At 42.9% G+C, this 57,671-nt stretch carries 53 protein-coding genes and 2 pseudogenes (1 of these 55 running past the window's edge); 29 read left to right on the top strand and 26 right to left on the bottom strand.

The genetic code is table 11. From position 1 onward, the window contains the following. From V7K27_RS24985 to V7K27_RS24970, 4 genes are all read right to left on the bottom strand, one after another. Window positions 1-2,260, bottom strand: partial view of an efflux RND transporter permease subunit gene (locus tag V7K27_RS24985; protein ID WP_334950890.1) — the 5' portion only. Its footprint begins 1,019 nt before the window's first position; 2,260 of the gene's 3,279 nt are visible here — the first part of the coding sequence; its start codon is at window positions 2,258-2,260; its stop codon lies off the left edge, out of view. Between the two features lie 59 nt (window positions 2,261-2,319). Next, window positions 2,320-2,481 carry a hypothetical protein gene (locus V7K27_RS24980; protein ID WP_334950888.1) on the bottom strand — a complete coding sequence of 54 codons (162 nt, stop codon included), beginning with the start codon at window positions 2,479-2,481 and terminating at the stop codon, window positions 2,320-2,322. 6 nt (window positions 2,482-2,487) lie between these two features. After that, the gene (locus V7K27_RS24975) at window positions 2,488-3,981 is read right to left on the bottom strand and encodes an efflux RND transporter periplasmic adaptor subunit (RefSeq protein WP_334950886.1); all 1,494 of its coding nucleotides are present in this window, start codon (window positions 3,979-3,981) and stop codon (window positions 2,488-2,490) included. Between the two features lie 413 nt (window positions 3,982-4,394). Continuing rightward, window positions 4,395-5,855 (bottom strand): TM0106 family RecB-like putative nuclease, encoded by a 1,461-nt coding sequence (locus V7K27_RS24970; RefSeq protein WP_334950884.1) that lies wholly within the window; start codon window positions 5,853-5,855, stop codon window positions 4,395-4,397. A gap of 682 nt (window positions 5,856-6,537) precedes the next feature. Here V7K27_RS24970 and V7K27_RS24965 point away from each other — a divergent pair. The 10 genes from V7K27_RS24965 to V7K27_RS24920 all read left to right on the top strand — a co-directional run bounded on the left by V7K27_RS24965 (window position 6,538) and on the right by V7K27_RS24920 (window position 14,333). Further along, window positions 6,538-7,731 carry an aminotransferase class V-fold PLP-dependent enzyme gene (locus tag V7K27_RS24965; protein WP_334950882.1) on the top strand — a complete coding sequence of 398 codons (1,194 nt, stop codon included), beginning with the start codon at window positions 6,538-6,540 and terminating at the stop codon, window positions 7,729-7,731. A 213-nt stretch (window positions 7,732-7,944) separates the two neighbouring features. Continuing rightward, window positions 7,945-8,469: an ATP-binding protein gene (locus tag V7K27_RS24960; RefSeq protein ID WP_334950881.1), complete on the top strand. Its 525-nt coding sequence runs from the start codon at window positions 7,945-7,947 to the stop codon at window positions 8,467-8,469. Between the two features lie 14 nt (window positions 8,470-8,483). Continuing rightward, complete coding sequence (locus V7K27_RS24955; RefSeq protein WP_334950879.1) at window positions 8,484-9,566, top strand: glycosyl transferase; 1,083 nt, start codon at window positions 8,484-8,486, stop codon at window positions 9,564-9,566. Window positions 9,567-10,060: 494 nt separating this feature from the next. Then, window positions 10,061-10,222 (top strand): hypothetical protein, encoded by a 162-nt coding sequence (locus tag V7K27_RS24950; protein WP_334950878.1) that lies wholly within the window; start codon window positions 10,061-10,063, stop codon window positions 10,220-10,222. Continuing rightward, window positions 10,219-10,455, top strand: a complete 237-nt coding sequence (locus V7K27_RS24945; protein WP_334950876.1) for a hypothetical protein — start codon at window positions 10,219-10,221, stop codon at window positions 10,453-10,455. Before V7K27_RS24950 ends, V7K27_RS24945 begins: the two co-directional genes overlap by 4 nt. Window positions 10,456-10,486: 31 nt before the next feature. Further along, window positions 10,487-10,900, top strand: coding sequence for a secondary thiamine-phosphate synthase enzyme YjbQ (locus V7K27_RS24940; RefSeq protein WP_334950874.1), 414 nt, complete (start codon window positions 10,487-10,489; stop codon window positions 10,898-10,900). Window positions 10,901-11,170: 270 nt separating this feature from the next. Further along, window positions 11,171-11,920 (top strand): hypothetical protein, encoded by a 750-nt coding sequence (locus V7K27_RS24935; protein WP_334950873.1) that lies wholly within the window; start codon window positions 11,171-11,173, stop codon window positions 11,918-11,920. Window positions 11,921-12,013: 93 nt separating this feature from the next. Next, window positions 12,014-12,802 carry a Nif3-like dinuclear metal center hexameric protein gene (locus V7K27_RS24930; RefSeq protein WP_334950871.1) on the top strand — a complete coding sequence of 263 codons (789 nt, stop codon included), beginning with the start codon at window positions 12,014-12,016 and terminating at the stop codon, window positions 12,800-12,802. 370 nt (window positions 12,803-13,172) lie between these two features. Next, complete coding sequence (locus V7K27_RS24925; protein WP_334950869.1) at window positions 13,173-13,391, top strand: hypothetical protein; 219 nt, start codon at window positions 13,173-13,175, stop codon at window positions 13,389-13,391. Between the two features lie 630 nt (window positions 13,392-14,021). Next, the gene (locus V7K27_RS24920; protein WP_012408115.1) at window positions 14,022-14,333 is read left to right on the top strand and encodes a DUF6679 family protein; all 312 of its coding nucleotides are present in this window, start codon (window positions 14,022-14,024) and stop codon (window positions 14,331-14,333) included. 70 nt (window positions 14,334-14,403) lie between these two features. On the opposite strand, the gene V7K27_RS24915 is transcribed toward V7K27_RS24920, so the two are convergent. Both V7K27_RS24915 and V7K27_RS24910 read right to left on the bottom strand, forming a co-directional pair. Further along, window positions 14,404-16,071: an MBL fold metallo-hydrolase gene (locus V7K27_RS24915; protein ID WP_334950867.1), complete on the bottom strand. Its 1,668-nt coding sequence runs from the start codon at window positions 16,069-16,071 to the stop codon at window positions 14,404-14,406. An 838-nt stretch (window positions 16,072-16,909) separates the two neighbouring features. Continuing rightward, a complete protein-coding gene (locus tag V7K27_RS24910; RefSeq protein WP_334950864.1) occupies window positions 16,910-17,377 on the bottom strand; it encodes a DUF29 domain-containing protein in 468 nt (155 codons plus the stop codon). Between V7K27_RS24910 and V7K27_RS24905 the strand changes: the two genes are divergently transcribed. Further along, window positions 17,367-17,528: a hypothetical protein gene (locus V7K27_RS24905; protein WP_334950862.1), complete on the top strand. Its 162-nt coding sequence runs from the start codon at window positions 17,367-17,369 to the stop codon at window positions 17,526-17,528. The two genes, V7K27_RS24910 and V7K27_RS24905, sit on opposite strands and share 11 nt — an antisense overlap. A gap of 141 nt (window positions 17,529-17,669) precedes the next feature. Here V7K27_RS24905 and V7K27_RS24900 read toward each other — a convergent pair. Both V7K27_RS24900 and V7K27_RS24895 read right to left on the bottom strand, forming a co-directional pair. Then, window positions 17,670-17,888: pseudogene (locus V7K27_RS24900) on the bottom strand (hypothetical protein); the annotation flags it as partial. 158 nt (window positions 17,889-18,046) lie between these two features. After that, window positions 18,047-18,283: pseudogene (locus V7K27_RS24895) on the bottom strand (efflux RND transporter permease subunit); the annotation flags it as partial. 230 nt (window positions 18,284-18,513) lie between these two features. On the opposite strand from V7K27_RS24895, the gene V7K27_RS24890 reads away from it, so the two are divergent. The 3 genes from V7K27_RS24890 to V7K27_RS24880 all read left to right on the top strand — a co-directional run bounded on the left by V7K27_RS24890 (window position 18,514) and on the right by V7K27_RS24880 (window position 21,163). Then, window positions 18,514-19,395 (top strand): Npun_R2479 family HD domain-containing metalloprotein, encoded by an 882-nt coding sequence (locus V7K27_RS24890; RefSeq protein WP_334950860.1) that lies wholly within the window; start codon window positions 18,514-18,516, stop codon window positions 19,393-19,395. Between the two features lie 475 nt (window positions 19,396-19,870). Next, a complete protein-coding gene (locus V7K27_RS24885; protein ID WP_334950858.1) occupies window positions 19,871-19,996 on the top strand; it encodes a hypothetical protein in 126 nt (41 codons plus the stop codon). A gap of 51 nt (window positions 19,997-20,047) precedes the next feature. Further along, window positions 20,048-21,163 carry an ABC transporter permease gene (locus V7K27_RS24880; RefSeq protein WP_334950857.1) on the top strand — a complete coding sequence of 372 codons (1,116 nt, stop codon included), beginning with the start codon at window positions 20,048-20,050 and terminating at the stop codon, window positions 21,161-21,163. Here the strand turns inward: V7K27_RS24880 and V7K27_RS24875 are convergent. From V7K27_RS24875 to V7K27_RS24865, 3 genes are all read right to left on the bottom strand, one after another. Then, the gene (locus V7K27_RS24875; RefSeq protein ID WP_334950856.1) at window positions 21,152-21,397 is read right to left on the bottom strand and encodes a hypothetical protein; all 246 of its coding nucleotides are present in this window, start codon (window positions 21,395-21,397) and stop codon (window positions 21,152-21,154) included. The two genes, V7K27_RS24880 and V7K27_RS24875, sit on opposite strands and share 12 nt — an antisense overlap. 348 nt (window positions 21,398-21,745) lie before the next feature. After that, window positions 21,746-22,771 (bottom strand): ABC transporter permease, encoded by a 1,026-nt coding sequence (locus tag V7K27_RS24870; RefSeq protein WP_334950855.1) that lies wholly within the window; start codon window positions 22,769-22,771, stop codon window positions 21,746-21,748. 351 nt (window positions 22,772-23,122) lie between these two features. Next, window positions 23,123-24,775 (bottom strand): ABC transporter substrate-binding protein, encoded by a 1,653-nt coding sequence (locus V7K27_RS24865; protein WP_334950854.1) that lies wholly within the window; start codon window positions 24,773-24,775, stop codon window positions 23,123-23,125. An 860-nt stretch (window positions 24,776-25,635) separates the two neighbouring features. Between V7K27_RS24865 and V7K27_RS24860 the strand changes: the two genes are divergently transcribed. Beyond that, window positions 25,636-25,959, top strand: coding sequence for a hypothetical protein (locus tag V7K27_RS24860; RefSeq protein WP_334950853.1), 324 nt, complete (start codon window positions 25,636-25,638; stop codon window positions 25,957-25,959). 51 nt (window positions 25,960-26,010) lie between these two features. Here V7K27_RS24860 and V7K27_RS24855 read toward each other — a convergent pair whose 3' ends face one another. Next, window positions 26,011-26,139, bottom strand: a complete 129-nt coding sequence (locus V7K27_RS24855) for a hypothetical protein (protein ID WP_334950851.1) — start codon at window positions 26,137-26,139, stop codon at window positions 26,011-26,013. A 331-nt stretch (window positions 26,140-26,470) separates the two neighbouring features. Here V7K27_RS24855 and psbB point away from each other — a divergent pair, with 331 nt between their 5' ends. The 8 genes from psbB to V7K27_RS24815 all read left to right on the top strand — a co-directional run bounded on the left by psbB (window position 26,471) and on the right by V7K27_RS24815 (window position 34,961). Further along, on the top strand, window positions 26,471-28,000 hold the full coding sequence (psbB, locus tag V7K27_RS24850) for a photosystem II chlorophyll-binding protein CP47 (RefSeq protein WP_334950849.1): 1,530 nt from the start codon (window positions 26,471-26,473) through the stop codon (window positions 27,998-28,000). 110 nt (window positions 28,001-28,110) lie between these two features. Further along, window positions 28,111-28,215, top strand: coding sequence for a photosystem II reaction center protein T (locus V7K27_RS24845; RefSeq protein ID WP_196514711.1), 105 nt, complete (start codon window positions 28,111-28,113; stop codon window positions 28,213-28,215). Between the two features lie 294 nt (window positions 28,216-28,509). Further along, window positions 28,510-29,673 (top strand): 30S ribosomal protein S1, encoded by a 1,164-nt coding sequence (locus tag V7K27_RS24840; RefSeq protein ID WP_334950846.1) that lies wholly within the window; start codon window positions 28,510-28,512, stop codon window positions 29,671-29,673. Window positions 29,674-29,803: 130 nt separating this feature from the next. Further along, on the top strand, window positions 29,804-30,538 hold the full coding sequence (locus V7K27_RS24835) for an HAD family hydrolase (protein ID WP_334950844.1): 735 nt from the start codon (window positions 29,804-29,806) through the stop codon (window positions 30,536-30,538). 612 nt (window positions 30,539-31,150) lie between these two features. Continuing rightward, a complete protein-coding gene (locus V7K27_RS24830; RefSeq protein ID WP_334950927.1) occupies window positions 31,151-31,735 on the top strand; it encodes a Uma2 family endonuclease in 585 nt (194 codons plus the stop codon). A gap of 738 nt (window positions 31,736-32,473) precedes the next feature. Beyond that, window positions 32,474-33,124: a DUF4360 domain-containing protein gene (locus V7K27_RS24825; RefSeq protein WP_334950842.1), complete on the top strand. Its 651-nt coding sequence runs from the start codon at window positions 32,474-32,476 to the stop codon at window positions 33,122-33,124. 388 nt (window positions 33,125-33,512) lie between these two features. Next, window positions 33,513-34,181 carry a DUF4360 domain-containing protein gene (locus tag V7K27_RS24820; RefSeq protein WP_334950840.1) on the top strand — a complete coding sequence of 223 codons (669 nt, stop codon included), beginning with the start codon at window positions 33,513-33,515 and terminating at the stop codon, window positions 34,179-34,181. 159 nt (window positions 34,182-34,340) lie between these two features. Next, entirely contained in the window at window positions 34,341-34,961 is a 621-nt protein-coding gene (locus V7K27_RS24815) for a DUF4360 domain-containing protein (protein ID WP_334950839.1), read from the top strand. Between the two features lie 151 nt (window positions 34,962-35,112). Here V7K27_RS24815 and V7K27_RS24810 read toward each other — a convergent pair whose 3' ends face one another. Continuing rightward, window positions 35,113-36,129, bottom strand: coding sequence for a sulfate/molybdate ABC transporter ATP-binding protein (locus V7K27_RS24810; protein ID WP_334950837.1), 1,017 nt, complete (start codon window positions 36,127-36,129; stop codon window positions 35,113-35,115). Window positions 36,130-36,283: 154 nt separating this feature from the next. Between V7K27_RS24810 and V7K27_RS24805 the strand changes: the two genes are divergently transcribed. Together V7K27_RS24805 and V7K27_RS24800 are read left to right on the top strand one after the other, a co-directional pair. Further along, entirely contained in the window at window positions 36,284-36,700 is a 417-nt protein-coding gene (locus V7K27_RS24805; RefSeq protein ID WP_334950835.1) for a hypothetical protein, read from the top strand. 255 nt (window positions 36,701-36,955) lie between these two features. After that, window positions 36,956-37,597, top strand: a complete 642-nt coding sequence (locus V7K27_RS24800) for a hypothetical protein (RefSeq protein WP_334950833.1) — start codon at window positions 36,956-36,958, stop codon at window positions 37,595-37,597. 119 nt (window positions 37,598-37,716) lie between these two features. On the opposite strand, the gene V7K27_RS24795 is transcribed toward V7K27_RS24800, so the two are convergent. After that, entirely contained in the window at window positions 37,717-37,986 is a 270-nt protein-coding gene (locus V7K27_RS24795; RefSeq protein WP_334950831.1) for a type II toxin-antitoxin system HicB family antitoxin, read from the bottom strand. 383 nt (window positions 37,987-38,369) lie between these two features. Beyond that, window positions 38,370-38,867: a membrane protein insertion efficiency factor YidD gene (yidD, locus tag V7K27_RS24790; RefSeq protein WP_334950926.1), complete on the bottom strand. Its 498-nt coding sequence runs from the start codon at window positions 38,865-38,867 to the stop codon at window positions 38,370-38,372. A gap of 198 nt (window positions 38,868-39,065) precedes the next feature. Between yidD and chlP the strand changes: the two genes are divergently transcribed. Beyond that, a complete protein-coding gene (gene chlP / locus V7K27_RS24785) occupies window positions 39,066-40,286 on the top strand; it encodes a geranylgeranyl reductase (protein WP_334950829.1) in 1,221 nt (406 codons plus the stop codon). A gap of 93 nt (window positions 40,287-40,379) precedes the next feature. Here the strand turns inward: chlP and V7K27_RS24780 are convergent, their stop codons facing one another. Continuing rightward, the gene (locus V7K27_RS24780) at window positions 40,380-41,036 is read right to left on the bottom strand and encodes a DUF3386 domain-containing protein (protein WP_334950827.1); all 657 of its coding nucleotides are present in this window, start codon (window positions 41,034-41,036) and stop codon (window positions 40,380-40,382) included. Window positions 41,037-41,137: 101 nt separating this feature from the next. On the opposite strand from V7K27_RS24780, the gene V7K27_RS24775 reads away from it, so the two are divergent. Continuing rightward, window positions 41,138-41,809: a LuxR C-terminal-related transcriptional regulator gene (locus tag V7K27_RS24775; RefSeq protein ID WP_334950825.1), complete on the top strand. Its 672-nt coding sequence runs from the start codon at window positions 41,138-41,140 to the stop codon at window positions 41,807-41,809. A gap of 628 nt (window positions 41,810-42,437) precedes the next feature. On the opposite strand, the gene V7K27_RS24770 is transcribed toward V7K27_RS24775, so the two are convergent. The 6 genes from V7K27_RS24770 to pgmB all read right to left on the bottom strand — a co-directional run bounded on the left by V7K27_RS24770 (window position 42,438) and on the right by pgmB (window position 49,333). After that, window positions 42,438-42,833 carry a hypothetical protein gene (locus V7K27_RS24770; RefSeq protein WP_334950823.1) on the bottom strand — a complete coding sequence of 132 codons (396 nt, stop codon included), beginning with the start codon at window positions 42,831-42,833 and terminating at the stop codon, window positions 42,438-42,440. Window positions 42,834-43,004: 171 nt separating this feature from the next. Then, a complete protein-coding gene (locus tag V7K27_RS24765) occupies window positions 43,005-43,442 on the bottom strand; it encodes an RrF2 family transcriptional regulator (RefSeq protein WP_334950821.1) in 438 nt (145 codons plus the stop codon). A 115-nt stretch (window positions 43,443-43,557) separates the two neighbouring features. Next, window positions 43,558-43,839 (bottom strand): hypothetical protein, encoded by a 282-nt coding sequence (locus V7K27_RS24760; protein WP_334950819.1) that lies wholly within the window; start codon window positions 43,837-43,839, stop codon window positions 43,558-43,560. Beyond that, window positions 43,832-45,181, bottom strand: coding sequence for a PAS domain-containing sensor histidine kinase (locus V7K27_RS24755; protein ID WP_334950817.1), 1,350 nt, complete (start codon window positions 45,179-45,181; stop codon window positions 43,832-43,834). The genes V7K27_RS24760 and V7K27_RS24755 overlap by 8 nt, the downstream gene beginning before the upstream one ends. A gap of 394 nt (window positions 45,182-45,575) precedes the next feature. Next, on the bottom strand, window positions 45,576-45,782 hold the full coding sequence (locus V7K27_RS24750; protein ID WP_334950815.1) for a hypothetical protein: 207 nt from the start codon (window positions 45,780-45,782) through the stop codon (window positions 45,576-45,578). A gap of 338 nt (window positions 45,783-46,120) precedes the next feature. Next, window positions 46,121-49,333, bottom strand: coding sequence for a beta-phosphoglucomutase (gene pgmB / locus V7K27_RS24745; RefSeq protein ID WP_334950814.1), 3,213 nt, complete (start codon window positions 49,331-49,333; stop codon window positions 46,121-46,123). A 68-nt stretch (window positions 49,334-49,401) separates the two neighbouring features. Between pgmB and V7K27_RS24740 the strand changes: the two genes are divergently transcribed. Continuing rightward, window positions 49,402-49,758: a hypothetical protein gene (locus tag V7K27_RS24740; RefSeq protein WP_334950813.1), complete on the top strand. Its 357-nt coding sequence runs from the start codon at window positions 49,402-49,404 to the stop codon at window positions 49,756-49,758. Here V7K27_RS24740 and V7K27_RS24735 read toward each other — a convergent pair. Both V7K27_RS24735 and V7K27_RS24730 read right to left on the bottom strand, forming a co-directional pair. Beyond that, window positions 49,718-52,129 (bottom strand): sucrose synthase, encoded by a 2,412-nt coding sequence (locus V7K27_RS24735; RefSeq protein WP_334950812.1) that lies wholly within the window; start codon window positions 52,127-52,129, stop codon window positions 49,718-49,720. The genes V7K27_RS24740 and V7K27_RS24735 overlap by 41 nt on opposite strands. 935 nt (window positions 52,130-53,064) lie before the next feature. After that, window positions 53,065-53,286: a DUF4327 family protein gene (locus V7K27_RS24730; protein WP_334950811.1), complete on the bottom strand. Its 222-nt coding sequence runs from the start codon at window positions 53,284-53,286 to the stop codon at window positions 53,065-53,067. A 308-nt stretch (window positions 53,287-53,594) separates the two neighbouring features. Between V7K27_RS24730 and V7K27_RS24725 the strand changes: the two genes are divergently transcribed. Beyond that, window positions 53,595-54,827 (top strand): cysteine desulfurase-like protein, encoded by a 1,233-nt coding sequence (locus V7K27_RS24725; RefSeq protein ID WP_334950810.1) that lies wholly within the window; start codon window positions 53,595-53,597, stop codon window positions 54,825-54,827. 93 nt (window positions 54,828-54,920) lie between these two features. Here the strand turns inward: V7K27_RS24725 and V7K27_RS24720 are convergent, their stop codons facing one another. After that, window positions 54,921-55,640, bottom strand: coding sequence for a hypothetical protein (locus V7K27_RS24720; protein WP_334950809.1), 720 nt, complete (start codon window positions 55,638-55,640; stop codon window positions 54,921-54,923). 392 nt (window positions 55,641-56,032) lie between these two features. Further along, window positions 56,033-57,352 carry a molybdopterin molybdotransferase MoeA gene (locus V7K27_RS24715; protein ID WP_334950807.1) on the bottom strand — a complete coding sequence of 440 codons (1,320 nt, stop codon included), beginning with the start codon at window positions 57,350-57,352 and terminating at the stop codon, window positions 56,033-56,035. Between the last annotated feature and the right edge of the window lie 319 nt (window positions 57,353-57,671).

Here is a 57,671-nt window from a genome sequence, read left to right as displayed (position 1 = left end):
GGAATGTCGCTAATTTTGCCCTTTCCTGCAATGCTTGCAGCACTTGTGCGCCTGCTTGCGTTAAGTTTTCTTCATTCTCACCTTGCAAAATCACGTCAACGTCTGACCCTTGGACTGGGGAATTACTCAAAATTAAACCCCGCACCTGTCCAGGATTGAGGCGCAACAGAATTCCTGCTAAGTTGAGTTTGTTAAATTCCTGAGTTACTTTTTTGACGAAAGCTTCGACATCTGTGCCTGGTTTTAGATTGATAGTGCTACTGGCACGTAAAGGATTTTCTGTGGTATTGCTGCCAAATAAAGAACCACCCACAGTTGTGAAAGCAGACTGGGTTTCTGGTTGTTTGAGCAAAATGTCATCGACAATTTGCATAACTTTTTCAGAAGTTGCTAAAGGTGTACCGGGAGGAAACTGCGCTCTCAAGTTAGCTTGACCAGTACTGATGCGGGGTAAAATTTCTTGGGGAATTTGACCAAACATAAAGAAGCTACTGCCGCCTAAAATTAGCAAAGCAGCAGTAACTACGAGAAGCCGATAGCGTAAAATTTTGGTTAAGAAGCTACCGTATCCCCGCGTAGCATCTTCAAATCGGTGATTAAATTGTCTCAGCAGCCAAAATTCACTAATCCGACTAGACCAGCGAATTCCCAAAAGTCGAGAAGACAGCATCGGCACTATTGTGATGGCGACGACAAGAGATGCTGCGACTGCAAAGCTAATTGTCAGAATCAGTTCATTAAATAGCAGTGCAATAAAGCCGCCAATTAAGAGAAATGGCACTACAGAAACTAAGTTGGCAGCTGTAGCAGCAACTAAAGCAGATTCTACTTCTTGGGAAGCTGCGATCGCACTGTCAATAAAGAATTTGGAATTTCTCCCCGAATCCCCTTCTTGCATCTCTCTCTGATTGGGAGTCATCCCCGCTTTTTCGGAAATGTTTTCTAGAATCACTACCGATGTGTCAATTGCTTGACCAACTCCTAATGTCAGACCTGCTAAACTGAATACATTCAAAGTCAAGCCAAATATTTTCATTAGAGCGATCGCAGCCAAAGTACACAACGGAATCGTCAAACTGATAATAAATGTTTGCCTGAACGATCCTAAAAATAACAACACTGCTGCTGCTGCTAACAATGCCCCAGAAATCCCCGAAAAGATGACATCATTTAAAGAATTACGGATGAAAACAGATTCATCTGTAGTGGGACTCAAAGTCATGTCTGCTGGAATTAAGCCCGATTGTCGTAATTGTTCAATTCGCCGCTTCACAGCATCTACAACGGTGATTGTGTTGGCCTCCGGCTGCTTTTGGATTGAAAATTTCACAGCAGGCTGACGATTCAGGTAGACAAATACTCGCTGGTCTTCTGTATCATCGATTACCTCCGCAAAGTCTCGCAAATAAACGCGGCGGGGAAGGGATGAGGGGGATGAGGAGGATGAGGGGGATGAGGGGGATGAGGGAGATGAGGGGGATGAGACTTCTAAGGAGAGGTTTTCAATTTCCTTGGCATTTTGGAAGCGTCCTACAGTCCGAGTCAATGGCTCGGAATTTTGCCCCAGAATCCGACCGCCAGAAGTGTCTTGGTTACGGGCTGTTAATTCATCTAAGACATCATTTAACCCCACACCAAGAGCTTGCAATCGGTTTAAGTCAACAAGCACTCGTACTTCTTCTTCAGCACCACCAGATACATCAACTGAAGCGACTCCTGGCACAACACTGAGTTCACGGGTTAACTCTTCATCAGCAAATATGCGTAAATCTTTCCCTGGCAACGAGGCAGATGTCAGCGCCAATTCATAAACTGGCAATTGGGAGGGATCGACTTTAAATAAGCGCGGCTCCTCTATCGTATCTGGCAGTTGTCCTCGGCCTCGGTTAAAAGCAGCAGTCGCATCGTTTAGGGCTTGGTCAATATCGCCCCCTGGTTGGAAGTATAAATCCAGGTTCACCTGTCCCTCACGGGTGCGAGAAAAAATTTGGACTACATTCTCGGTTGCCGCTAAAGTTTCTTCTAAGGGTCTGGTGATTTCATCTACTGCTACTTCCGGTGAAATACCAGGGGCTTCTAGCCGGACACTAACTCGTGGATAGGTAATTGACGGTAGGAGATCGACTTGGATCGTTGTGAGAAAAAATACCCCAATGACAATTACTGCCACGGTGAGCATGAGTGTGCCAATGTGTTGGCGGATAGCGATCGCGCTGAGGCTAAATCCGCTATTGCCATTATTATTATTTGCCTGTTGCATGATCCTAAGTGATAAGTGGTGACTACTGAGTGCTTTTTTTATCGAACAGAATTCAGGAGTCAGGAGTCAGAATTCAGTTGGGTATTCTGACCGAAAAAGCGGATGAATAACCGGAGTTTTTGCACCCCCACCAAATCTATGATTTGGTGGTCAACTTTCGTAGTGGCAGGTCCCAATCCCCGACTGAAAGATTGCTGAATTCTGAATTCTGGATTCTGCATTCTTCTTCAATGCTTTTCTGAAAGAATTGAAAGACTTACAGTGTCACCTTCTTTTAACGCCTTACCACTACGAACAACATAGCGCTCTCCCGCTTGCAAACCAGATAAAATTTCGACTCTACCATCAGCCTTTTTTCCTAACATTACGGCTCGTGCTGTTACCTTCGTTTTGCTTTCTGTGTCTTTGACGACAAATATTGCTCCACTTCGGTCTTGTGACTTTGCCTCTGTCATACCAGATGTGTTAGATGGGGAATTCTGCCGGACATTTGTTTGCGTCTCCCCTGTACCTTTGGAGTTATTACTGCCTGCTTGTTTCTGAATAGCTGTTTGCGGCACTACTACGCGCTGTGTTGTCTGGGTTTCAAAATTGACTCGCGCCAGCAGTCCACTACCAATCTTGGCTTGATTGTTGGGAATCACTACCTCTACAGGTATCAAGCGAGATGTGGCATCGGCGGCTGGGGAAATGCGCGTCACTCTGCCAATTAATCTTTCGTTGGGAAAGGCATCTAAGCGCACTTGTACAGACTGCCCAACCTGAATTTGTGACAGTTCTAATTCGGAAACTTGGACGACGACTTTCACACGGTTAAAGTCGCCAATTTTTAAGACTTCGCTACCTGCTTGCAGAAGATTGCCGGGTTCTGTCACCTTTTCTGTGACTACGCCAGTTATGGGGGATATCAGCCGAGCGTAAGAGCTGCGCTCTTTGGTTTGAGCAACCAATGCTTGTTGAGCAAGTACTCTACCTTGGGCGGCGGCGACGGCTTGCTGTTCTGTACGGACTTGTTCTTGGCCTGCCCGCAATGCCTGGGCAGCTGTTTGCGCCTGGGTGCGTGATTGCTGGGCGGTTTGTTCAGCGATCGCTCCAGCTTTGAATAGTCTCTGTTGCCGTTCTGAGTCTGCCTGAGCTTGCACCACTTCTAGCCGCGCCCGTTCCACGTCTGCACGGGCATTGCTTACCTGATTGGTTGCCCTCGCTACTTCTGATTTCAGGGCTGCTAGTTCTGCTTCTGCTTGCTTTAATTGGGTCGAAAGTATGGCATCATCTAACTCCCCAACGTTTTGCCCAACCTTAACTGGATCGCCGACATCAAGGTTCAAAGCCAACAACCGCGCTTCCACCTGCGATCGCACTGATACAATCCGAAAGGGTATTGTATTACCTATATATTCTGGTTGTTTTTGCAGCAAGTCAGTTCGAGCGATCGCCACATCTACAGCCGTTGCACTACTACCACGTTGCCCACTACCAGGACTCTGAGATTCTGCATCAGCCGATTCCTTGGGTAGTGATCCACAATTGGCTGTCAGCAGTCCTATCGCCAGCAAACAGGGAATCAATAATATGGATGTAAAATCAAAACTACTCTTTACATCTGCCACAGCCATATCAGTCTTCATAACTGAATCTAACTGGGTATTAATTACCTGGTTAGCGGCTGCGAAAGGTGAGATTTTCGCCTGCTTCTGCGGCTTATTTCTGTCCAAAATCATTTATTTTTCTCCTATTTGGGGAGCTTTTGGGGTTCAACAGCCGTGCATTACCAAGTAATTTTGAGACACTATGACTAATGAAAAGCGGCGAGAGTCAATTAGCTATCTTCTTGCAGAATTTTGTATCAAAAATTACTTTTTTATCCCGAAAAATTCTCACCACTTTAACTCATTACATCGATGACACAGCTTTTTAGCTGACGATGCAATTCTTAACTTAGTATAAATATTTTTGACGTTATTGCAATCTGCCGCTAGTAGAAGACTCGAAATCCTCCAGCTTCAAGCCGGGGGGAAATCGAAGTCATTTGTCATTAGTACCAATGACCAATGACAAATGACTAATGACTAAATCGGCGGGCGACTATTCCTCCCACCCAAGAATGTTGGGATGGGATTCCCGCCAATTTTCTTTAAGCTAGTCGCAAACCATATTCATCTTGAAAAAAATTGACAAGCCAATCTTTCACTCTGAGGGTAGCGCGGCAATCATCTTCGTTGTAGCTTTGAATAATTTCTAGTAAGGTGCGATCGCCTGTTTCTAGCCACTGATCATACCAATAAATACACTTGGCACCACTGGCTTCTTTTTCCCGCCACTCAAATCCTAACCAACGAGCGATCGCTTTCAGGGCATAACTTTCTACGGGCAATGCTACACTTTGGGTTAATTGTTCATACACATCCACAAATCGACTCAGTACAGGACGCACTGATGAGTAGGGAGTGCCGTAAAGTTTTGCCAACCGCTTGACTGTATCAAACTCGTAGACACAAAAATGATAAATTGGCGCTTCGGGATATTGCCAAACCAAATCTAAAAATTGCTGCCAAACTAATTCTTCGTCTTCTGGTTTGTCTGCTAAAAAGGAATAAAACTGTTCTGTATTGGCAAGTCTATCAACCACCAAAACCCCTAAGAGATAATCTAATTCTAAGTCTGGTTGTGCCTCAATATCAAAATAAAGCTCTATGGGGGCTGTGAATGTAATATCTTTTATTGGTAGCGGGTAGGGTAAAATAAGCGGTCGTTTTTCCAGTGCAGATTGAGCTTGCACTACCAGCTTGGGGGCTACTTCACTGTCAAAACCAAGCAGGTTTTCTAAGGCGCTGGGACTGGTGTCAGCGAGAGATTCCAGTGTGGTGATGGCTAAGGCTTGCAGTTGAGTGTAGCGAATGGGTGTTACACCTGGTAATAATGAGAGATGTTTTTCAGATTGTGCGATCGCATAACATTCACTATACCAATGGCAGAGATTGCACTTTTGCCGAGCAATAAATACCTCTGGCGGATTCGGTAACTCTAAAACTTGAATAAACTGCTCTAGAATCTGCTGCATCCGTGGTGTCCATTTGAGCAAATCCACAGGATAATTTCGATCTTTGGTACGCAATATCAGCCAAGCTGTTTCTGGTGCAAACTCCTGTACTGTTGCCAATACTTGGGTGTGAAATGCGGCAACAACTTGATATTCTTGCTTAGGGCGCTTACCCAGTTCAATACTAGCCGCAACGTACATCCAATCTCCAAAACAGGATTTTCCTGGCCGTTTCACGAGTAAATCTGGACGACTCAGTAAGGTGTATGCTTCAGAATAAGTTGCTGACAGTACTCCTTTATATATGTACTCAACGCCACGCTGCATCAATTCTAAAGTTGCCTTCTCTCCCCTTTCCCAGTTTCCATAAGAATAATCTGGTTGATGATAAGTCACCTGTGCCAAAGCACTCATCTGATGGGCGATTTTGTCCTGTTGCAGTTTCCCTAGCAACTCATTGGGAGCATCGCGCTGACTTTTGTCACCGTGGATATCTAGAAAAGGCCGGCGTTTACAGCGTTGGTATTGCAGTAGGGATTCAGCATTAATTAGCATCCTTTTAAGTTAACAAGAATTAGGACACTCTGGGAATAACTCAGACAATTACAGCAGAATTCAGAATTCAGGAGTCAGAATTCAGGAGTCAGAATTCAGAAGTAAAATAGGCTTTATACCTTCGGAGCTTCGTGAATGAACCTCGGAGCTTCGTGAATGAACCTCGGAACTTCGTGAATGAACCTCGGAACTTCGTGAATGAACCTCGCAGCTTCGTGAATGAACCTCGCAGCTTCGTGAATGAACCTCGCAGCTTCGTGAATGAACCTCGGAACTTCGTGAATGAACCTCGGAACTTCGTGAATGAACCTCGCAGCTTCGTGAATGAACCTCGGAACTTCGTGAATGAACCTCGGAACTTCGTCAATGAGTCTTTGAACTCCATTAACAAATTCGGTGGGTTTAAGTCCCCCGATTCTATAACCGGCAAGTTTTGTGGCGGGGTCTGTCTTACAAAGTTGCTCCTCTACAGCGCTTCTCTACGAGACGCTTTGCGAACGCGCATCCTGCGGCGGGGGAGACCCCAAGACCGCAATGCAGCGCTAAATCCCCGTTACAAAACTGTACTTCCGACTTCCGACTTCCGACTTATTTAATGAGTCTTTGATACTCATTAACGAGACTTAGAACTTTACTTTTTTATGTCCGATGCCCAATGACTAATCCAAAATCCAAAATTGATATGACCAGTACTTCTGTTGCACAAACCAGGTTACATAGCCATCGAGAGCAATTTCCCGCTTTAGCGAATAAGACTTATTTCAATTATGGGGGACAAGGGCCGATGCCCCAAAGGGCAATGGATGCTATGGCCCAAACTCAAGCTCATATTCAGCATATTGGCCCCTTTAGCACTGAGACATATCGCTGGATAGCGCCCCAAACTCAAGCCGCAAGAGAAGCGATCGCTTCGGAATTACATGCACCATCTGAAACAATTACCCTCACAGATAATGTCACAGTTGGCTGTAATATCGCTATATGGGGCATTGAGTGGCAAGCTGGCGACCATCTGCTGCTCTCAGACTGCGAACACCCAGGCGTGATTGCCATAGCCCAGGAAATCGCGCGGAGATTCGCTGTGGAAGTTACCACCTGTCCCCTAAAAGCGACTTTAAATGAGGGCGATCCTGTAAAAGTTATTGCCCAGCACTTGCGCCCAAATACCCGTCTTGTAATATTGAGTCATGTTTTCTGGAATACTGGTCAAGTTTTACCTCTTGATAAAATTGCCGAAGTATGCAGAAATAATCATTCTTTACTATTGATAGATGCTGCTCAATCTGCTGGTTTGTTGCCTTTAAACTTGACTGAATTGGGAGTAGATTTTTATGCTTTCACTGGTCACAAATGGTTATGTGGGCCTGCGGGTGCTGGTGGTTTGTATGTTCGACCAGAAGCACGAGAAAGCTTGAAACCTACGTTTATTGGCTTGCGTGGTATTGTTTTTGATAGTGAATCTCAGCAGTCTGTGGATTGGCTTCCAGATGGGCGACGATACGAAGTGTCTACATTAGCTTCTCCGTTATATTTTGGGTTACGGGAGGCGATCGCAATTCATCAGCAATGGGGAACGTCACAGGAACGTTACGAGCAAATTTGTCAAAATAGTGAGTACCTCTGGCGACAATTGACGGCGTTACCTGATCTTAAATGTTTGCGAACTTCCCCACCTGAAAGCGGTATAGTTTCTTTTCAACTAATAAATAATCAGCCCCAAGCTGATTTGAAGTTGGTGCAATTTTTAGAGTCACAAAGAATATTAACTCGGACAATTGCCGATCCTAGCTGTATACGCGCCACTGTTCATTACTTGACTTTAGAATCGGAAATCGACCAATTGGTTGAGGCGATTCAAAGCTTTTGCAAAATGTAGGATAAGCTCACAGGCTGTTTGAAAAGTATTGGGCGAATAGAATTCGCTACTACACAAACGAAGTCCACCTGCGTGGACTAGGAGGAAATCAAGCTTTTTAAACCCAAGTCGGTGGGTTTTGTCTGTGTAGCTGCGTTCGCGTCAGCGTGCCGGAGGCTCTATTCTATTCGCCAAGGCTAGTAAGTTAGACTTTACTTAACTTTGCTGAACTAAATGAAAACCCTTTATTTACTTTGTGGCTTGGCGTTTTCCGGTAAAAGCACCTTAGCTAAAGCAATAGTCAATTATCTAAACTGTGCATCTATAAGTTTGGATGATATCAATAAAGAGCGAGGGCTTGGTTTTGGTGGAGATGGTATTCCCGTTGAAGAGTGGGAAAATACTCACCAGATCGCAATTGGTATTTTGGACAATTTAATGCAGCTACAACAAGATATCATTCTTGATGATACAAACTGTTTTCGTTGGTTGCGTGACAGATTTAGAGAGGTCGCCAAACGACATAATTATGAAACCAAAGTAATTTACCTCGATGTTCCGCTAGAGGAAATTTACATAAGAATGGAAATCAATGAACAAACTAAAAAACGTCAAGGAATCAAAAAGGAGATTTTTGCAGAATTAATACAAAATTTTCAGCCTCCTGAAATAGATGAAAATATTTTGCTATTCAAGAATGAATACACCATCAAAGACTGGCTAGAAACTCAATTACATTCTACATTTAATCATTTATAACTCCTAACTTAAAAATGGAACGCCCAATCTTATATTTAGCCATAACTAACCACGGCTTTGGTCATGCTGCTCGCACAGCTTCTGTCGCTGCGACAATTCAAAAGTTATGTCCAGAAGTTCTGCTAATTCTAGCGACTACTGCCCCACGCTGGTTGTTAGAGTGCTATATAGAAGGCGATTTTATCTATCGTCCGCGTGCATTTGATTTGGGTGTGGTGCAAACGGATAGTTTGACAATGGATAAAGTAGCGACTTTAGAAAAGTTGCTGGATATTAAGAAGCATCAAAATTCGCTGATTGCCTCAGAAGTCAATTTTATCCGCCAAAATCGCGTTAATCTCATCTTGGCAGATATTCCCTTCCTCGCTCCTGGGTTTGCCAAAGCTGGAAACATTCCCTGCTGGATGATGAGTAATTTTGGCTGGGACTTGATCTACCGAGATTGGGGAGGCGAATTTACCACAATTGCTGATTGGATTAGTGATTGGTATTCAAAGTGCGATCGCCTGTTTCGTCTCCCCTTCCACGAACCAATGCCAGCTTTTAACAAGATCACAGATGTCGGCTTAACAGGCGGTTCTCCCCGCCACTCTGCTGATAATTTACGCTCTCTTTGGGGAATAACTGCACCAGTAGAAAAAACTATTTTGTTGACCTTTGGCGGCTTGGGTTTGCAGCAAATCCCCTATGAAAACCTCCGGCGATTTCCAGATTGGCAATTTATCGTCTTTGATCAATCTGTCCCTGATTTACCTAATTTAGTGAAAATTAGCGATCGCAAATATCGCCCTGTAGATTTTATGCCTATTTGTGGGCGAGTCGTTTCCAAACCCGGTTACAGCACTTTTTCTGAAGCCACACTACTACAAGTACCTATCGTTACCATACCGCGTGATGACTTTGCCGAAGCAACTTTTATACTAGAAGGTATAACTAATTATAACCAGCATCAAATTATCACCTCATCTGAGTTTTTTCAAGGGACTTGGGATTTTCTGTGTGAGTTACCCCAACCACCAAAGAAATCTGAACCAATTGCTAAGGATGGTAATGAAGCGATCGCTCATGCCGTTATTAACTATTTCCAGTCAAATTAAAGTTATTCCAAACAACATAAATTAATAATGGAAAATCCAACAATAGACAAAGAAACGTTGGAATTAGCCGCTCAAGATGTGCGTCGAGTTATTGAAAGACAAAAGGAATAACGGCAAATTTTAATCACTCAGATGAATATCCTATTTGTCACAAACACTGCATTATTAAGTTTTCTAACAATATCCAGACTGATTCCTATATTTAGTATCTTTAGTGCGTTAGAAATATTGTTATTTTTCATCAACTTTCTGTTACTCATCTGGGCTTTGTTAAGTTGATGTGCAGCTAAATTGTATAACACGAAAACCCAAAAATATTGTAGTGCGGGCAACATGAGCGCGTCCAATATACAAATTAAATACGCAACAGCTTACCACGTAAGTTTTTTATCAGCCCCAATCTAGAAGAAAACGAAGAAAACAAAGAAAAGAAAGAAAAGCTAGAATTTCCAGAGGATTATTTAACGTTTTCGGCTCAAGAATACCATTTACAGATGTTAGCTGACTTGAGAGAGACTTATAATAAGAACCAGAAGCAAGTAGATGATATTTCCCTAGCCTTGAAATATGCTACTGGTGTTACGGCTGGAATTACTGTGATTGCCTTGTTACATCAAGTAACAGTTTATTTCATTCCTGAACTACAAAAACTATGAATACCAACCAAGACGATACAACATCCTCGAAAAATAGGTTACAACTGCCAGAGCCAGATCGGGCTAACATTACAGCTTTGTCTCACAATCTGCCTAACACACCGATCATCCCTGATATCCTAAAAAATTCTGTAAATGCGGTGTTAAGCCTATTTAGGAGAAGACATACTCAGTCTAGCGATCAACCAACGGCAGAACAAAAACCAAATCAAGCCGATTCAACTGCTAATTAGCTTTTACTTTCATCAATAATTACTGTTTTAAATGAGTCACTACCAAAAGTTACTAAAAATTTCCACCACTGCCAAATCTTTTTACAATATCACTGCAAAAATTGAAGCCATAGTTACAGAGTCGGGAGTTGAAACTGGTGTTTGTACTCTATTTTTACGCCACACTTCAGCCAGTTTAGTCATCCAAGAAAATGCTGATCCTGATGTTCTTGTGGATCTAGCTAATTTTATGGCGAAACTCGTCCCAGAATCAGGCAAATACATCCACGATGCAGAAGGACCAGATGATATGCCGGCACACATTCGTACCGCACTCACCCACACTTCTGAACATATCCCCATTAATCGTGGTCATTTGGTGCTGGGAACTTGGCAGGGAATTTATATTTGGGAACACCGCCAGCGCAGTCATTCAAGAGAATTAGTTGTACACATTTCTGGATAGCGGATTATCAAGTTTTATTGATTTAACGTGTAGTTTTGTAGAGTTTAAATACTCTAGTTATACTGCGTACCCTTTGGGTAGAATTTCGTAAATTTCGCGGTGATAGCTTTCTCGTCAAAATTATTGATCCAAAATTAACCAGATACACGCTAAAGAATTCGTATCAATTTGTAAATTTAAAAGTTAAGTTTATTTGTGATTCTCTCATAATCTACTGGCTTCGATATAAGCTAATATTTAGTGTAAGCTGCCTGGGCTATTTCAATTACTATGAAGCAAAAACTGAGACCAACTCATACTTTCCAATTTATTGATGAAATATTTGCCCAGCAGTCTATTAACCTATTGTCACTTAATCCCCAAAAGACATTAATTACCAGTTTTGCAGAATTGGGAAATTTGATTGTTGAACAAAACACCGATATTAAACTCCTCACAACCCTTCAGGAAACTCTCGAATGCATAGTGTATACTCAGTTACAAAATTTTCCAGAAAATATCTTCTGGGATTTTGATTTTCTGGTAAGTAGTATGCTTAGGCAGGCTTTAGTAGCAGATGAGGGCGCTGTTCCTTTCTTAACAGTTTTTGGTGAAAAGATGGTTTCTCTGATAGAGATGTTCGGAAATAAAACCGAAATGCGCTTTCGTTACGTTCACGATTTTATGTATGGATTTGACTGGGCAAGATGGGTACAAAAAGAGCCACAAAATCGCGCACACATAGAACCTTTTAGTCTAGTTTTTTTTGATTATTTGCTCGCTAAAGGTAAAGAACTTTTACAACGTATTAATCACGGTCAGGTTATATCTTATAAACTGTGTGAGACAGGCTACCGCAACCCCTTCACCTTTTCTCGTGAACCAGAAGATGAATACCGTCTGCTAACTTGTCTTGCTGAAGAACAACTTATTCCAGTAGCAACATGGAACTGGAATACCAACCCAGTATGGAACAAACCTTTCCAAGAAATGCGCCAGCAATTAGCATTAAAATTAAATATTCAAGCACAGAGACACTGATTATTGAAGAAGAATTCAGAATTCAGAAGTCAGAATTCAGAATTCAGAAGTCAGAAGTTAGGAGTCAGGAGTCAGGAGTCAGGAAATTTTAGTATGAAAATTGCTGATTTAATTAATTGGTTTGAAGCATGGGCAAATCCGGCTTGGTGTGAAAGCTGGGATAATTGTGGCTGGCAGATTGAACCAAGAGTTTTGCAGGAAAAAGCACGGGTTTTGGTGTGTTTGACGCCGACTTTGGCAGTAATGCAGGAAGCGATCGCTCTGAATGCTAATCTGATATTTGCCCATCATCCATTAATTTTTAATCCTCTCAAATCTTTACGCACTGGTGAAGCGATCGCCGAAATGGTACGGTTAGCCTTTACCCACAATATTGGTATTTATACTGCTCACACGAATTTTGACCAAGTGCAGGATGGTACTGCTGACGTTTTGGCTCAGATTTTAGAACTCAAAGAAGTTACTCCCATAGTACCGACACAAGCCGGATTAGGATATGGGCGTGTTGGTTTGCTAGAGCCATTTCTGACATTACAGGAGTTACTCACAGCCATTCAAACCCGACTTGCTCCCCCTAACTTGATTTTTTCTCCAACTGCTGATTTACAGCAAACAATTTCACGAGTTGCCGTTTTGGGTGGTTCAGGGGCTAGTTACATTTCAGGCGTCGCCAAAACTGGCGCTCAAGCTTATCTGACTTCTGATTGTAAATTTCATCAGTTTCAAGAAAGCCGCGATTGCAATCTTATTTTAATCGATGCTGGACATTATGCTACCGAACGTCCAGCTTGCGATCGCTTGGTGCAAAAATTCCAGTCCTTAAACTTAGACTGGGTGCAATTAAGTCAAAAGGATGAAGATTTTCGCCAGTTTTTTGCTTGATTGCTGATGTTTCACTAGATTTTTTGGATAATTGCGTGACATCCTCCCATATATAGGACTCGTATTTGATTTTTGAAAAAAATCAGTACACCCCGAAAAGGCTTCTTCCCCACTCCCCACTCCCCACTCCCTATTCCCTGTCTACGCAAATAATTATGGCTACGCCACGCTGCGCGAACAAAAATCAAAGCAGACTGCTATAGACGCACCTAGAGCTAATCTTGTGACAGATTATTATCATGCTAGTGTGATGCAAATCACTAATTACGTGTAACTATAATCACACAATACTTCTGTTCCATATCAACTAGTAGCAGAAGAAAATGTTCCACACTTGACGTAACAAATTGTTTACTCTGCCCTAATCAAGATGATTCGCACCCTCGTTGAATCTGCCTTCCAAACAGGATGTCTTAGTGTTGAATCTGAGGGTTTACTCCAGCAAGTGCTGGCCACTAAATGCTGGAAGGAACAAGATTTGTCAGCCCTAGCAACCCTATACAATGCAGTTCGCGCAGGTCAAATTAAACGAGAAGCTTCCTCCTCGAATGTGCTTATGGAATTTCCCCTACCACATAAATCTTGCTGATACTTCCACAGAAGATGGAGGACAGAGGGGAATTTTCTCATCGTCTTTCCCCTCTGCCTCTATCTCCTTTGCCTTTCTTTCTGCCTCTTCCCTATACTCCGTTGCTTTTTTCTTAGTCATGACCAGCCAAAAACCTTAAAAACTCAAAACTCATTGGGTCTTGTTGTTGAAAACCATCAAGGTCAGCAAGAGAATGAGTTAAGATCAGATACAAGTGGGTAAAAGTAAAATCAAGTCCCCGGACTTCCCAGTAATGCCAATGATTAAAAGTAGGCAAGTTAAACAACCGCAATCAACGATTGTTTTGGAGTATTCATTATTACATAATGGTAATAAAGACTCACCAAGAAATATGAACCTGGTTAGGACAGGTACCGAATGGTTTGACTTTTATCAAGCAGACATTCCCTAGAACGAGCCGGAGGGAGATTGAGTTCATTGCTAGACCAACCATTGATTGATGACCCAACATTTCCTGATATTTGACAACTACAAGCAAATCTTGGGATTGGTTCATGAAGCATAGTTGTTGGGAACAGTGAAATTAACCTCCGAAAGGTGTAATGTAATGGGATAGAACCCAGATTTTGACAGGTTTAACTACGTTGTTTAAAAAGGCAGAAACAGTACATGCTACACCGCAAGATTTATCAACTGTGTTGCGATGGGCGCGAGGTATGTGTTTTCTTGCGGGACCAGCAACGCTGGATTGAACGCGCCCGCATCATCGACATAGAGGGAGATTTAGTGACCCTACGCTATGAAACAGAAGAAGAAGACGAAGTTTGTTCTTGGGAAGAAATGGTTCGCCTCGAGAGCATTGGTGCTGTAACGCAAAAATTGGCTTCAGTACCACGCGGTAATGTGGAACCTCTGATGACTGAAGATTGTCCCGAAGCTGAACGCATCCACAACCGGTACACTGACTCGAATCCAGAATAATTGGTCATTAGTCATTAGTCATTGGTCATTGGTCATTAGTCATTAGTGGCAAAGGACAAACGGCTGATGACTATTGGCTATCATTCAAAGCTTCAAAAGCCGGACAGTAACCTTCTAGAGTTACCTTAAAGTTATACAACGGGGAAGCTGGATTCCAACACCTCTGCCCCCTTTGATGTCGGCAAGTACCACAACAGTCTACATCTGTCCATGTATAGCGATCGCTATTTTGGTTGAGCAGTTCTCGTTGAGACAATCCCCTTAATACTAATTCTTCCCCTTGCCAACGAGCTTCGATTAAACCAGTATCGGCAAATTGCCGCCAACGCGGATCGGCAGTAATCACATTGGGTAGGGTGATTGTGATTACTGTTCCTAACTCTGTCAGTTCGCCTTCGTAGTTAGTTTCTGGTGCTGCTGGTTGTAAAAAGGTGTCGCCGATGGGCAGTTCTACTAAGGTGTTAGCCGCCGGGGAATGTATATGGTAACGGTTTTGTAACTCCTCTAAGCTAGTCAGGTCTGCCAAGTAGGTGGGAGAACCGTGGAAAAAAATGACGTGCTGGGGTCGCAAATTATGAATTAGTTGCGTAGTACCAGGGCCATCACTATGTTGAGCCAAAAGATAGGTTTCGACATTGGTAGGCGCTAAATATTCTTTATTAACTTTTATATCAATTTTTTCTGGTAGAAGGATCAGCCAAGGGCCGGTGTCTAGTTGGCAATGTTCACCTAAATCAGATGTCGAGTCGGTGAGGACAATACAAGGTGACTTGCCCACAGTGGGGCGATGTTCTGGTTGTAAACGACGCACGCGGGGACGCACCCGTTCATCCCAAAACAAGGGTTGATGGCGGGCGAAGTTCTGCACTGATGGGGGGAGATGGGGTAGCAGTTCTAGGTAGGCATCACAGCCAGTGGCGACAGCACCATCTACCCAAATATCTAAATCTCGTCCGGTGAAGTGGTGATGAGAGCGTAAGAGCATTAATAGTTCTTGACCTAATCCTAAAGCCGGGGTGGGAAGGATTACAGAACAATGATCGGCGATCGCTCGATTAATCCGCTCTGCTAGTTGATTTTCTTGGTTGCGGCGGTGAGGATGACGGGATGTGCCATAACTACCTTCAATAATTAGCACATCCAAGTCTATGCCCCGCAATTCCTCTAAACGCAAGCCTTCTACCAAGCGGGAGTTTGACAGGAAAAAGTCGCCTGTATACAGCAGCTTGTAAGTACGCTGCTGGGTGGTGTAGGTAAGTAGAATCGCTACTGCCCCTGGTAGATGCCCTGCGGGAAATAATTCTGCTACTAGACCCTCTTGGAATTCCACAGGCGATCGCAACGGCAAGGCATGACAAAACTGGGAAATTTTCTCTCTTTCTTGGTCTAGCCAATTCAATGGCAGTAACTTGCTGGTTACTTCACTGCCATAAATAGGTAACTTGGGAAAAGCTTTATGCAGTGCCAGTAAGCCTCTGGCGTGATCTGGGTGGGCGTGACTAATCAAAACGAAATCTGCTGGTAGGGGCGAACTAGTTCCACGTACCGACTTAGTAAGCCCCTTAGCCAGCGATGAAATATCCTCCAAACCACAATCTAACAGGATGCGGTGTGGCCCCATCTTCACCAATAAACACACGCCCTCATTGTCATGCTGGACACTATAGGGCAAACATTCTAATTCACTACCCGCTTCCGCAGCATCTGGGCGAGAAGATGCCGACAGATTATCCCTCATGCTTCCTCCCCTCAAACCTCATCATCATGGACATATCCCAAAAGCCAAAAGTTACCGAAGAAGAATTCAGAATTCAGGAGCCAGAATCCAGAATGGATTCTGTGCGACTGGATGGAGAATCGAGGTTTAGAGCAAGCGATTTTTAACGCGCGCGATATTAAATTCTTTCCTTACCGAAACCCCTGACTTGACTGCTGGGGTATTCTGAATTCTGAATTCTGTCTTCTGACTCCTTCTCATACAAATTTTGGTTTTGTGACTTAGGGGTAAGTTTTATCATGCGCCCCTACACCCTGAGAATACGGATTTTTGATTGGGGAGGACGCCTCCACCGAACCCGCACTGGTTCGGAAAGGTGGGCTAACAAGAAGCCATCAAATTAGCAGCTAAAGGAGTTTGGCTCTTGTTTATTTTCCCTTTGCAAGTTCTGAGCTATCTTAGCCAACTCACTATAAGGCAAGTCACCCAAGTGTCTACAGATTTATTTCAATGTGCAGAGCCATTGCCGTGATAGTTATCTGAATCATAGAATCCATTTTTCGTGCCAAAAAATAAGCACGAAAGCGTAAATATAACTGTTAATCCAGCTAGAATCAGCTTTACATCCATTAGTTTGCTGTCCCTTAACTCAAAGACTTTCCTATATTAATTTAGTGGTTCCGCAATCAAACGCAATCACTAGAAAATCTTTACTATGCTTATGTGGATTGGGCAATAGGTAAATTTACCACAATCAGTCAGATTGTAGAACTTTTCGGTTCACCTGTCTATCGATCTAGATGTAAACCAATATGAATGAGTGCGATGTCTACGACGGGCTGTTCGGTGACGCAATCCTCTACAACCCGTAAAAATCTTCATCTAGAATCTGCCCAATCGAAAAAGGACAAACGGTGGGATACTCACTTTCCTGGGGCATCCTAACCCCAAACTTAGCCAGTTTACCTTCCTTAATCCCTAACTTTCGAGCATCTGGGTAGGCTTTTTCCACCGCCTCTACCAGAAAATTTTTTAGAGAAGGAGTATCTGCCAAATTATTCAGAACTCGCTGACGGTGTTCAAGTATTGAGCTATACCAGCTGCTTTTCATGCTATCGGGTACATCATGCTGAATCCGTAATTTGAGTAAATGCGCCAACAAAATTGTCAGATTGCTTTTGAGGGCATTTTTCTCAGCTTTACCCAAATCAACTAGCTCCTCAATCAAATGCTCAATATCCAACGCCTCAAATTCATGATTTTGTAACTGTTGAATAGTTTGCTCAATCCATAATTGCAAATCTTGATCGTATAGCGTGTTAGGCATTTCTCAGATCAACTCCCAGTTATTCAACATTCTAGCTAGCGTTGAAAGTTTATCCGATCATAGCGATGAATGCGATCGCTTGTTGGTGTGGCGGGGATTTGTGAGCATAATTGGGTGCAAGGTGGCAGATTACGCGCGGCTAACGGTATAGTATCAGGCTTGTTCAGAGTTCTAAAGCAATCCTAAATCATTCGTGAACAACAAGATCCCCGACTTCTTAGAGAAGTGGGGGATCTAATAACGTGAGTGCGTTCATTGGTTAGATACTTTTTTTAATTGGAAGTTTTTTAACGAAGCTTTGAGGTTCATTCACGTCCCGGTTAGACTGGGCAGCAATCAGACTAGTGTTGACAAAAGCTAGTCTTTTATCGCCCATCTTAAATAAGTTGCGTCGTTCTTCTGCACTCAGGGTAATGAGAAAAGGTAACTTTGCTTCAATAGTCGCAAACGCTGCTTTAATTTCTTGGATATCTGCTGGGGAAAGGGAGCCGGTGATATTTTGGTAAGACATTGGATATTTACTCTGGTGAATCTGTTTGTTATGATTCCCACTTGTAAGTGCGTAGGCGTAGCCCGTCGTAGACATCGCACAGTCTTAATGAATGGGGAGTGGGGAATAGGGAGTGGGGAGTAGGGAATGGGGGCAGAACTCCTAACTACTAAAGGGCGTTATGGGCGCGATGCTTTCTGATCAAAACCATAGCGTAATGTATCCTTAATCCAATTCTGCAAGTTGTCAATGTAGCTAAATATCACTGGTACTACCACCAGTGTCAGCAGGGTGGAAGTTGTGAAACCGCCCATAATGGCAATTCCCATTGGTTGGCGAACTTCAGAACCCGCGCCAATTCCTAATGCTAAGGGCAGAATAGCAGCGATCGTTGCCAGAGAAGTCATTAAAATCGGGCAAATTATTTTTTCTACGTAACCCAGAATTTCTCTAAAGCCTTTGTGTTGCCAGTAAGCCATGCAAGATCATGCAATCCAAGCATAGGTCAAGCTAGCATCCACAGCTATATATGAGTTACAAAGGATCAAACTCCATTACCCTAGATTCCAGCAAGGGTAGCCTTGATTATGGAATTTTGAAATCAATCAAATCAATAAATAATTGGTATTTACCAGAGTAACCAGATATGTTCAATGCCACTGAAATTTTAATTGATGCCTTTGTAGATGAAATTCGAGAAGGCTATCGTCGCACCTATGGCTGCTTCAAAAATGATTATCAGGACATTATCGCTTGGGCTGGTAATATGGCTTTGGAAAACATTGCTAATAGCGACGCCCTTTATCACAATGTTGAACACACTGTCCTCGTCACCCTAGTGGGGCAAGAAATCTTACGTGGCAAACACATTAGAGAAGGCGGTGTTTCCAGTGAAGACTGGTTGCATTGTATTATTTCCTTAGTGTGTCATGATATTGGCTACGTTAAGGGAGTTTGCCGACAAGACCGAGAAGCAATAGACTTATATGCCACAGGTAAAAATGGCAGAATGATTTCTGTAGCTTCTGGCGCTTCTGATGCCAGTCTCACACCGTATCATGTTGATCGAGCCAAGCTGTTTATTGATGAGCGTTTTGGAGGTCACAAGTTAATAGATGCTGAGGCAATTAAGAGCAATATTGAATTGACTCGATTTCCCGTGCCTGCGGCAGAAGACCAGCAAGATACAAAGTGCTTTGCCGGAATAGTACGTGCTGCTGATTTGATTGGGCAACTAAGTGACCCGCGTTACTTGAAGAAAATTACTTCTTTATTTTACGAGTTTGAAGAAACTGGTGTAAATAAAGTTTTGGGCTATAAAACCCCTGCCGATTTACGTAATAACTACGCTAAGTTTTACTGGAATGGTGTCTTTCCCTATATTCAAGAGGGACTGCATTATCTATCACTGACACAGCAGGGAAAACAAATTCTGGCTAATCTCTACTCAAATGTGTTTGTTGTAGAACATGAAAAACAACAGCAAGAACAGGAGCGCTATTTAGAGAAGTTAGGAGTTGCGAGTTAGGAATGGGGAGTGGGTAGAGACGCGATTAATCGCGTCTGTAGGGAGTGGGGAGTGGGGAGTGGGGAGTTAAGAATTATTAATCATGAATGAGTTATGAAGTGAACTACCCCGCCGTAAGACGGACGTAGCTCTCCCAATTCATCGGGAACAGCCTCCAGGACTTCGTAGTTCTATTGGTCTTATATTCCCTCCTCTTGTCAGGAGTCCTGGTTCCCAAGACCCAAATCTTTCTCTTGCGACATATACCTAAAAGCTAATGGTTTTCGCTTGTGGCATTGATGGTCAAGACACTAAATATCCTAGCAGAAAAACAAGTAGGATTCGTCATACATCTGGAATTTTTTTTACCAAGTAAAAAATCAATTCCAGATGCAATCCTCATTCCCCGCTCACAATCCCCACCTTATGAGTACATTGAAGGTGGGGACTTCCGCGACTCGTTAAGATAAAACTTTGATAACTCATAATTCACATCTTGCACCTAGCCTTGGCGATTAGAAATCGCGGCTACACAGGCGAAACCCGCCGACCTGGGTTAAAAACCTTTGATTTTCTCTTAGTCCACGGAGGTGGACTTCGTTTGTATCGCCGCGATTTCTAATCGCCTGGTGCAAGATATAAGATAACTCATAACTTATAACTCCTAACTACTATGGATTGGTGGCGACGACTGAAGAAAAATCCTTTGGCACGATTTGGGGCAATTTTGCTGTTAGTTTTTTACATAGCAGTAATTGCAGCTGATTTCATCGCTCCTTATGACCCCTACGCTTCACAGCCTAATGGTTCACTGCTGCCACCAACTAAGATACACTGGCTTTCCCAGTCAGGGCAGTTTATCGGTCCTCATATTTATCCCACGACTCAGGGAGACACGAATTTAGAAACAGGCGATCGCCAACTCATTGTAGACTTCAAAAAGCCCTCACCCCTGCGTCTATTTGTCTCCGGGCCAGAATACCGATTGTTGCAGATGAGTTTGCCATTACCCCCGAAGTGGGATGAGGTCACAATCTTTGCTGGTATCCCCTTAAATTGGCATTTATTTGGGACAACAAGTGGCGCAAAATTCAACATCTTCGGCACTGATGACCAAGGCCGCGACCAATTAAGTCGTCTGCTGCATGGCGGTCGCATCAGTATGTTTATCGGGATTTTTGGCATTATCATTACCTATCCCCTCGGTTTGCTCATCGGTGGAATTTCCGGCTATTTCGGCGGTGTGACTGATAGCGTCATTATGCGCTTGGCAGAAGTACTAATGACTTTCCCCAGTATTTATCTTTTGGTGACTTTGGGAGCAGTCTTGCCACCTGGTTTAAGCAGTACCCAGCGCTTTTTGCTGATTGTGGTGATTACTTCGGTTATTAGCTGGGCTGGTTTAGCACGGGTCATTCGCGGACAGGTACTATCAATTAAAGAGCGAGAATTTGTCCAGGCGGCACGCGCAATGGGCGGTAATCCACTTTATATCATCCTCCGCCACGTTTTGCCGCAAACGGCTAGTTATATAGTTATCTCTGCGACTCTTGCTATTCCCAGCTTTATTGGTGCAGAAGCGATATTGAGTCTCATCGGCTTGGGAATTCAACAACCAGACCCCTCTTGGGGTAATATGCTTTCTCTGGCTAGCAATGCTTCAATTTTGGTACTGCAACCTTGGTTAATCTGGCCACCGGCTGTGCTGATTATCCTCACAGTGCTAGCATTCAACTTACTCGGTGATGGGCTGAGAGATGCCCTCGACCCTCGTAGTTTAAGAAGATAAGCCCTCAATAATAGTAAATGGTGTCGCCGAAATAACAAATGCGATCGCTGATATAACAAATGCGATCGTTGATATAACAAATGCGATCGTTGAAGTAGCTTTTGCGATCGCTGAAGTAGCTTTTGCGATCGCTGAAGTAGCTTTTGCGATCGCTGAAGTAGCTTTTGCGATCGTTGAAGTAACAAATGCGATCGTTGATATAGCAAATCCGTAGGCGTAGCCAGCCGTAAGCATCGCTCTACTCTACTGACTTTTCACGGTATCTGGAAAACCTCTCTCTAAATCTCTCCCCTACAAGGAGAGAGACTTTGAATTTTCCCCCTTCCCGTGTCGGGAAGGGGGCTAGGGGGTTAGGTCAATCGTTAGCTTTTCCACATGACGTGAAAAATCAGCTCTACTCTACTGCGGCTTTTCCACATGACGTGAAAAATCAGCTCTACTCTACTGCTGCAAAACCCAACGATGAAAAAGTTCTACCATAATCAAATATGAGTCTTATAGCAACAGAATTGTTAACGGTAGTTTCTACTTTAACTTGGATGTTGGACGGTAATTTCAGTCTTCTGTTTTAATAACTCTTTACTAATACCGAATTCGCGGATCTACATAAGCATTTAAAATATCAATCAAAATGCTGGCACTCACAACGATCGCACCAAAAAATACTAGCACTCCCTGGACTGTGGGATAATCGCGATCGGCGATCGCTTGATATAGTCGATTGGCTAACCCAGGCCAAGAAAATGTCACTTCTGTCAAAATCGCCCCACCCAACAGCGACGCAAAAGTTAATCCCAACACTGTAATAACTGGGATTAGGGCATTTTTTAAAGCATGGGAGACTAAAATCTTATTTTCACCAATACCTCTGGCTCTAGCGGCTTCTACATAATCTGCTTGCAAGGTTTGCTTTAAATTTACTCTTACAATTCGCTCAAAAATCCCACTCAGCAAAATTCCTAGTGTGAGACTCGGTAGAGCCAGATGGTGCAAAGATGTGAAAAACTGGGTTAAATTTCCACCGAGTAAGCTATCAATTGTATACAATCCGGTGACAGTCGTGGGAGCCGGAAGATTGGGCGGAAAGCGGTTGGAATTAGGAAACCAACCCAATTGGACTGAGAAAATCAACTGCAAAAGCATTCCCGCCCAAAACATCGGGAGTGCGTAGGTGATGATCCCAAATAAGCGCCCACCGACATCAAAGTATGTCCCAGGACGAGAGGCTGAGAGAGTCCCAACCGCAATTCCAACGATGAGTGCAACCGCCATACTACATACTGCTAACTCCACCGTCGCCGGGAAATATTGCCCAATTATGTCCCAAACATTCAGTCCGCGACTCATTAAAGAGGTTCCCAAGTCAAAGCGCAGTATGCTTCCCAAATAATTAAGGTACTGTAGCCACAGGGGAAGGTTTAAACCTAGTTGTTTTCGCAATTCTTCTTTAGCAGCTTCTGGCGCACGTCCACCGAGAATTGCATCTGCGGGATCTCCTGGTGTTGCTCTTAGTAAGAGAAATACAATCGTGATAATCGTTAATAGCTGAAGTGGCGCGAGAAGCAACCGAGAAACAATGTAATACTGTAAAGCTTTAGAGCGAGACATATTTTAGTTATTTGTTATTTGTTATTTGTCATTTGCAAATGACCAATGAATATAGCGGTTCTCGCTTCAGTTGAGTAGAATTTTGACCTCTCTCCAAACCTCTCTCCTACAAGGAGAGAGGCTTTGAATCTTACTCCCCTTCCCTGCAAGGGAAGGGGTTGGGGGTTAGGTCTGTATTAGACTTAACTGCAAACCGCTATAATGACTACTGACCAATGACTAAGTACACGTTACCGTCAAAGGGGTTCGGAAATATTCAGACTTGATGCTGGGTTTCACTTCGTTCTACCCAACCTACGAATGATTAAATTCCATACCCTTTTTGTGGTGTTCTGTACTAATGACTAATGACTACTTTTTAATTGTCTGGTAAACCAGAATTTGGGTAGGGTTAAGTTGTACGCTGCTAACACCTTTTTGGGCAAATACATAGTCTTTGTTTTGCCATAAGGGAACGTAAGGTACTTCAGTAGTTACTTGCGTTTGAATTTCTGTAAAAATTTTCTGACGCGCTTCGGGGTTTTGTTCTTTGCGTTGCTGATCAATCAGTTTATTCATGGCTTCGCTATAGTAAAACGAACCCTGAGTTTGACTAGCTCCATCTTCGCATCCTTTGGCAACTGAACCTTTGCCACAAGACAAAAACGGCTGGACGTAATTATCTGGGTCTAAAAAGTCTGGATACCAATCAAGTAAAGCTGCTGGATATAATCCTTTGGAGATGTCTTTAAAAAAGGTAGGGGCTTCGGCGGGGGTAACTTCAAATTGCAGTATTCCATCCATTTTGACATCGACAAGGGATTTGAGTGTCTGTGCTGCCAAACTACGAGTAGGCGAACTAGAAGGATACCAAATTTGCACTTTTGCGGGATTTTCTTTGGAGAAACCAGCAGTAGTTAACAATTTTTTAGCTTGCTCAAAGTTAGCATCGCCATATTTATCTTTGAATAATGGCACAGAAACTTTAAACGTCGTGGGAATCATACTATAAAGCGGATCTGCTTGACCAAGTAATACTCGCTCGTTTAAAAGTGGACGGTCAATTATTGACGCGATCGCTTGTCTTACCTCTAATTTATCTAAAGGCTTTTGATTCCGGTTTAATACCAGATAACTTACCACACTACCGTTAGCAGCGATCGCTTGCCAATCCCCTTTTTTAGCACCGTCTTCCAAGCTGCGAGCTTGATCTGGTTGCAACGACAGATAAGCTACATCGACTGCACCTGTACGGAAAGCATTAAACAAATTAACCGGACTAGTTTGAATTTGGACGTTAACACCCTTGTTAGCTGGTTTTTCTCCCCAATACTTATCAAACGCATCAAATCGGATTGAATCAGTACCATACTGTCCTAACTTGTAAGGGCCAGTCCCCACAAAAATATTCGGCTTGAATTTCCCAGCACCAACTTCGTAAGCTTTTGGCGAAACTGCACACACCCCAGGAAACGCCAGCAGTGAAGGAAATGCTGAAAAGGGCTTTTTCAGCTTAATTGTTAACTCATACTCGCCTGTAGTTTTTACCGACTCTACTATATCACCTAGTAAGAATGAGGGTTTTCCTTTATTTTCAATAAAGCGCTGGATGGTAAAGGCCATTGCTTGGGCGTTGAAGGGAGTTCCATCGTGATAAACTACTCCCTGACGTAAGGGAATGGTATAAGTTAAGCCATCTTGACTGACTTTGGGTAATGCTGTAGCTAGCTGGGGCTTAATTTCCGTGCTTCCTGATTCGTAGGTGTAGAGGCGATCGCTCATATTAAACACCAAACCTAAAGATGCTAACTCATAGGCATCAGCCGGATCAAGGGTTCTTGGCTTTTCTGTTGTACCTATAGTAATCCGACCATCACTTGTAGGGCTATTTACAGAACCGGATGGTGGCGTAGAAAGCTTAGGACGAGGAGCGCAACTAACAACTAAAAATAAACATAGACAGAACAAACATAGGAATTGTGTAATCCGACCCCACCGTTTTACGGACAAGGAAAACCAGGTCATACAGTTAAATTTTATGTAATTATCGGTCAGTGATTATACTATATCTTCGTTAGTTTTATAGCATATTCTACAATTAATTACTAATTTACCCACTTTTGATACAGGGTTTTGCTCTAATAATATAGATTTACGGCGAATTATGCAGCATCTCAATGGGAGCAAAAATACCAGATGAGAAACAAGATTCTTGCTCCCTCTCCTTACCAAGGAGAGGGTTGGGGTGAGGTTTTACAAGGCTTTTTACACTCATTGAGATGCTCCCCTATCGCAAGAGGAATTAGGGGAAAAAGCAGAACTTATCGGACATACATAGGAATGATTGAAAGAGGCGAGAAAAACATACCTAAAGTAGTCATAATATGTTGCTGCATTGCTAACATATTATACATAAATATGTCTTGTCAACTTGGCAAAAAAATAAAACAGGAGTCAGAATACAGAATACAGAATTCAGAATACTCCACCCATAAAGGGATAGAGTTTTAAGGCGAGAATATTTTAATTTTTTTCGCCCATCCTTCGACCCTTCGGCGCAGGCTCAGGGCAAGCAAGCTCAGGGCATCGCAATTCGGCTTGGTTTTAAACCAATATTCATTACCCAGTTGGACTCCAATTCAATTCTGAATTCTGACTCCTGAGTTCTGAATTCTTCTTATAAAATTATTAGCGTCAAATTAGATATTACAATCTTGTGATTTTTTCTACCGATCCAAGTGATATAAGTAATGATTTTTCCTATTAAAACGTGGGCAATAACTTAAATAACCTTCATTTAAAATATCATTAGTTATACATTAACAAATCAGATATGTAAGATATGGTAAATAGGAAATAGAAAGTCTAATAGTGAGACTAAGACCGTGAAGTATTTCTTTCTATCTGAGGGATGGACAGTTGCTAGAGTCTGGGCATCTGATGGACTCTGGCAAATAACTGCATGGCGACGCCAACCAGATATTCAGCGAATGAATATTTGTTTAGTCGAACAAAACGAATTGCTATGGCTTTATCGAGTTGAAGAAGCCATTTTAACCGTAGAAGTCAAGCCAACAACACCAGTAATTGCCAGTAAAACCATAGGTCAAGTAGTACTGAAGCGTCTAATGAGTGCTGAACAGGTAATTGAACGCCTGGGTACGGCTGAGGCGAAGTGTCAACTGCAAAATATCCAGTTAGTGGTTTAGTAGATAGTGGCATGGGGCATGGGGCATGGGGCATAGGGCATACATAGGGCATTATTTATTCTTCCTCATCTCCCTCATCTCCCTCATCCCCCTCATCCCCCTCATCTCCCTCATCTCCCTCATCCCCCTCATCTCCCTCATCCCCACCCTCCTCATCAAGAAAAGATAAGCAAATTTCATCTCTGACGGGGATTGGTAGCGAAAAAACTTGGAGATGCTACGCGATCGCATCAATTTACACGCTTGCAAACAATTCCATCAATAGTTACACTTTTTAAAACATTCTCATTTTTGCTTGGCGATGGCTACCCTACAGGGTAAACCTCCCGAAGCGAGTAAGCATTGCCTCATCTCCCACGCTGTCTGACTTCTAAGACTAAGCTGTGTTAAGACTCTGGCTCTGGCAATAACAAAAAACAAGAGAGAGTTTTCTGAGTGTCGGCTTTCGTCTCTCAGAATCTCAGTAAGAAAATTGCTTTGTAAACTAACTCATCGAGGAGGAGCGTAGTCGATGGGACTACCCTGGTATCGAGTACATACAGTTGTTCTGAATGATCCAGGCCGACTGATTTCTGTACACCTGATGCATACAGCCTTAGTAGCAGGCTGGGCTGGTTCGATGGCACTCTACGAACTAGCTGTTTTTGACCCTAGCGATCCGGTTCTCAACCCGATGTGGCGTCAAGGGATGTTCGTTCTGCCCTTCATGTCACGTTTGGGCGTCACCCAATCTTGGGGTGGTTGGAATGTTACTGGTGGCCCGTCAATTGATCCTGGCTTCTGGTCATTTGAAGGGGTTGCTGCGGCTCACATTGTTCTTTCCGGTCTTTTGTTCCTAGCCGCCGTATGGCACTGGGTTTACTGGGATTTGGAACTCTTTAGAGATCCCCGCACTGGTGAACCTGCCCTAGACTTGCCAAAGATGTTTGGCATTCACCTGTTCTTATCTGGTCTACTTTGTTTTGGCTTTGGTGCTTTTCACGTCACCGGACTATTTGGTCCGGGGATATGGGTTACTGACCCCTATGGTATAACTGGCGCCGCGCAGGCAGTAGCACCAGAATGGGGCCCAGATGGTTTTAATCCATATAACCCTGGTGGCATTGCGGCTCACCACATTGCCGCTGGTGTTGTTGGTATTATTGCAGGCTTATTCCACCTCACAGTCAGACCCCCCGAACGGCTCTACAAAGCCCTACGGATGGGGAACATTGAAACAGTACTTTCTAGCAGTATTGCAGCAGTCTTCTTTGCTGCTTTCGTTGTTGCTGGTACTATGTGGTACGGTAACGCCGCCACACCCATCGAATTATTTGGCCCTACCCGCTATCAATGGGATCAAAGCTACTTCCGTCAGGAAATTGATCGTCGCGTTCAAACTAGCGTTGCTCAAGGCGCAAGCCTAACGGAAGCTTGGTCGCAGATTCCAGAAAAGCTGGCTTTCTACGATTATGTCGGCAATAGTCCCGCTAAAGGCGGTCTATTCCGTACAGGGCCAATGGTCAAGGGCGATGGCATTGCCCAGTCTTGGCAAGGTCACGCCGTATTCAAAGATTCTGAAGGACGGGAATTGACCGTGCGTCGTCTCCCCAACTTCTTTGAAACCTTCCCAGTAGTTTTGACCGACGCAGATGGAGTTGTCCGCGCTGACATTCCCTTCCGTCGGGCAGAATCTAAGTATAGCTTCGAGCAATCTGGTGTCACCGTTAGTTTCTACGGTGGCGATCTGAATGGTAAGACCTTTACAGAGCCAGCTGATGTCAAGAAGTATGCTCGTAAGGCTCAAGGCGGTGAAATCTTTGAATTTGACCGGGAAACCTTGAACTCTGATGGTGTATTCCGCACCAGTCCTAGAGGTTGGTTTACCTTTGGACACGCTGTATTTGCTCTGCTGTTCTTCTTTGGTCATCTCTGGCATGGCGCTCGGACAATCTACCGAGACGTATTTGCTGGTGTTGACGCCGATCTAGAAGAGCAAGTTGAGTGGGGTCTGTTCCAGAAAGTGGGTGACAAGTCAACCCGCCGGAAGGAAGCTCTCTAATTTCAGTGCTGAGTTATGATTGCTGAGTTCCGAGTTAAGGCTCTGACTCAGTACTCAGGACTCAGCACTCATAACTTTAATTACTGGCTGGATAGGGAGGAAATCGTAATATGGAAAGCGTTGCGTACATCTTGATTTTTACTCTGTGTATAGGTACTCTCTTTTTTGCGATCGCATTTCGCGAACCCCCTCGCTTTGAAAAAAAAGATAAGTAGATCCGATTACCAGACATTTAAGAAGATTTAATGTTAATATCCGTTGCTACCATCCTTAGTAGCAACGGATATTATTGTGTTTGTCCTTTGTTATTTCTAACTACTAAGTAAATCATCAATCATATTAATATTGTGATATAATTTCCAATCTTGGGAGTAGATATGTGTTAATACTAGCTTTTCTGCGCTAGGATGAAAAAGGATGTTTTGTGTAGGCTGGCATAAAAGCGCTTACATAACAAATTACGCTTGTCGCACAACCTTTACGGAGACTAGAACCAGGAACAAATCAGCATGGTCAATCAGAATTTAACCGCTACAGAAATTGGATTCACTCACGAAGATTTCGCTGCTCTACTTGACAAATACGATTATCATTTTAGCCCTGGTGATGTTGTCCCAGGAACAGTATTCAGTATAGAGCCGCGCGGCGCTCTGATTGACATTGGTGCTAAAACCGCAGCATATATACCTATACAAGAAATGTCTATTAACCGGGTAGATGCCCCGGAAGAAGTCTTACAGTCAAACGAAACCAGGGAATTTTTCATCCTTACCGATGAAAATGAAGATGGTCAATTAACCCTTTCCATTCGCCGTATTGAATATATGCGGGCCTGGGAGCGCGTGCGACAGCTGCAAGCAGAAGATGCGACTGTACGTTCTGGCGTGTTTGCAACCAATCGCGGCGGAGCATTAGTACGGATTGAAGGATTACGTGGCTTTATCCCAGGTTCGCACATCAGTACCCGCAAACCTAAAGAAGAATTGGTAGGCGAAGATTTACCATTAAAATTCCTAGAGGTGGACGAAGAACGTAATCGCCTAGTTCTATCTCACCGTCGGGCGTTAGTTGAGCGCAAGATGAACCGCCTAGAAGTCGGCGAAGTAGTAATTGGTACCGTTCGTGGGATCAAGCCCTACGGTGCTTTCATCGACATCGGTGGTGTCAGTGGTCTACTGCACATTTCTGAGATTTCCCACGAACATATTGATACGCCTCACAGCGTGTTCAATGTCAATGATGAAGTGAAAGTTATGATCATTGACTTGGATGCAGAAAGGGGTCGGATTTCCCTATCTACCAAGCAGCTAGAACCCGAACCCGGCGACATGATTAAAAACCGAGATTTGGTCTACGATAAGGCAGAAGAAATGGCTGCTAAATATCGTGAACAGCTGTTAGCGAAGCAGCAAGGTGCTACTGCTGCGCCGGCTGCACCCGTGGAAGTTTTAGCAGAGGAAGAAATAGAAGTTCCACCAGCAGTGGAACTTGAAGAAGAGATTCCACCAGCAGCAGAACTTGAAGAAGAGATTCCACCAGCAGCAGAACTTGAAGAAGAAATTCCGCCAGCAGCAGAAATTGAAGAAGAAATTCCAGTAGTTGCGGAAATTGAAAAGGAGATTCCAGCAGCGACGGAAACTGAAGAGGAAATTCCAGCAGCTATTAAAGAGTAATAGATTTTTTCTAGTTTTACTTGTCTTTAAGTAAGAGTATAAAATCATTAAAAAAAGAGGGAAAACCCTCTTTTTTTATGTGGAAAATCGGTAAAAGTTAAGAGTTGGCAGTAGTTAAGAGTTAAATATTGTGGCAACCATTAAATGTAGAAATATCACTTTTGATAATATCCAGGCAATTTTGTTTGACAAAAACGGTACTCTAGAAGATTCTGAAATGTATTTGCGAGCGATCGCACAAAAGGCAGCAAGATTAATAGATGCTCAAATCCCTGGAACTGGGGAACCCCTATTAATGGCATTTGGTGTCAATGGCAATCTTCTAGATCCCGCAGGTTTAATATCAGTTGCAAGCCGCCGCGAAACAGAAGTAGCAGCAGCAGCATATATAGCTGAAACTGGTAAGGGTTGGTTTGAGTCCTTAAAAATAGCCCGTCAAGCTTTGGATGAAGCACAGAAATACATTGGACAAACTCCTTCACCACTCTTTGTGGGTAGCTTAGAAGTTTTGAAATCTCTGTGGGAAGGTGGACTAAAACTCGGTATCCTCTCAGCTGCGACAACTCAAGAAGTACGTAAGTTTGTCGCTAATCACCAATTAAGTGATTATATCCAGTTGGAAATGGGAGTAGATGAGGGACCGAGTAAACCAGATCCAGTCCTATTTTTGCAAGCTTGCCAAGCTTTGGGAGTCGAACCAGGCGCTACATTGATGGTGGGTGATTCAGTTGGTGATATGCAAATGGCGCATGATGCTAAAGCCGCAGGTTGTATTGGCATCACTTGGGTGGGTAAGTCAGATAATGTTCGAGGTGCGGATGTGGTGATTAATCAACTTGATCAAATCCAGATTTTAGAGGATTAATTTATAAGAAGAATTCAGAACTCAGGAGTCAGAATTCAGTATGAATTCTGTACGAGTGGGTGATGAATATTGGTCAAAACCTCGCCCCTGGCGATGCCCGTAGCGTGGCCGTTGGGTTAAGCGAAAAAAATTAAAATATTCTCGCATTAAAACTCTATCCCTTCATGGGTAGAGTATTCTGAATTCTGAATTCTGAATTCTGACTCCTGTTTTATGGCATCAATTTTTCCTTAGTCCGCGGAGGCGGACGAGAGTTTGTGTAGCCGCGAATTCTATGAAACTGTTGGCGAATTGATCGGGGGTCTAACCCATCAGCCCCAATCCATCTTAATTTCTTTAATTTCAGTGCGTTTCAACGTACTTTAGCTATTAGCCCGCAATTTATTGCAGGGCCCGAAAGCAACGCAAAACTCAGGTTTTAGGGATGGGGGGTTTAACAAGAGAGTAAATTTACCAACAGTCTCATTTTATTCGCCCTGGCTCTAATTTGATACCAATGCACATCTGTACGCCCCTAGTAAAGCAAAATATATTGCTTATATCATACTATTTCTGGTGTGTCAAGTTAAAGATGCTAGGATATTAATTGCTCTCACAGTTGCTAAACAAGCCATGCAAAACACAGAAACGACGTTAAAACTCCGCCTGTGGACAGTAGAGGAATACCACCGGATGGCTGATGCTGGGATTTTTGGTGCAGATGAACGAGTGGAACTCCTAGAAGGAAAGATTATCTGGATGATTGCAAAAGGGACAGCCCATAGGTCAGCAGTGGGAAGAACAGATAGATTGCTGCAAAACAGTCTAACGAATCGGGCTTTGATATGTGTTCAAGACCCAGTAAAGTTAAATGAACGGTCTGAACCAGAACCGGATATTGCTGTCGTTAAACTAGACCCACTGGACTATGCAGACCACCATCCTACCCCTTCTGAGGTTTATCTAATTATTGAGGTAGCAGATAGCAGCCTTAAACTAGACTGTGAAACTAAAGGAAAAGCTTACTCAAAGGCGGGAATTATAGATTATTGGGTGCTAGATGTGATTGGCCGACAATTGCACGTTTTTCGGCAACCGACTGAGGATGGCTATCAAAGTGAAGTAATTGTAGAGGAAGATGGGATTATTTCACCTTTACAGTTTCCTGATTTAAGCATTGCAGTTTTGGAAATTTTACCACCGTTGAGAGTATCTTAGGTAAGAAGGAAAGTATTTGTCAGCTACTATTAAATAGTCGCTAATTTAGGACTGAATATACCCATAATACTTATTCTGGATAACGCCAAATTATTCAAGCATAGGGCAAATAACTTTGTTACTTACCTTCATATTCACCAAAATTTAACTTCATATTCACCAAGATTTAATATCATATTCGGGTGATTACTTATAATAAAATTTATCAATGTAGGTTGGGTTGAGGAACGAAACCCAACATGAACAGCCTTGCTTGATCAACAAAGTCAAAATCCTTGTTTAGAACCAAGCACAGAGAAACAAGCTTTTAAATATTTTGTCACGAGAGTAATAAAATAGCGTTAGATTTTACTCAACTCTTCTTTTAACTTTATAAAAAATGAGCAAATCTTCAGCTATTAGTTAATATTTATATTTGCAAAATATATTCCTTTGGATAGATTCAATACATTTCTCAAGTTAGTTATTCTTTTTTACAGAATCTTGTTACATGGCAATTTTCTAAATAAATGAAATACGCTGATAAATAATTTAAGAGTCAGAAATTCCCTGCCTTTTACTATTTTCTGTCTTCCTTAACCAGAGCGTATTGCACAGAATTAAGAATTGGTATAAATCCCCAAAAACCAAAGAGGCTGCTGGGTAAAATTCCTTTGTTTAGAAGTATCTTAGGGAATTTGAATTTTTAGTTGCAGCTAATGTGAACAGTAAATTACACATTTTCGCGGAGTCCTTAATATGAATATGAAAGTTTTAAGTGGTCTAATTTCCAGTTTAGCCTTACTGAGTTTAAATATTGTCGGTTTATCTCCGGCACAGGCTGAACCACAAGGATTTACATTTCAAAAAGTTCCAGTAACTCTTTTAGGAAATGGTTGCCCAGACGGAACAGCAGAGGGAATTTTGAATGGAGATACTCTTTCAATAACATTTTCTGAGTTTGAAGCTAAAGCTACACCTCCTAAGGTTGTATCAAAATCCTGCAATCTGCGGATCGGTCTGAATGTACCTTCTGGATTGAACGTTCAGCCCATTAACGTCAAGTATCTTGGCTTTGCAGATGTGCCTACAGGAGGCAGTGCTAACCTAAATGTTAGAATACTCTTTCAAGGTCAAATAGTTGCAACTAACAATAATCCAAACGCAACGTTTAGCCCTGGCTTCTCAGATGTTTGGAGCAAAGATGTAGGTATTACATTAGGCACAATAAATGCCTGTAAGAAGCCAGTGAGTTCGATTTTTGGTATCAATACAAATCTGACGGCAAGATCTCCAAAAAATATACCTCCAAATCAACCACAACTAGAAACCCAAATCCGAATTGATACAATCGACACAACAATAGGCCCTGTATTGTTCCAAATCAAGTTTGCTTTTAACCCTTGTTAAGTTTTTTAAAGGCATAGTAAGTTTTGCATTTAATTTTTCACAAAAGCTGATCCCTTAAAAACTGCTTTACCAACTTCTCGAAAGATTTCTTCCAATGTCTCTGAAGATATCTTTCGGTGTCTTTCTTAAGAAATAGTATTGACAACCAAATGGCAATTCTCAAATAAATGAAATACGCTGATAAATAATTTCAGAGCCAGAAATTCCTTGTTTTTTCCTATTTCTGTCCCCCTTAACCAGAGCGTATTGCACCCAATTAAGAATTGCTATAAATCCCTAAACCCCAGCTAGTCCCCTGGGTAAAATTCCTTTCTTTAGAAGTATCTTAGGGAATTTTCAGTTGCAGCTAATGTACACAGGAAATTACATATTTTCGCGGAGTCCTTATATGAAAATTTTAAGTGCTTTTATTTCCAGTTTGACGTTACTGAGTTTAAATGTTGTTGGTTTATCTCAGGTAAAGGCTCAGTCTCAATCACAAGAAGGATTTGAGTTTCAAAAAATTCCAGTAACTCTTGCAGGAAATGGTTGCCCACCGGGAAAAGCACAGGGAATTTTCAATGGAGATACCCTTTCAATAACATTTTCTGAGTTTGAAGTTGTAGCTGCACCTTCTAAGGTTGTATCAAAATCCTGCAATTTGCGGATCGGTCTAAATGTACCTTCTGGATTTAATGTTCAGCCGATTAACGTCAAGTATCTTGGCTTTGCAGATGTACCTATTGCAGATGTACCTAACAAAGCGAGTGCTAACGTGAACGTTAAAATACTCTTTCAAGGTCAAGAAGTTCCAACTAACGATGATCCAAACGCAAGGTTTGACCCTGGCTTCTCAGATGTTTGGAGCAAAGATATAGGTATTACATTAAAGACAATAAATGCGTGTAAAAAACCAGTGAGTTCGGTTTTTGGTATCAATACAACTCTGACAGCAAGAGCTCCAAAAAATATACCTCTAAATCAACCACAACTAGAAACCCAAATCCGAATTGATACAATCGACACAACAATCGGTTCTGTATTGTTCCAAATCAAGTTTGATTTTAACCCTTGTTAGGTTTTTTAAATGCATAGTAAGTTTTGCATTTAAGTTTTTACAAAAGCTGATGCCTCTAAAGCGGCTTTACCAACTTATCAAAAGATTTCTTGTAATCTCTCTGAGGAAATTTTTGACTATCTATCTTTAGAATAAATAGTACTGACAACCTTATTGGATATGAAAGAAATGAAAGTTTTAAGTGGTCTTATTTCCAGTTTGACGATGCTGAATTTAAATGTTGTGGGTTTATCTCAAGCACAGGCTCAAACACAGGGATTTCAGTTTCAAAAAGTTCCAGTAACTCTTTTCGGAAATGGCTGCCCGTCGGGAAATTCCCAAGCAAATTTGAAAGTAGATACTCTGTTTGTAACTTTACCTTCATTTGAGGCTGTAGCTGTATCTCCTAAGGTTGTATCCAAATCTTGCAATCTGAGAATTGGTCTTAATGTGCCTAAGGGGTATAAAGTTAAGCCCATTAACATCAGATATGTTGGCTTTGCAAATGTGCCTAAGGGAGGCAGTGCTGACCTAAAAGTTACATTAGTGTTTCAAGGCAAAAATGTTCCAAATTCTAGTAATGATCCAAACGCAAACTTCCCGTCTGGCTTTTCAAATGGATGGTTAAAAAATGTAGCTATTACACCAGATGCAATAGACGCCTGTGCTAACCCAGTGAATTCGGTTTTCGGCATCAACACAAATTTGATAGCGCGTGCCAGAGGTTTAGCTGCGGGGCAGCAAACCAAAATTCTAATCGCTCAGGGCTATCAAATTAAGTTTACTTTTACTCGTTGTTAGTCGAGACAGATATAGCGTTGCATATAGAAAGTTTGGACTTTGCACAAAAAAGACTTGTTCGCGGAGAATATCCGCGAACAAGTCTTTTTTGACTATAAACCCAGAATATTTAGAGATGTAGGTAAATGGTTTAGAATTTCGGTACTGCTAACTAAACTGAATAAGACAGTGGGAAGGACTTCGCATCTTTTGGCTTCACATACACTCGCTGTTTCGCTTCTAACCCTAAGTCATTAAAGCGATCGCGTGTTAAATGCGCCATCACCACTTGTCCATCATCGAAAGTTAATTCCACCTGAATTTCCCAACCCAAATGTACCAATCGGCTCACCGTTGCAGGTGTAGTGGCATCGTTGGCAACTTTTTCAAAAATCACATCTTGCGGGCGCAAAAACACTTGTGGGTGTGGCGCATCAAATCCGCTACTTTTAAAAATCCTGGAAGTGCTGGGCAATATGTTCACCGGGCCGATGAAGCCCATCACAAATGCGGTGGCAGGATTATCGTAAATTTCTGATGGTGTCCCCACCTGTTCGACACGCCCCTTATTCATGACCACAACTTCATCGGAGACTTCCATTGCTTCCTCTTGGTCATGGGTGACGAAAACTGTGGTAACATGAACTTCATCATGGAGGCGGCGTAACCATGCCCGTAAGTCTTTGCGGACTTTTGCATCAAGTGCGCCGAAGGGTTCATCTAGCAGTAATACATCAGGTTCTACTGCCAGTGCCCTTGCTAATGCTACCCGTTGTCTTTGACCACCAGAAAGTTGTGATGGATAGCGATCGCCTAGTCCAGTCAACTGCACCAATTCTAGTAACTGTTCTACCCGCCCCTTAATCTTCTTTGGCTGTGCCTTGCGAATTTCTAAGCCAAAGGCAATATTTTGCTTGACAGTTAAATGCTTGAATAGGGCATAGTGTTGAAACACAAACCCAATATTTCGCTCTTGCACGCTTTGGTATGTAGCGTCCTTACCGGTAAGCAGGATTTTGCCGCTATCAGGCATTTCTAAACCTGAAATTAACCGTAGTAGCGTAGATTTACCTGATCCAGATGGACCGAGCAACGCAACTAGCGCACCACTCTTAATTTCCAGGCTGACCTGATCAACTGCCTTGAAACTCCCGAATTGTTTGGAGACGTTTTCAACTACTATGCCCACTACTGCTATACCTCTGCAACTAAATCTACAGATCCTTGCTAGGATTACTGTGTCTTACATATACCATACATAATTATTTAGAGATGAACAAGATTTAGCTACCGCAACTGCTGCGATCGAGGAAGCTACAATGAGGAGCAAAGTGTGAGGAGCCTTGGGGTTGAAGAAATTCCCTAACCTGTTTCCCCAAGACTCGCCAAGAATCATTCAAAGATCGCGGCTTGTTCTCAAGGAAGGAAAATGGCGAGAGGTTACATACAAACGCGAAGAACGCACCGCATCAGGAGTCTATAATTTTATTGTCACTCTAGAGGGAATAGTGTTTATTCGTAGAGCCAGCGCTAGGGTTGCAGATAGAGCCATTGGTCATATAGATTTAGCAAAGGGAGAGGATGTAAAATACGCTGGTCGGCTCTACTTTTCAGGACGCAATAATAGAGGAATCCTCCGCAAGTGGACTAATGAATCTGGACATTATCGACCTGGTGCTGAATCGATGAGTAACGCAGATTTACTACCTCAAGAACTTTTTGAGTCAGGTCAATTCAAAAGTCTAATTAGTCTCAATTGAATCCCTGGTAATAATTAAGATAAAACCGCCTCCCCCATGATAGATAGAAGATGGTATTTGGTAACATTGGGGTGTAATTAATATCGAATCATAAATGGTATCAGATATTAATAAGTACAAAGAATATGATGGGAGCATCTCAATGAGTGTAAAAAGCCTTGTAAAACCTCACCCCAACCCTCTCCTTGGTAAGGAGAGGGAGCAAGAATCTTGTTTCTCATCTGGTATATTTGCCTTCACTGAGATGCTCCCAATATGATTAACCGATTTATTACTGATAAAAATTTTGAAGACTATAAGGCTTTACAACGGAGGCTGATGAGTTTACCGGAGGAAGTTCAGTTCAATGAAATAAACGCGATCTTAGATCGTGATTCTCTCATTGGTCTAAAGTTAGCTAATGCCGTACTGAAGAATAAAAAATACTTTGAGATTCTGCTTGAGCGAGGAGTAGCAGAAGCAAATGCTAGTGAAATAGAACTTTGGCTAAAGTATTTACTCCCGCGTCTTGGCTTCCGACGTGTTATGTCCATTCTATCTGACAAATTATCAGAACACCCTCAGCAAGTACGTAAGGCTTCATACTGGTTGCCAAAATTTCTACCAAAAGGTAATGATCAGGCTGCAAAATTGCTGAAAGAACTTTTGAATAAGGAGAAACAGATGTTAGGTAAAGAGTACAAAGCTGTTAGAACTTCAGGACAAGCTTACAAGTTAATTTTAAGAATCAAGAGTACAGGTGAATATGCAGTTTTTGGTGGATATCAATTGGGTAGTCAGGGTTCTAAAATAATCGTTGAAATTCTCAATCCAGAAGACTTATATCCAACTGGAGGACTCAGGGAAGTCTCACTTGGTGATATAGAGATTCTCGATCCACAACCTTACAACGATTAATATTAAGGGTAGTAATTGGGTTGGATTACAAAAATTATTTTGTAGTGGTTGTGTTCTCAACTACTATGCCCACTGCCACTATACCTCTGCAACGGATAAATGTATTGCAAGGGTCAAGATTAAAGACCAATAGGAATACTTACTTGAAGAATAATACTTGCGGGACTATCAAGTTCATAGATATAGGACGGTTCAGGAATAGGATCGCCGTACTCTCGCATTACTTCTAAGTGCCCAGTAATCGCCTCTTTAATATTTTTATCGATTTCTGCGATCGTTTCTCCAGTAGTGACACATCCCAATAGATCGGGGACATAGGCTGATAAATTGTTATCAGCTTGTTCAACTATGACAATATAACTTGTAGTTTTCGGAACTAGAGTGGTCATGATTAGTTATCTCTAAAATAATTCGTAATTCGTAATTAAGTTTTGTGACGAACGCGTTGCGTCTCTAAGAGTTGAGTGCTGTTGTGGGGACGGTTTCCGACTCGCATTACTTCGGGGGATTTCAATTAGGCTTCAATTCGTGCTGCCTGTCTTGCTGGGGAATTAAACAAAACACATACTTTGTTAAACATTTTAGAGGGAGAAACAAGCCTCAAACCCATGTAGGGTAAGGGAAATACACCAAATGCTCAATAATGCTTGAAACCCAGATATATCAAGAAACTAGGCAAAACGAGGTCAAAGTCTCTCTGTATATAGATTTTAGGCTCTTTTTTTTGTATTTTTTGTCTAAGCCCCAATAGTTATCTATCGAAGAATAAGATTTAGCTACCGCAGCTGCCGCAATCGAGGAAGCTACAGTCAGCACAACTACAATCTAGGGAACCACAATAATCTAGGGAACCACAATCAGGAGTCATGCTAACCAGATTGGCACAATTGCAGCCCAAATCAGCACAATCACAACAGTTAGTATTGTCGCTGCTAATAAATGAGGATTTTTGAGCAACTTTACCAGATGCTTGTTGTCGTTGCTGCGTTTTTGCTTCCTCCTCTGTCGATTCTTCTGAGTTCTCAGTTTGCGATCGCAAAATTTGCTTAGCTTGCTTGCAAGCCTGAAATCGTTCACGGGAATTAACAAAAGCTGCTTTTAACCCTTCCTTGGCAACTACCCGCTTGATGTATTGAGAGCAAGATTCGCCGCTATATAGTATTCTGTGGGCACAAGCAAAACCTTTGTGTGGAGAAATGTGCTTTTGATATCCAGTAATTGCGGCAGCACTAACTTGTCTAGTAAAAGAATCCAAGAAGGAAATCTGCATATTTTGGAACTGAGGACTGTGGACTAGGCAATATTCTTTATTCTTCCCAATACCCACTCCCTATTCCCTACTCCCCATTCGTATCGAAACATTAAGGAATATTGCATTTCAACAGAAACCTGAAGGTAAAGCGTCAAATCAGCCGAAAGACCGTGATAGTATGCTCTCGGTAAATGTGAAGATTTGGGAGAAAGACCTTTGACACTACGGGTTGCTGTTATTGGGTCAGGCCCTGCTGGTTCATCTGCCGCAGAAACGCTGGCAGCCTCTGGGATTGAAACCTACCTGTTTGAGCGGAAGCTAGACAATGCAAAGCCTTGTGGGGGAGCAATTCCCCTATGTATGGTGAGTGAATTTGACCTCCCACCAGAGATTATCGATCGCCGGGTACGGAAGATGAAAATGATTTCGCCTTCCAATCGTGAGGTTGATATCAATCTGGTAAATGAAGATGAATATATAGGAATGTGCCGCCGGGAAGTGCTAGATGGCTTTTTGCGCGATCGCGCGGCAAAAGTCGGCGCAAATTTAATTAATGCTACTGTTCATAAACTCGATATACCAGGAAACAATACTGACCCTTATACCATTCATTACATTGACCACACAGATGGTATATCACAGGGTATTGCCAAAACCCTGAAGGTGGATCTAATTATTGGGGCGGATGGGGCTAATTCCCGCGTTGCGAAAGAAATGGACGCTGGGGATTATAATTATGCGATCGCCTTCCAAGAGCGGATTCGCTTACCCGAAGACAAAATGGCGTACTATAACGACCTCGCCGAAATGTATGTCGGTGATGACGTTTCTACTGATTTCTACGCTTGGGTTTTCCCGAAATATGACCACGTAGCTGTCGGTACTGGTACAATGCACATCAATAAAGCCAGCATCAAACAGTTACAAGCTGGTATCCGTGCCCGTGCTTCCGAGAAGCTGGCAGGTGGTAAAATCATTAAAGTCGAAGCCCATCCCATTCCTGAACATCCTCGTCCCCGTCGTGTTGTCGGCCGCATCGCTTTGGTGGGTGATGCTGCTGGTTACGTTACCAAGTCCTCTGGTGAAGGTATTTATTTTGCCGCTAAATCTGGGCGGATGTGTGCTGAAACCATTGTAGAAACATCTAACAGTGGTAGCCGTATTCCTACGGAAGATGACCTCAAGGTTTATCTGAAACGTTGGGATAAAAGATACGGACTTACTTACAAGGTGCTGGACATTTTGCAAAGCGTGTTCTATCGTTCTAACGCTACCCGCGAGGCGTTTGTGGAAATGTGCGATGACCTCGATGTGCAGCGATTGACATTCGATAGCTATCTGTATAAGACGGTTGTCCCAGCTAATCCGATCACCCAACTGAAAATTACTGCCAAAACCATTGGTAGCTTAATTCGGGGTAATGCCCTTGCACCTTAACTGAGTGTGAAATACTGGGACTTCCAACAAATAAAAGCGATCGCTCTTTAGTTGAAGGGAGCGATCGCTTTTATTTATAATCCAGAAAACAGCTTAAGCTGCAACAGGTTCCAATAATTTGATATCAGAGAAGACAAATTCCTGAATAGATACTTGTCCTGCTGTCTCGGTGCGAATCTCCCGACGATTTAGGATGAAATAGTCACCAACTTTTTCATACTCATCGATAAATTCGCTTCTACCGCCCTTTTGTTCCCCAGTTTTGGGGTCATGGTACACAGAGTCATAGCTGTGAGACAAGTAACCTTCCCCGGTGTCGTGGCTGCTAAAGGTGTCAATTGTCACGAAAGTACCGTGGATTAGACGGTGAACATGGCAGACTTCATTGTTGCGGACTTTGTATTTATCGCCCTCAGCCTTACCACCCATTAAAAGCTCAACCGCACCAGTTTCATCAGTTTTACCATAGCTAAACGTATTGGCGCTGTGGGTGTCTTCAAAGCTGCGGCGGATACGGTGAATTGCTATTTCCCAAGCTTGACCATGAATTGCTTGCTTGGCTGACTCGTCATCTACATCCAAAACTTCGGCTTTGAGATTGGCGTTGATGATAACTTTGCCTGTAAACACTTGATCGTCATGCTTAAAGGTAATATTTGCGGTATAACCGGGGAAATTCTTGTCCCAAGTATAGCGGTTCTCATAAGCAGCCCGGAAAAGTTCCTGAGCAGAGAGTTGTGTAACTGTCATGTGCTTCTCCTAGTCGCTACTGTAAATTAGCGTTTTAGTTATCTTGGTATTAGCATAGAAGTAATTGTTGAGGCTTGGATAGTCCCCAACTGGGTACACTTATGGCTAATTCTCTCCACGCCGTATTTCATGCGATCGCTAATGTCCAAAATGAGCAAGAATTAAAACTAGCTCTCACAGATAAAATTGGCGAACATTTTGGCGTGCAAAATTGGGGTATTTATTTCCTAAATGAGCAGCCAACCACTGATATTGATGTTCAGGGTATTCCGGCAGTATGCTTAGAAAGCAATCCAGTCGGGCGTTACGTGGTTGAGCGTCATGCTCCCGCCCATGAGCAGTTATTATTATCACCAGCAGACTGGAAGCATTTTTGCTCACGTTCCGATCACGAACACGTAATGACTGGGCCAATTGTTTGCAATGGTAGTCTTGTCGGAACGTTTAACTTAGCTCGTGACAAGGGAAATCCGGCTTTTAATGGCAACGATTTAGCTGACTTGAGCGCCTTATGCATTCATTTGTCAGCAAAAATGGCGACTCTACGGACAAAACCAAAAACATCCAATTCACTGATCGTAAATCCTCTAACAGCGCGTGAGTTAGAAATTGCCGAGTTGGTAGCGCAGGGGTTAACGAACGCAGAAATTGGGGAAAAACTTTGGATTACGCAAAATTCCGTCAAACAAGCTTTGAAGAGGATGTTTCGGAAGTTGAAGGTTTCGGCGCGTGCGGAAATGGTCGCAAAGCTGCAAGATATAGAAGTTTCTTGAAGAAGAATTCAGAATTCAGAATTCAGGAGTCAGAATTTAGAAGTCAGAATTTAGAAGTCAGAATCAATGAGTGGGGGCTTGTACCCAAAATTGATTATAGGACTTACGCACTTTACAAATTGAGTATTATGTGCATACAAAGCTTATTCAGATAAAAGTCTTGCCCTGCCTCGTTCCTGGGCTGCTGCCTGGGAATGTGATCGCTGGGAGGGCTGCTGCCTCCCAGTTTGACAGGAGGCAGCAGCCCTCCCACAAGAGCATTACAAGGCTCTGCCTTGTAACGAGAGGTAATTCACATTTGGTTATGTCTGTCAATGCGTAAGTCCTGGATTAATTCAAAATTATTTCTCATCCTAATTTTGAATTCAAAAAATGGTCATACACTCTGCCCAAGATATTGAAGGCGTGAAGTACAGTAAATTGTAGGGTAGCACAGCGATCTGTGCTACCCTACAAAAGACCTATATTTTATCGAACTGAGAAACGCTATAATCTGTCATCAGCAAGAGTAAGCGCGTTACCCAAGTATTAGAAGAGTTTGGTGGTTAGACACCAGCGCCCCTATTGAGACTCATTTATTGGGGAAAAATTATTAGTACTCGCTGGCAACTGTAAGATTGTAAGGTATTTAGCGTCCAATTTTGTTAGAGATATCTTTGGCTGTCTCTGCTGCACTGTCCCCTACATCACCAGCAGTTTTCTGAGCACCTTCTACGTACCCGGACCCAAATTGTTTAAAGGCTTCTGCTGACTCTTCACCAATCTTCTGAAGTCGTTTACCAGGAGAACCTTCCGTTTGGCGAGCTTCTTTATTCCACTCACCTATTGTTTTTGGTCTTTGAGAATCATCTTGCTGTACCTGTTCGCGGACTCTCTCACCTAATGCTTTGTCATTATGACCATAACTAACATTCGTCGTCAGCACTAGAAAACCAACTACGACAACAGCCAAAAAACCCTTTATCTGAAGTCCTTTAAGCAGGGAACTGATGTTACCAATCGTCCTAGAAATCAAATTTATCATGCCAATTAGCTTGTTTTTTTGAGTACAAATAAAGATTAACTATAAAAAGATAATTATCCTTCTAACAAAAGGCATATCTCAGTTATGAAAAAGAAAGACTTTTTAAATCGGGATAAGCTGTTACATCTGTAATTTTCCAGAAGATTACAGAGTTCCCAATGGTTTGTTACCCTAAATGTAATACATCAGTTCCTTCTGTTTTCGGATTGATCTTCGATCGCAAAGGTCTTGGAGTGTATATTTTTCCAAAACCGAGTTAGCAGCCTGACGTGCTTCCTGCCAGACTTCCTGAATTAGCTCACCTTCTACCGTGTTGGGAGTCGGCTCAGAAGTAGAGACAACAATATCTGACCCTTCCATGCAGCTAAAAGCATCCAATACTGTAATCTTCTGGGGATCTCGTGCCAGAACATAGCCACCTTTGGCTCCGCGTATACTCTTAATTAAACCTCCACGCCTTAATGTTGCCAGGAGTTGTTCTAAATAGCGGTTCGGGATGTCTTGCAATACCGCTATCTCTCGAATTTGCAGGGCTTCACCCTTAGGGTAGCAGCTTGCCAACTCTAACAGGGCTAGAAGCGCGTATTCTGATTTGTTAGAGATTACCACAGTCGTAATATTTTTAACTCACATTTAAAGATACAAAGTCTTTGAGTTCGTTTCCCTAAGCTACTTGTTAAGAAAAACTTTACAATCAACTTATTGTTGACCGATTAACCATAGTTTAAAGACCTTCTAGCATAAAAGCAATTATATTTTGTTTTGAATTCAATAAAGAAAAATGATTGATTATTTCCGACTTTATTGTTCCGACTCCTGACTCCTGAATTCTGACTCCTGAATTCCGACTCCTGACTTCCGACTCCTGAATTCTGACTCCTGACTCCTGACTCCTGAATTCTGACTCCTGACTCCTGAATTCTGACTCCTGACTCCTGAATTCTGACTCCTGACTCCTGACTCCTGACTCCTGAATTCTGAATTCTGAGTGCAAGTTGCTATACATGCAAATTTATCGAAAATGGCAAAATGACTGTAAAGGTAGTTCCCGCGCCGATCGCACTTTCGACAATAATCTCGCCGCCATGTAAATCTACAGCCTGCTTGACGATGGACATCCCCAATCCCATTCCTGGGATATTGCTGGCATTACTGGCGCGATGGAAGGGTTCAAAAATGTGTTCAATGTCAGAAGGGGGAATGCCAATACCAGAGTCTTGAGTCTGGAATATAGCTTGATCGGTGGCAGTGGTGACAGAAAACTTAACTGTGCTACCAATGGGAGAGTATTTTAGACAATTCGAGAATAAATTACTCAAAATTTGCCGCAGTAGTTTAGCGTCTAAGTTAGCTGACGTACATTGGCACTCGCCGCTAAAAGCGATCGCATGTTGTGAGCGATCGCTCTGTTGTAATTCTTCTAAGATCTCGTGGCAAAATTCTACCAAGTTCAGGGGTGTTGGATTCAACTCTAACTTGCCTGTTTCATTCTGACTCAGCACCAATACATCATTCAACAACTGATTCATGTGCATAACTGATGTTTGAATCCGACGCAGGTGGGTCTGTTGTCGTTCGTCGCTCCAGAGATGGCGATAATGTTCTAGTAGTTCCGCAGAAGAGTGGATGGTTGCCAAAGGGGTGCGAAACTCATGGGAGGTGATGGTGAGCAAGCGGGATTTCAGTTCACTAAACTGCCTTTCTTTGGCAAGCGCTTGTCCCATCGCCTCTTCTGCACATTGCAGCTTGGCTTGGATTCGCTTGCTTTCGCTAATGTCCCGGAATAGCCAGCGCAGACCGACTAACTTACTATATTGATTACGGATAGCAACCATCTTAACGGCAGCAATAATCGGCATTCTGTTACGTGGTCGCAGGTTGACTTCCCACTCTTGGATTTTCCAGTCTGGGATTTCGGTGCGATCGCGCAGATGAGTCAGTTTCAAACGAAAATCAATCAGCTCTTTCTCAAGCACATAAATCTCTAGGAGTTCGCCCAAAAGGAAACTCTTAGAAATGTTTAGTAGGGTAGTGGCGGCAGAATTAGCTTCCTGGATTACCCCTTTGGTATCAGTTACCAAATAAGCGTCTGGTACTTCTTCAAACAGTTCTTGGTAGCGTTGACGTTGTGCCACCAAATCCTGTTGAGCGTTGAATAATTCTTCATTCTGCTGCTGTAGGTCTTCATTAGCTATTTGCAGTTCTTCCAAAGCTAGGTGGATTTCTTGGAATACTTCGGTGAGGAGTTCAATATCTTTCTGTGCTTTTTGCTGTTCACTCTGGCGTTGCAAATGGGCGACGCGCTTATGCATATTCTCTAACTGTAAGGCTAAATCGTCCACATTCACGCTGTTACTCCTAATAAAGTTGGGTTTTATTTGAAATTCCCTACTAGGACGATCTTAGCTTTTGGAGTTCATCAGTTTTGAACCTCGCATGACTCTTACAGCTATTTTCAGGCAAATAGACCACGCGGTAGGGGCACAGAAAAAGCTCATGCGTGTCAACTTAGAGCCAGGGCGAATGGAATTCGCGGCTACACAAACAAAGTCCACCTTCGTGGACTAATGCAAAATCAAGGGTTCTTAACCCACGAAGGTGGGTTTTGCCTGTGTAGACGCGGTTTCTAACCGCCCTTTTAACCTTAAGTTGACACCAATGAGCATTGCTGTGCCCCTACGACAGATGTGGTTCAAATATATGATTTCTGCTGTAATGTCACCTGACCTCTCCTTTTAGGAGCTACGGTGTACAGACAAGTCTCTTGACCTGCAATGGCATTGCATCGGCTGACAATGGCATTACATCAGCTGACAATGGCATTGCATCGGCTGACAATGGCATTACATCAGCTGACAATGGCATTACATGGACTGACAATGGCATTGCATCGACTGACAATGGCATTGCATCGACTGACAATGGCATTGCATCGACTGACAATGGCATTTTACACACAAGTCGAATTACCCCCCTTAATCCCCCCGATATATTGGGGGGAAACAATAAATCTAGTTCCCTCCCCTTTATAACTACGGTGTACACACATCTCTACACACTATGCAAAACATCGTAAGATCCCCCTAAATCCCCCTTAAAAAGGGGGACTTTGAGAGTTTTTTGCCCCCCTTTTTAAGGGGGGTTGGGGGGATCAAAAGGCTGTGGGGCAACCTGACAAGACTTGTGTGTACACCGTAGCCTTTTAGGAGACAGAAATAGAACTGAGGTTTTCCAGATACCGTGAAAAGTCAGTTAGGCATGGGGATGCCAATACACTGGTGGGTACTTCACTGGTTTTGTCTGGGAATTTTGCTTAATTTGGCTCTTAAATCTGCCCATTTGACACCTTCTAGACTGGGCAAAACAACATGAGCGGCTCCAACTCGTTCAGCCGGGCCGAGTCCTACTGCCAACATACCAGCAGCTAGAGCCGCGTCAACACCGGCTGCGGCATCTTCTACAACTACAGATTGCCCTGGTTCAATTCCTAGCTGCTTGGCTGCATACAGAAATAGGTCGGGTGCTGGCTTAGGTTGCTCTACACTGTAACCGTCTGCGATCGCATCTACTTTGTCAGCAATGCCCAATCGCTCGATCACTGTCTGGGCATTTTTGCTAGCTGAACCAATACCGATCTTAATTCCAGCTTGCCGCAGTTCATCCAAGAGAGCGATCGCACCTGGTAACAAATCCTTGGCTGTCATGTTTTGCAGCAATTCCACATAATAGCGATTTTTCCGCTCCATCATCTCCTGGATTTGCGCTTCCGAATACGGTCTATCTCCAAGAATCAGCATCAGGGAAGCACGACGGGATACACCCCGCAGCGCGTCGTTAGCCTCCCGATTAAATGGTATACCCTCTTCATCTGCTAGCTTTTTCCAAGCTAGATAGTGAAGTTCTGCTGTATCTGTCAGCACACCATCTAGGTCGAAGATGAATCCTTGGATGTTGGGGGAGTGGGGAGTGGGGAGTGGGGAGTGGGGAGTGGGGGGAGATGAGGGAGCAGGGGGAGATGAGGGAGCCGGGGGAGATGAGGGGGATAAGGAAGAATAAGTACTAACTCCTGCGTGTTGCCTCCTGTCTCCTACCTGCTGCCTCCTGTCTCCTGCCTCCTGTCTGCTGTCTCCTGTTTGCTGTCTCCTATCTCCTGTATGCTGCCTCCTATCTCCTGTCTGCTGCCTCCTGTCTCCTGTCTGCTGCCTCCTGTCTCCTGCCTGCTGCGTCTTCTCTCCTGCCTCCTTCGCAACTGGTTCTTCATGCAGATCGAAGTCGTGCCATTTCCCGCGCCAGTGCAGTTTAAACTTCAGGCGCGTCCAGCCTGGGGGGAGGTGGGGGTTGGCTACCGGGCCATTTTCAGTTAGTTGGATGCCGCCGAAGCCAAAAATTACAGCTTGCCAAATGCCACCAGCACTAGCGCCGTGAATTCCATCGCTGGTGTTACCTCGGTTATCATCAAGATCCACCATTAACGCCCGCATAAATAGTTCATAAGCTTCGGTTGATTTGCCCAAATCTGAAGCTAAAATGGCTTCAACGGCTGGCCCAAGGGACGAACCATAGGTAATATCGGTGCGGGGTGCGTAGTAGTCCCAGCTTGTCTGCAATGCTTTTTCGTTGTAGGGAAAATCTGCTGATTCTCGCATTAAATATAGAAGCATTAATACATCTGGTTGCTTAAGGACTTGACATTTGTTGGTTTTCTCAATACCCAAGAGCGGTTGCATGGAGCGATCGCGTGGTTCATAGTCTGCTAAGTTAATATCTTCTAATTGGAAAAATCCCTCGAACTGCTCGATTAGTTCTGTTGATGGGTCATAGAGAAACAATATTTTGGCGATGATATCTTCCCAGTGCGATCGCTCCTCTGAGGTCAGCTTTAATTTCTCTTCTAGTTCGGTGACTCGTTCGGGGAAATTGTCAGCCAACCAATCATAGACTGCGATCGCTTTCTCTAGATGCCATTGCGCCATGCGGTTTGTAAAGGCGTTGTTGTGGACGAATTCATGGTATTCATCCGCTCCAATCACTCCCCGAATTTCATACTTTTGGCGCTCAGGATTAAATTCGACTCGGCTACCCCAAAAGATAGCCGCATCCAAGATCACCTCTGCACCACGCTTTTGCATCCAATCATCATCACCAGTGGCTTGCCAATAATTCCAAATGGCGTAGGGGATATCTGCATTAATATGGATTTCGTGATCGCGGCACCAAATCCGCACATCTTCACCATAAAAATCACTGCCGATAGCCCAACGTGGTGTGACTTCATCTCCGGTATTAGCACTTTCCCAGGCAAACATTGCCCCTTTATACCCGTAATGGGCTGCCTTGCGTCTAGCTCCATCTAAAGTGTGCCAACGGTAACTGAGTAAGTTACGAGCGATCGCTGGTTGGGTAAACAGAAACATCGGATGCATAAAAATTTCTGTATCCCAAAAGATATGACCGCGATAGCCAAACCCCGAAAGAGTTTTCGCCGCAATGCTCACCCTGTCATCATGCCGGGGAGCAGCAATCAACAGCTGAAACAGATTGTAGCGAACAGCAAAAGTAGCTATGCTATCTCCTTCAATGAGAATGTCACTTTGCTGCCAAACCTCCTCCCATGCTTGTTCATTGGCTTTTAGTAATGTTGCGTAGTCTGGCAGGTGCGCGAGTTTTTCTTGAGCTGCTGCAACTGGTGCTTCAATCTCCCGCGAGGTAAAAACCGTCACGATTTTTTCTACAGTTATGGTCTGTTGGGCTTTCGCCAAGAAGGTGGTACTCAAACTCGGATAACCAGGTGCGGTACTGACTTGCCAAGATGCTTCAGTGCCTAATATTGTCACCTTAGCTGCCATACCGAGTTCAATTCGGGAACTCCGGGTGGAGCGTTGCAACCAGATTCCTTCGTCAGTCTTGCCCTGGTCTAGTCCTTCCCAGTGATTGAAACCCTGATTTTCTGGATAGCCGTTGATACTAGCTTGAATTTCGATTAACCCATCAAAATCTATTGGCGTTAAATGGCAGCGTAGCCCCAACACATGGGGATCTGCAAGACTAGCAAAGCGTTCAAAGTTAATGTCTATGGTCTTCCCACTAGGAGAGCGCCAACGCAAGAAACGGCTGAGAAGTCCTTGGCGTAAATCAAGCCGCCGATCATAGCCCAATATCTCACCTTGATCGAGACGGAAGCGATCGCCATTCACAATCACTACCAAGGGTAGCCAGTCAGGGCAATTTACTAGTTCAGTGTACACCACCGGCACATCATCATAGACACCGTGGATAAAAGTAGCTGGCGATGCATGAGGATAACCTTCCTCAAAACTGCCCCTTGTTCCCAAGTATCCATTGCCGATTGTAAAAACGGTTTCTTTGGAGTGTAATTGCTTAGGGTCAAACTGGGTTTCGATTACTATCCAGTCTGTGTAGAAAAAGTGGGGATTGGGGAGTAGGGAGTGGGGAGTCGGGAATGGAGCACTTGTACGCGGCGTTGCCGAAGTATTGGGCATAGGGATTAGGGATTGGGGACTTTGAGTTAGATGAATGAGTCTTTTAACTCCGTTGATGAGTCTTTGAGGTGGATGAACGGAGTTCTGAACTGGATGAACGGAGTTCCGAAATGGATGAACGGAGTTCTGAACTAGATGAACGGAGTTCTGAACTGGATGAACGGAGTTCTGAACTGGATGAACGGAGTTCCGAGGTGGATGAACGGAGTTCCGAGGTGGATGAACGGAGTTCCGAGGTGGATGAACGGAGTTCCGAACTGGATGAACGGAGTTCTGAACTGGATGAACGAGTCTCTAATTTCTCTTGTCCCCCTCATCTCCCTCATCCCCCTCATCCCCCTCATCCCCCACTCCCCACTCCCCACTCCCCACTCCCTCACCCCCTCACCCCCCCAAATGTTTTTGCAAAATCTTGTCCGCTCTAGGTTTATAAATGAGATGAAATAACGCTTCCATATACCGATCTCTGGCTTCGTTATTTTCGGGAGCGACAAAGTTCCAAAAACTAAACATTTTAGCAAGCAGTAGTAATTGATTGCTATGTAAATGCCAATTGTATTTGTTATGAATTCGCTGACTCATCCATTCTGATGCTTCGTCCCAGTGTTCAGCATGAGTATCGCATTGCTCAAGGAAGTCTAAAATTTTCTTTGCTGTTCCTTCTAAGTCCGTAGGATTAACATTAAACTCGTTTTTTTGGTTCTCGATAATTTCTAAAGAGCCGCCAAATTGAGTAGCGAAAGTAGGCAAGCCGGAAATCATCGCTTCCAAAATACTCCGTGCGAAGGATTCAAAGCGGGCAAAATGCACATAAATTCCCTGAGAATCTGCAATTACTCGGTAGGCTTCACCGAGTTCATTGCTGGGGATACGCATCCCCACCCAGCGAATCTTGCCATTGAGATGATATTGATCAATAATCTCGTAGAGTTTTTGAATTTCTTCTGCTTCGTCTCGGTTTATTGCTTCATGTGGATGCCGTTTACTACTTAACAGGATTAGGTTACAACGCTCTTGCAACGGCTGACTTTTACCAAAGCATTCAGCTAAACCACTGAGATTGTTGATTGAAGTGATGGTATCAACAACAAAGATTGGTCGCTTGTTAGGGTGATCTAATTTACCAAAGATTTCAGGGTCTTCGCGGCTAAAGAGTAGGTCGTGAACTTGTGTGCGAAGGTTAGAATCTCGGTCTTCTTTTTGGCTATAGGGAAAGAAAATATTCTCATTTACTCCCGGCGGCACTAAGTTGAATTTAGGACTAAACAAATCAATACCATCAACCACATGATACAACTGCGGCATCGTAAAGCATTTATACGACTCGTATTGACCTGTGGTGTCGGGTGTGCCGACAATTTCTTGATAGGAGGATGTGATGATGAAGTCGGCTGCATTCATGCTAATCAAATCGGCGGTGAATTGTACCGAGAAGTGATATTCATCTTCTAAGTCTTGCCAATATAAATTGCTAAATAGATATTTAGGCTTTTCTAAAGAATGGGCAATGTTGCACTGAGTAACTTTCATCCGGCGAGATAGGATAAAGGCGACTAAATTTCCATCGCTATAATTACCAATGATCAGATTAGGTTTGCCTTGGAATTGAGCTACTAATTCTCTTTCTGCATCTAAAGCAAATTGTTCTAAATAAGGCCAAATCTCAAATTTAGAAATCCAATTGTTAGTAACTTCTGAATTAAATTCACCAAAAGGAACGCGCACTATCCAAGCATTTTCAGTATCTTGAACTTTTTCTAGGGGCAGGTTGCATAATGTCCCTTCACTGTTAGGGATTAGCCGAGTCAGAATAATTACATGGGGTTTAATGCCCAGCAGGTCAAGACCAGCGAGTTTGATTTGTTCACGCAGTTCGTTTTCTAAGCTGCGAGCTTCTTCGAGGACGTAGATAACTTGACCGAGTGTTTCATTTCTTCCCAAAACATCTTCCTGTCCCACCCAACCGTGGATGGAAACGAGGACGACGCGAAAGACAACGGGGATGCGGGCGACAAATGCTTCTAAGATGCCAGGTTCTGGGGAATAAATGAGTCGGTCGAGGAGTTCTAGGGTTTCGGAGACTCGCGCCGCAGTGTTACCCCAACCCGGCTCAAAGCCTAGTTCTTGCAAGTCAAAGCTAAATTTTTGATATGGTTCATCAGGCTCAAGCTGACTGAGGAATTTGAGCGCTTCCTTAATTTGTTTGGCTAAGTGAACACCGGAGGGAATGCGATCGCTAAACAACAGCCGAATCCCATCGTATTCCAGCCCATGTAATCCTTGAAATAATTTTTCTAACCAATATTCGGGGTCAGTCAATAATTTACTGCACAGGTAACGGTTGAGGAAGGCTAAACCTTGACCGATATTTCTGGCGTCGTCGATTCTTAGGGAACTCTCATAGAAGGGGTGGAGGTCGATTTCGAGGATGTGGGGTTGGTAGCGGTTGACTAGGCGATCCCTCACATCTAGCAGCGCTTGAAGCGTTATCTGCTCGAACCTACTAAAGTCGGCCGTCAGTTGCCAAGCTTCTTGGTTAGCAATTTTAGGTCGAACCACGAACCAAATACTTTCCTCTTCAAGAATTATTTCGTGGGTATAATGTATCAGTTTGCCAACAGAAGAAGAGTGGTAAAAATAGGCTGGCTTTTGGGATTGATCGCAGTAATCGGCAAAGAAGAGCAAAATCTCATTTCTCAGGAAGTAACGCTTACCTGAAGCACTCAACGCATAAATCAACTGACGTAGATCAGCTTTTTCATCACCGTTGAAGACAGCTTGAACTAGTTCATACATGATGACGAATTCCAGAAATTTAGTTAGGTCACGACCTCACTTTTATTTCCAGTCTCCAGTTTTGTGAGGTACATTCCCCCCGCAATGGTAAATTACTATAACAATGTTCGTGTCTACCTCTGGGATGAAAGGCTGTGAGAACTTAAAATCTATGGGATGAGGGAGCAGAGGAGCAAAGATTGACAATAGTCTTAAGTAGGTCGGCGCAATTAAAGCTAACTGGTGAAGGCTGTCATTTGTCCTTTGTCATTGGTCATTAGTAAGGACTTTAAGCCTATTTACGTTTCGTAACTACTTGGGTTTTTTCGCGCCAACTTACTTACACCAGAAGGAAGTAATTAATGAGTATCAATCTGACTGAAAAGGAAGCTTATGCTGCAATGTACGCCTTTTTAGGAATAAGAATTAAATAACAGACAATTTATGTCCGGGACTTACCTCACCCTCAATCCCTCTCCGATATACTGGAGAGGGAAGCTAGATACAGGATGAAGTTTTGCATTTTATTTAATCCACGTTCCTTAGTTAACATTAATTTTCCTAACCATATTCATCAGCCGGATTAGCCAAAACTTCGGAGAGACAAGGGAAAAAATTGTCAACCAAAACAAAAACCTCACCCTGTCCTAACAGACATCCCTCTCCTTACTAAGGAGAGGGACAGGTTTTGCGTAGCAGAACCTTTCTTGAGGTTTCTTTCGGCATTCGATAAACTATCTGTACACCGTAGCCTCTTTAACAGAGAAGTATTGCTACGCTAGCGGTGGTTCTCTCCTCTTTTCAAGCATCTAACGCATCCATCAAGATTTATTGCTTTAATAACCTCTTGTTTATAACCCCCGACTTAATTTGAGGGTTTTTATTGCTAAAAAATTAATTTTTAATTTTGATTTGATTGGGATACTGCTAATCAGGTTCACCTTCTAAATGCAGCCTCAATCGTCTTGCCACGATTCGTGATTAAGTAGGTCGATAATTCTATCTCTGAGTAGAAATTCGTTTTTTTCTAATTCAAGCTCAAAATTAACCCGGTCGCAATCAGGAATATATTTACAGAGGGTATAAATTGGCTGCTGACGGTTAACAAGTCTCTTTTTAACAAGTTGAAGTGCTTCTTCCTTGATAACCTCAATGTCGTATTTAACCGTAGTGTTCATAGCTGGTTCCTTTATTTTCAATCAAGGAATTAAGAATGCAAACAATAGTTGCTTTGACTCTCCCTTAAACTTATCAAATAAAATTGGGAAGAATTGTGAAGAATCAAGACATTAACCCTTGCTGAAAGTTAGATATGTCAGTAAACTACTCTTTACGTCTCCAAGTATACCCCCCTTTAGATAGATTTTTGCAGAGCCACAAGGCTGACACAACAAGCTGTAAGCACCAAAAGAGGATGTAGATGCTCTTTGTCCGACTTGCCAAAAGGTAAGCTAGGGTAAAGAACATTCTCCATAAAACTTATACTATGCTCCTGAATCTTGATAAAGTTCGTCAATATTTTCCCGCCCTAGCTGGTGAATGGACTTTTTTTGATAATGCTGGCGGGTCACAAACTCTGAAAAAAGTAGTAGATAGAATTAGTGAATATCTCCTAAGTTCTGATGTCCAGTTGGGAGCTTCTTATGCAGTTTCTGAACTTGCAGGAGAACGATTGGCTCTAGCAACTAGGGGAATGGCTACTTTCATAAATGCCAATTCTTTTAAAGAAGTAGTTATGGGTCCATCTACTACAATGATGTTGAAAGTTCTCTCAATTTGTCTGGGTCAAACCTTCACACCTGGTGATGAAATTATTGTTACTAATTGTGACCATGAGGCTAATATTGGTGCTTGGGTCGCTCTTGAAAAACAAGGTATGAAGGTTAAAGTCTGGCAAATTCGCCCAGATACCTTGGAACTTCATTTAGCAGATTTAGAACCATTGATGAGTCATAGCACCAAACTAGTAGCCTTGACTCATGCTTCTAATGTTTTGGGAACCATCAACCCGATCAAAGAAATTGCTGCATTTGTACACGATCGCAACGCGATGATTTGTGTGGATGGTGTAGCTTATGCACCCCATAGATTAGTTGATGTGCAAGATTTAGATGTTGATTTCTATACTTTGAGTTGCTATAAAGTCTATGGGCCACATCATGCCTTACTTTATGGTAAAGAAGAACATTTATTAAGATTGCCTGGTCTTAACCATTATTTTATTGCACAGACAGATATACCTTATAAATTTCAGTTAGGGAATGTCAATTTTGAATTAAGCTATGGAATGTTGGGTTTATGTGATTATCTCAGTGAGTTAGCACAATTGCACTACGGCAATCAAACTGCACCTGATTTGAGAAATCAAATGGTGCAGGCGTTTGATTTAATTAGCATACATGAAGAAAAGATTAGCGATCGCCTCCTAAATTACCTCAACAGCAAATCTAATGTCCGAGTGATTGGTCAATCAAAAGCTGACCGTCAATCCCGTGTGCCAACTATATCTTTTGTGGTAGATGGAATAAATAGCTCAACCATTCCGGCAAAAATTGATCAACATTACATTGGGATTCGCTACGGAGACTTTTATGCTAAACGGCTGATTGAATACCTGGGGTTAGCATCGCAAGGTGGAATAGTTCGGGTGAGTATGGTGCATTACAACACCCTTGAGGAAGTTAACAGCCTAATTGAGGCTTTTGAGCAGATATTTTAAGACTGGGCATTAAGTATCAACAAATAATTTAATCCCCAGTCCCCAATCCCCATTACTCGTTAACAAGCCTGACTTTTCACGGCTACAATCAACTTAAGAACCAAAGGTTCGCTTCATTTTTGAAAGAAGCTTCGAGATGGACTCCCCGTGAATAATAGAACCATGCATTGTTGCAAGGTACTTAATGGGTAGCTTCTCTATTGCCTCAATCCCCCGAGTGAAGCTTTTGCCTTCACACATAAACCCGACTTTTTGCTGAAACTTAATGATAGATTCTGTAAGATCCTTTTCGGTAACAGGCTCCTCGAACTGACCAGGATGAGCCGCAAGATCGGAACAAAAAAGGATCTCCTCTTGCGGCTGATAGAATACACAACCCTCCCATCCATGAGGAAAATGAGGAGTTTCAATAAGTATGATATCTCTTTTCCCCAAGGAAAGAGCTTTGTTATTCTTAAGAACCGTTGTTGGTCGCAACGCAAAGTCATCCATGTTCGATTGATTCAGAGGACTCACAATTGTTTTGGCTTCGGGAGCCGCTTCAAGCCACTGATTAAGCGCTCCGCACTCATCAGCCTCAAGGTGACATAAGCCAATGTAATGAAGTTTTGAAGGGTCGCAGACAGAGGAAACAAGCTGATACGTTTGCTCAAACCAATTTGAGCGACCCGTATGAATAAGCATAGGGCGCTCATCAAGGATAAGGAATTGACTGAAAACGAACTTTTTATTGTCTGAGATAGAAAGCTTATATATATTAGGAACTATCTCATCTATGCGCGTGAAGTTAGCATTGAAATGCGTAAACATCATATTTTGGGGTAAAAAAATCTGACAAAATCCAATTTTTGTTCACAATTGCGAATTGTGTTTGTAACTCTATATTATTGGTAGTGGACACGACTTGACTATTGATTGCTTCATCCCGATTAAGCCACAGCTGAAAAATCAAGTTGCGGTCATCATCTGGGTGAAAAAGCAGGTTTACCCGCTCCCGGTTTTTTATCATATTTTATAAGGCTCACAAGGCTTGGATTTTCTTGATAACTTGACAAATCAGCCCTTATTGTTATCCATAAAAACTCACTTTTATTGGGAAGAGACGACGTAGCTTTAAGGCTTCGGGATTTGATGAGCCATCGCTCACGCAAATGTTAAGAAAGATCCAGGTAATGGATAGCCTAGGAGGGAAGTGGGCTAGGGGGTTAGGTCACTCGATGATTTTTCCACATGACGTGAAAAGTCTGGTTAACAAGCTGCAAAACTTGCACCTCTTCTTGTGGGGAAATTAATGTTTTACCCACAGGTAGAACAGCTAAGGCATTGGTTTGAGCTAAATTAATTAAATTGCCGGAACTGTGACTACCACCAGCTTTATGAAATTCGTAAACACCGTCAATTAAATGCAATTTACCCCACAGGTAAGTTTCATTCTTGCCGTCCGATCGCAATTCATCATGCGATCGCACTTTCAAAAATACTGGTTCCCAACCTTCAGTAATTCCCGAAAGTTTCTTGATTGCTGGTAGCACAAACCGCCAAAATGTCACCAGCACAGCCGCAGGGTTTCCTGGTAAACCAAAATAAAGTGGGGAGTTTGTAGAGACGCGATTAATCGCGTCTGTAGGATTAATCGCCTCTCTACTGGGGAATGTGGCGACGGTGAGGGGTTTTCCTGGCTTTATCTGTACAGCCCGAATGTGGATTTTTGCTTGTAGTGACTCTAAAATTTTGTCAACATAATCATAATCTCCCACTGAGACACCACCAGAAGAGATAACTATATCAGCGATCGCAACGGCGTGGGTAATAACTTTCTCCAGAGCAACTGGATCATCTTTCACAATGCCTAAAATTAATGGTTCTGCCCCACTTTGTCTTACCAAAGCTGCGATCGCATACTGATTAGAATCCACAATTTGCCCTGGTTGCAACGGTTGATCAACTGATACCAACTCATCACCAGTGGAAAAAATTGCCACACGCGGACGACGATAAACACTTAATTGCGGACATTGTGCTGCTGACAATACGGCAATTTCTGGGGCATTTAACTTAATTCCTGCTGGTAATAGTTGTGTTCCAGCTTGATAAAAAGATGCTTTATGTCTGACAAATTCTTGCGGTTTTGGCGCATCCAGGATAAATACGCGGTTTTCTTCCCGATGTGTCTTCTCTTGCATAATTACAGTATCCGCACCTGCTGGCATCAGGGCACCTGTGAAAATCCTTGCTGCTTGCCCTGGCTGAATCGTAGACTTAGGCTGATACCCAGCCGGAATTTCTTCAACAATTTCTAAAACCGTTGGTTGTTCGGCGCTAGAGTGCTGTACATCTTCGTAGCGAACTGCGTAACCATCCATTGCCGAATTATCCCAATGGGGAAAATCTAGCGGACTGGTGACAGGCGTTGCCAAAATGCGACTATCGGCTGTCAATAAATCGACAACTTCTGTATCCCGTTGATCATCCAACGGTTGTACTAAATTTAAAATAATTGCTTCTGCATCGCTGACTGATAACATAGCGATCGCCTCCAACTTTTTACATTTATTCCTGTAAACTAACACTGACCACTCAATCAAGAGAGCATTTTGTTCTAATGATTCTGAGTTGTTGAAAGCTGCTTAATTTTATTGCTTGATTTTGGAGGTTGTTTTTTTGTCTTCTCTATACCCCTAATACCGTTTTACTTTAATAATGATACAAATACGTTGGTAGGGGCACAACAATGCTCATTGGTGTCAACTTAAGCCTAAACGCTTATCCCACAGGCGTTTTACCCCCCTTAATCCCCCCTTATAAAGGGGGGAAACAAGAAAATCCAGTTCCCTCCCCAATATA

This window comes from Nostoc sp. (genome assembly GCF_036919575.1).
In the GTDB taxonomy this organism is placed as follows: Bacteria; Cyanobacteriota; Cyanobacteriia; order Cyanobacteriales; family Nostocaceae; genus Nostoc.
Note: the sequence above shows the minus strand (reverse complement) of the source record. Positions and strands in the feature narration are given on the sequence as shown.

What these genes read in the sequence shown, in the direction of transcription:
- V7K27_RS24980 (WP_334950888.1), bottom strand. Translation starts at nt 2,481, where the DNA reads ATGCAGAATCCAGAATTCAGAATTCAGCAATCTTTCAGTCGGGGATTG.
- V7K27_RS24975 (WP_334950886.1), bottom strand. Translation starts at nt 3,981, where the DNA reads ATGATTTTGGACAGAAATAAGCCGCAGAAGCAGGCGAAAATCTCACCT.
- V7K27_RS24970 (WP_334950884.1), bottom strand. Translation starts at nt 5,855, where the DNA reads ATGCTAATTAATGCTGAATCCCTACTGCAATACCAACGCTGTAAACGC.
- V7K27_RS24965 (WP_334950882.1), top strand. Translation starts at nt 6,538, where the DNA reads ATGACCAGTACTTCTGTTGCACAAACCAGGTTACATAGCCATCGAGAG.
- V7K27_RS24960 (WP_334950881.1), top strand. Translation starts at nt 7,945, where the DNA reads ATGAAAACCCTTTATTTACTTTGTGGCTTGGCGTTTTCCGGTAAAAGC.
- V7K27_RS24955 (WP_334950879.1), top strand. Translation starts at nt 8,484, where the DNA reads ATGGAACGCCCAATCTTATATTTAGCCATAACTAACCACGGCTTTGGT.
- V7K27_RS24950 (WP_334950878.1), top strand. Translation starts at nt 10,061, where the DNA reads ATGTTAGCTGACTTGAGAGAGACTTATAATAAGAACCAGAAGCAAGTA.
- V7K27_RS24945 (WP_334950876.1), top strand. Translation starts at nt 10,219, where the DNA reads ATGAATACCAACCAAGACGATACAACATCCTCGAAAAATAGGTTACAA.
- V7K27_RS24940 (WP_334950874.1), top strand. Translation starts at nt 10,487, where the DNA reads ATGAGTCACTACCAAAAGTTACTAAAAATTTCCACCACTGCCAAATCT.
- V7K27_RS24935 (WP_334950873.1), top strand. Translation starts at nt 11,171, where the DNA reads ATGAAGCAAAAACTGAGACCAACTCATACTTTCCAATTTATTGATGAA.
- V7K27_RS24930 (WP_334950871.1), top strand. Translation starts at nt 12,014, where the DNA reads ATGAAAATTGCTGATTTAATTAATTGGTTTGAAGCATGGGCAAATCCG.
- V7K27_RS24925 (WP_334950869.1), top strand. Translation starts at nt 13,173, where the DNA reads ATGATTCGCACCCTCGTTGAATCTGCCTTCCAAACAGGATGTCTTAGT.
- V7K27_RS24920 (WP_012408115.1), top strand. Translation starts at nt 14,022, where the DNA reads ATGCTACACCGCAAGATTTATCAACTGTGTTGCGATGGGCGCGAGGTA.
- V7K27_RS24915 (WP_334950867.1), bottom strand. Translation starts at nt 16,071, where the DNA reads ATGAGGGATAATCTGTCGGCATCTTCTCGCCCAGATGCTGCGGAAGCG.
- V7K27_RS24910 (WP_334950864.1), bottom strand. Translation starts at nt 17,377, where the DNA reads ATGCCTAACACGCTATACGATCAAGATTTGCAATTATGGATTGAGCAA.
- V7K27_RS24890 (WP_334950860.1), top strand. Translation starts at nt 18,514, where the DNA reads ATGTTCAATGCCACTGAAATTTTAATTGATGCCTTTGTAGATGAAATT.
- V7K27_RS24880 (WP_334950857.1), top strand. Translation starts at nt 20,048, where the DNA reads ATGGATTGGTGGCGACGACTGAAGAAAAATCCTTTGGCACGATTTGGG.
- V7K27_RS24875 (WP_334950856.1), bottom strand. Translation starts at nt 21,397, where the DNA reads ATGCTTACGGCTGGCTACGCCTACGGATTTGCTATATCAACGATCGCA.
- V7K27_RS24870 (WP_334950855.1), bottom strand. Translation starts at nt 22,771, where the DNA reads ATGTCTCGCTCTAAAGCTTTACAGTATTACATTGTTTCTCGGTTGCTT.
- V7K27_RS24865 (WP_334950854.1), bottom strand. Translation starts at nt 24,775, where the DNA reads ATGACCTGGTTTTCCTTGTCCGTAAAACGGTGGGGTCGGATTACACAA.
- V7K27_RS24855 (WP_334950851.1), bottom strand. Translation starts at nt 26,139, where the DNA reads ATGAAATTTGCTTATCTTTTCTTGATGAGGAGGGTGGGGATGAGGGAG.
- psbB (WP_334950849.1), top strand. Translation starts at nt 26,471, where the DNA reads ATGGGACTACCCTGGTATCGAGTACATACAGTTGTTCTGAATGATCCA.
- V7K27_RS24845 (WP_196514711.1), top strand. Translation starts at nt 28,111, where the DNA reads ATGGAAAGCGTTGCGTACATCTTGATTTTTACTCTGTGTATAGGTACT.
- V7K27_RS24840 (WP_334950846.1), top strand. Translation starts at nt 28,510, where the DNA reads ATGGTCAATCAGAATTTAACCGCTACAGAAATTGGATTCACTCACGAA.
- V7K27_RS24830 (WP_334950927.1), top strand. Translation starts at nt 31,151, where the DNA reads ATGCAAAACACAGAAACGACGTTAAAACTCCGCCTGTGGACAGTAGAG.
- V7K27_RS24825 (WP_334950842.1), top strand. Translation starts at nt 32,474, where the DNA reads ATGAATATGAAAGTTTTAAGTGGTCTAATTTCCAGTTTAGCCTTACTG.
- V7K27_RS24820 (WP_334950840.1), top strand. Translation starts at nt 33,513, where the DNA reads ATGAAAATTTTAAGTGCTTTTATTTCCAGTTTGACGTTACTGAGTTTA.
- V7K27_RS24815 (WP_334950839.1), top strand. Translation starts at nt 34,341, where the DNA reads ATGAAAGAAATGAAAGTTTTAAGTGGTCTTATTTCCAGTTTGACGATG.
- V7K27_RS24800 (WP_334950833.1), top strand. Translation starts at nt 36,956, where the DNA reads ATGATTAACCGATTTATTACTGATAAAAATTTTGAAGACTATAAGGCT.
- V7K27_RS24795 (WP_334950831.1), bottom strand. Translation starts at nt 37,986, where the DNA reads ATGACCACTCTAGTTCCGAAAACTACAAGTTATATTGTCATAGTTGAA.
- yidD (WP_334950926.1), bottom strand. Translation starts at nt 38,867, where the DNA reads ATGCAGATTTCCTTCTTGGATTCTTTTACTAGACAAGTTAGTGCTGCC.
- V7K27_RS24780 (WP_334950827.1), bottom strand. Translation starts at nt 41,036, where the DNA reads ATGACAGTTACACAACTCTCTGCTCAGGAACTTTTCCGGGCTGCTTAT.
- V7K27_RS24775 (WP_334950825.1), top strand. Translation starts at nt 41,138, where the DNA reads ATGGCTAATTCTCTCCACGCCGTATTTCATGCGATCGCTAATGTCCAA.
- V7K27_RS24770 (WP_334950823.1), bottom strand. Translation starts at nt 42,833, where the DNA reads ATGATAAATTTGATTTCTAGGACGATTGGTAACATCAGTTCCCTGCTT.
- V7K27_RS24760 (WP_334950819.1), bottom strand. Translation starts at nt 43,839, where the DNA reads ATGTATAGCAACTTGCACTCAGAATTCAGAATTCAGGAGTCAGGAGTC.
- V7K27_RS24750 (WP_334950815.1), bottom strand. Translation starts at nt 45,782, where the DNA reads ATGCCATTGTCAGTCGATGCAATGCCATTGTCAGTCGATGCAATGCCA.
- pgmB (WP_334950814.1), bottom strand. Translation starts at nt 49,333, where the DNA reads ATGCCCAATACTTCGGCAACGCCGCGTACAAGTGCTCCATTCCCGACT.
- V7K27_RS24735 (WP_334950812.1), bottom strand. Translation starts at nt 52,129, where the DNA reads ATGTATGAACTAGTTCAAGCTGTCTTCAACGGTGATGAAAAAGCTGAT.
- V7K27_RS24730 (WP_334950811.1), bottom strand. Translation starts at nt 53,286, where the DNA reads ATGAACACTACGGTTAAATACGACATTGAGGTTATCAAGGAAGAAGCA.
- V7K27_RS24725 (WP_334950810.1), top strand. Translation starts at nt 53,595, where the DNA reads ATGCTCCTGAATCTTGATAAAGTTCGTCAATATTTTCCCGCCCTAGCT.
- V7K27_RS24720 (WP_334950809.1), bottom strand. Translation starts at nt 55,640, where the DNA reads ATGATGTTTACGCATTTCAATGCTAACTTCACGCGCATAGATGAGATA.
- V7K27_RS24715 (WP_334950807.1), bottom strand. Translation starts at nt 57,352, where the DNA reads ATGTTATCAGTCAGCGATGCAGAAGCAATTATTTTAAATTTAGTACAA.